Origin of the sequence: uncultured Sphingomonas sp., assembly GCF_936927845.1 — a bacterium.
Classification (GTDB): Bacteria; Pseudomonadota; Alphaproteobacteria; order Sphingomonadales; family Sphingomonadaceae; genus Sphingomonas.
Genome location: NZ_CAKZHV010000067.1, coordinates 1 through 57,671 on the forward strand (window position 1 = coordinate 1; position 57,671 = coordinate 57,671).

Sequence of the window (57,671 nt, forward strand, 5' to 3'; positions counted from 1 at the left end):
AGTTGGTAGAGCATGCGACTGAAAATCGCAGTGTCGGCGGTTCGATCCCGTCCCTGGGCACCACATGCTCCCCTACACCGATGACGCTGACGCAACCTTCTATGTGGCTGCGCCCATCCATCGCATGAGCCGTCACCTATAGCGCGATGCCGATCGTCGCGGCCGCGGTGTAGCCCGCTGTCGAGTTGCCGGTGAACACCGGTGTCTGCTGCGCGATCTGCGCCGCACTGTTGTCGCCGAACACATTGTCGGAGGACAGCCACACGCGGACGAAGTTGCTGCTGCTCAAGGGATAGGTAGTCGTATCCGCGTACACCGTCGTGCACGTCGGCGCTGGCATGGCGAGCTGCGACGTCAGCACGGCGTATCGCCCCGAAAGTGCGTTCGACAGGCTGGAGAAGACCTCGAAATGGATGTGCGGCCAGCGCCCGTCATAGCATCCGGGAAAGATCGTGGTAAAGGTGACCTGCCCTGCTGCGTCAGTCACCTGGACGCCGCGCAGGTAGCTCTCGGTACGCGCGGTGTAGAGCGAGTAGTTGCCCGATCGGTCGCAGTGCCACAGGTAGATCGCGTAGTCCGCGAGCGGCGCACACGCGGCGTTGACGTTCACCAGCGTGAGCGTGAGCACGACCTTGACCCCGCCCGCGATCGTCGTCGACGAGATGAAGCTCGCCCGGATGTCGGAGCGGACGATGCCGCTGACCGTCAGCACGTTGGAGGTCGATCCGCTCGCGGTGTTGGTGCCGTCGCCGGGATACGGTCCGGCGGTTTCTGCCGGGTCGGCGAGACAGCCAGCGGTTCCGGAGGTCGGCGTCGGCGTCGGTAACGGGGTCGGTGTCGCCGTTGCACTCGCGGTCGTCGCCGCGGTGGTAACGGTGTCGGAGTCGCTGCCGCCGCAGCCTGCGACGATCGCTGCGGTGCCTGCACCCGCGAACCATTTCAGCGCGCGCCGGCGCTCAAGCAGTGCGCGCAGCCGCGGCAGGTCGTCGGCCATGCGGTGGCCGTGGTCGTGTTCGATCGTGTCGTGGTCGTGCATCGCCTACTCCCAGAAGGTCGATCGCCTTTTTGGACGCGATGGCTCACCCCTGTATGTCGCCAGGCACAGCGATTGTTGCCGCGCGTGACGGATCGGCTGCGCCGCGTGTCCGTCGTGACATACGCTTAGGCGGCGAGCGGCAGGGTCACACGCGCGCGCGCGCCGGTGGGTCCGTTCTCCAGCAGCGCCTCGCCGTCGTGGCGCGCCGCGATCGAGCGCACGATGGCGAGGCCGAGCCCCGTTCCCCCGGTCGCGCGGTTGCGCGACGGATCGCCGCGCACGAACGGCTCGAACAGGCGTTCCACCTGCGCGGGGTCGACGCCGGGCCCGTGATCGTCGATCGTGACCACTACCAGACCGCTCTCGATCCACCACGCGATCGCCGCCTGCTGGCCGTAACGCACCGCATTCTCGACCAGGTTGCCGAACAATCGGCGGAGCGCGACGCTATCGCCGCGGATGATCGCGCGCGGACCCGGCGTCACCGTCACCGCACTACCGGCGTCGGCCACGTCATCCGCCAGGCTCTCCAGCAGACTGCCGAGATCGAGGCGTTCGCGCGCGCCGACCGCCTCGTCGCGCGCGAACGACAGCGCCGCCGCGATGAGGCCGCGCATCTCGGCGATGTCGGCGGCAGCGCGGTCGCGCGCCGCCTCGGGCAGTTGTTCGACGCGGAACGCGAGCCGCGACAAGGGCGTGCCCAGGTCATGCGCGATCGCGGCGAGCATGGTGGTGCGCCCCTCGGCGTGCTTCGCCAAACGCTCGTGCATCGAGGCGACCGCGTTCGACAGTGCGCGCACCTCGCGCGCGCCGCCGCTCGGCAGCGTCGACAGCTCGGCACCCGCGCGCGCGCGCTCGGCAGCACGCGCCACCGCGCGTACGGGACGCGAGATCGCCTGCGCGATCAGCCACGCGGGGATCGCCAGCGCGATCACCGAGATCAGCATCGCCAGCAACGTCTTGATGTGCCACGGCGCGAGCCACGGCCGCGCGGTCTCCACCACCCGCCAGCCGGACGCTGTACGCCGCGCCAAGACGAAATCGGGCCCGAACGCGCCCATCTCCTGCGGCGAAGGCCGCCTGGTGTAGGCGATGATGTCGTCCGGCCGCATGCCCAGGCTGGTCGCCAGCGCCTGCCGTGCGATCGGATCGACGCGCATGCTACGGACCGGCGCGGGCGGCGCGTCGCGTGTCGTGACCGACAGATCGGGACCGGCGGCACGCGGCGTCTCGCCGGTGCGCAGCGCCTGCGTCACCGTCGACAGCGATTGTCCCAAGCGGCGCGGCGGCGGACCGCTGAAGGTCACCGCGAAGATCGTCGTCGCCACAACCACGACCGAGACGATCACCAGTGCAAAGATCGGCCAAGCGATCGTGCGACCGCCCACGCGGCGCTCAGCGGCGCTCGACATCGGCCGCGAACATATAGCCTTCGTTGCGGACCGTGCGGATCAACTCGTCGCCGCGTCCGCTGCTTCCGCCACCGTCGCGCATCAGCTTGCGGCGCAATCGGCTGACCTGCACGTCGATCGCGCGATCGAAATGTTCCGCGTTCGCCCCGCGCGAATGGTCGAGCAGGAAATCGCGCGTCAGCACGCGGCGCGGATGATCGACAAAGGTCATCAACAACCGAAATTCGCCATCGGACAGGTTGATGACCACGTCGTCGGGATCAAACAATTGGCGCGCGATCGGGTCGAGCCGCCAGCCAGCGAACCGCTGGAAGTGACGGCTGGGTGAAGCCGTTGCGGCGAGCGGCCGCTCGCCCTGTCGGCGCAGCACCGATCGGATCCGCGCGAGCAGTTCGCGCGGCGAGGCGGGCTTCGCGATGTAATCGTCGGCTCCCATCTCCAACCCGACAATGCGGTCAACCTCTTCGCCGATCACCGACATGACGATGATCGCGGGCGCAGTGGCGCGATCGAGCGAGCGCAGGATCGACAAACCGTCCTCGCCCGGCATCATCACGTCGAGCACGACCAGCGAATAGCTGTCCTTGGCCAGCGCACTGCGCATCGCGACACCGTCCTCGACTGCGTCGACGTCGTAACCGTGCGCTTGCAGGAACTGCTTGGTCAGCTCGCGAATGTCGGAATCGTCGTCGACGATCAGGAGGCGACCGCCGCGATCCATCAGATCGTCGACACCAATGTGGGTCTGGAACATGGGTCGGACATCGAGGTCCGGCGTATCGCCCGCATTGCAGCGCTGCAATATGCCCAAAAAGCGATAGGCTGTGTCCATTATAGCACACGATCAGCACGACTGATTTCTGGCGTACGAAGCGGCGCGGTCGATAACAGCGTGACATAAAGGCGACGTGGCGGGAACAAGCGGAGCGGAGCGTCCGAACCACGCTCCGCGCTCGCGCCCTATGACAGCACGCTACTGGAACGTCGCGCCCGCAGCCATCGCCGCCGAGGGGCTGAGCCCCTGCTGCTCGAGGAAGTTGTTGAGCGCCGCGACCAGCGCCTGCGCGGTCGATATCGGCAACACGAGGCGGCCGACGACGACGCGCTCCATCACCGGCTCGGCGCGCGTATGGTCGCAGCGTCCGCTTTCCAGCGTGATCGCGATCAGCCCGCCGATATTGGCGAACCCCGCCAGGCCGTTGGCATAGACTTCGGGCGCGAACGGATTGTCGATCAGCGCGGGCTGAGGGGCGGCGAGGACCGGCGCGGCGATCGACGGCTGCTTGCTGGTGATGAACATCGAACAACTTCCTCTTGGCGTCGCCCGGGGATGCAAAGGCGACCGCCACCGTGTCGCGTCACTGCGTCGCCGCGATATGTCAGCTTGCGTGTCGGATACGCGCACGCCTGACACATGGTGCGCGCACCGCCGCCGCGGCCGCACTGCGGGCCCGCGCACACGACCCGGAGGCGCAAATGTGATGGCGTCATCACATTCGGTCGCGCTCGGCAACGAAGCGGAGACGCGGCGACATCCCGCGGCGACGCGCCCGCCGCACTGCCAGCGCCGGCGGGGGCAAGCACCGCAACAGGGCAAGCACAGGAATCGTTCGCGTTGATAGCCACTCTTCTGCTCGCCGCACCCGCTACCGCGTTGCCGCGCCCTGTCCCGGACGCTGCGCGCGACAGCGCTCGCGACGCGGCACCGACCGCCAAGGTGATCGCGTCGCTGACCGTCGCGGGCACCCAGCGGATCGAGCCCGAGACGGTCATCGCCTACACCAAGCTGCGCGTCGGCGTTCCTTATTCAAACGAGACGCTCGATCAGGCGCTGAAGGACATCCAGGCCTCCGGCCTGTTCGCCGATGTGACGATCGAGGGCGTGACGAGCGGCGCGATTACGATCCGCGTGCGTGAAAATCCGATCGTCAACCGCATCGTGCTGGAAGGCAATAAGCGGTTGAAGGACGACAAGATCACCAAGGAGCTGAAGCTCGCGCCGCGGCAGGTCTTTTCGCGCAGCAACGTGCGCGCCGACGTGGCCCGGATCGTCGAACTGTACCGCCGCCAGGGGCGGTTCGCGGCGAGCGTCGATCCCAAGATGGTGCTGCTCGACCAGAACCGTGTCGATATCGTGTTCGTGATCAGCGAAGGGCCGAAGTCGAAGGTCCGCCAGATTAACATCCTCGGCGCCCATCAGTTCGGCGAGGACGCGTTGCGCGCGCAGCTGGCAACCAAGCAGGCGCGCGCGTGGCGGCTGCTGTCGTCGACCACGACCTACGATGCCGATCGGCTCGCTTATGATCAGCAGAAGCTGCGGCAATTGTACCTGACGCAAGGCTACGCCGATTTCCGCGTCACCTCGGCGGTGGCGGAGCTGACCCCCGACAAGCGCGACTTCGTCATCACCTATGTGGTGGAGGAAGGACCGCGCTACCGTTTCGGCGATGTGGGCGTGGAGAGCGACATCCGCGACTTCGATGGCACGAAACTCGCCGCCACGCTGCCGTTCAAGCAAGGCGACTGGTACAACGCCAAGCTGGTCGAGGACACGGTCGAGAGCCTGGAGCAGACCGCCGGGCTGTTCGGCTATGCCTTCGCCGACGTGTCGCCCGAGTTCCAGCGCGACGGCGAGGCGCACACCATGTCGGTGTCGTTTCACATCGCCGAACGCCGCCGCAGCTACGTCGAAGGGATCGATATCACCGGCAACACGCGCACGCGCGACAAGGTGATCCGCCGCGAGTTGCGGCTAGCGGAAGGCGATGCGTTCAATAGCGTCCAGGTCCAGCGCAGCCAGGACCGGATCAACTCGCTCGGCTATTTCCAGGACAAGCTGGAGGTGAAGCAGGTGCCGGGGTCGAACCCCGACGCGGTGGTGCTGCAAACCAGCGTGGAGGAGAAATCGACCGGTGAGCTTTCCTTGTCGGCGGGCTATTCCTCGCTCGAGAGTTTCATCGTCCAGGCAGGCACCACGCAGCGCAACTTCCGCGGAATGGGGCAGGAGTTGCGCCTGAACGGCAGCTATTCGGCCTATTCCAAGTCGGTCCAGCTCGGCTTCACCGAACCCTATCTGTTCGACCGCAACATTGCGCTAGGCGGCGACATCTTCCGGCGCGACTATAAATCTTACAATACCACAACCAGTAACGACACCACCTACCAGCAGATCAGCACTGGTTTTCAGGTTCGCGCAGGCACGCCGATCAACGAATATTGGTCAACCGCAATCCGCTATGGTTTGAGCTACGATCAGGTCTCCCTCGACCAGGACACTTATTACACCAACGGCGTCTGCGATGCCGCGCTGGCGGGCACGTATCTGTGCGAGGCGGTCGGCAATCGCTGGACCTCGCAGGTCGGCTATTCCTTCATCTACGACACAACCAACAGCCGCACGCGCCCGACGCGCGGCACAACCTTCTCGTTCAGCCAGGATTTCGCCGGACTGGGCGGCGACACGCGCTATCTGCGCACCACCGCCAAAGCGACGAAATACTGGGATCTGGGCAAGCAGTTCGTCTTCTCGGCTCACGCGGAGGGCGGCTACATCGACGGATTGGGGCAGGACGTGCGGCTGACCGATCGTTTCTTCCTCGGACAACCGCAACTGCGCGGATTCGACATCCGCGGCATCGGGCCGAGCGTGACGCGCACGACCTACGACACGTCGACCGTGCCAGCGACGCTCTATACCGGATCGGATTACCAAACGCGCGAGGCGCTGGGCGGTACGGCCTATTACATGGCCCGCGCCGAACTCGCACTGCCGTTGGGAGCGGGCGCACGCGAGCTGGAACTTCGCCCGTTGATCTACATGGATGTGGGCGCGGTGTTCGGCGGCAAGACGCCGACGCTAATCGACACGTGCGCGACCGCCAATGCCGCGAGCACCGCGTGCACGACGACGACACGTCAATATACCAACTCGTCGGGGGATCTGTTGTACCTCGATTCGAGCGGCGCCTCGACCACCACGAACACCGGCACGCCCTACACCTACTCGCTCAGCGCCTATCAGGAGCGTTACTATGGCAACAGCGCGAGCCCGCGACTGTCGGTCGGCTTCGGCATCGACTGGAGCTCACCGTTCGGTCCATTGCGGATTGACATCGCCAAGGCGTTGCTCAAGCAGCCGGGCGACGACACCAAGCTCATCACCTTCAACATCGGCACGACGTTCTGATGCACCGGCAAAGCAACGCTTGCTACAGACGATGTAACTCCTCGTAATAAAGCGTGGTGACTACAACACTGAATTGGCTAAGCAGAAAGACGTAGCTGATCAAGCGTTGATACGACGAACCCGAAGTGCTCCGATGCGAACCGCAGACACTTGCTGCGCGACATATCGCTCAACCACTCGACACAGAGTGGCCTTCGGGGAGTTCATTGATGTATCCTACCAACCGCCGGTGGTTACTGGCGTCGACGCTGCTCGCCACCGTCACGTCGCCCGCCCTCGCGCAGACCAATTCCGCGACCAGCGCGGTCGCCGCCGATGGCACGCCGTCCGATGCCGCCGCGCAAGGCGACATCGTCGTCACCGGCTCGCGCCTCGCCCGGCCCGAGCTGACGCAGGCCGCGCCGATCTCGACCGTCACCGCGCAGGAATTCGCCCTATCGGGGCAGGTCAACGTCGAGAACGTGCTGAAGGACCTGCCGCAACTCATTCCGAGCACGACGGGGGCGTCGAACAATCCCGGCGGCGGCGTCGCGACCGCCGACCTGCGCGGGCTCGGCTCGACGCGCACGCTCGTGCTCGTCAACGGGCGGCGATACGTCTCGTACGACGCCAATCAGGTGGTCGATCTGAACACGATCCCGACCGCGCTGATCGAGCGCGTCGACATCGTCACCGGCGGCAAGTCGGCGGTATACGGCTCCGACGCGATCTCGGGCGTGGTCAATTTCGTGCTCAAGCAGGATTTCACCGGTGCCGAGGCGAGTGCGGATTATCGCATCAACCAGGCGGGTGACGGCGGCACCTTCAACACCAACCTGCTGCTCGGCGGCAATTTCGACGAAGGCCGCGGTAACGCGACGATCTATTTCGATTATACCAAGCGCAACGCGGTGCAGCAGAACGCGCGCAGCTATTCGCAGCAGGCGCTGGTCGATGACGGCTCGGGCGGGCTGATCGCAGGCGGGTCGGGGTCGATCCCGGGCACGCGCTTCGTGGTCGGCGGGGTCAACCGCAAGTTCGAGCAGGATGGCAGCTATTCGAGCTACAGCTCGCTGACCGACGCGTACAATTATACCCCCGACAATTACCTGCAGGTGCCGCAGGAACGTTTCCTGTTGAGCGCGCAGGCGCATTATGACGTCAGTGACAGGCTGACCGTCTATGCCGAAGGGCAGTTCATCAACAACCGCGTCAAGAATCAGCTCGCGCCGACGCCGTTCACCGGATCGGTCGCGCTCGACGTCGATTCCTCGTTCCTGTCGGCCTCGTCGCAGTCGCTGCTGCGGTCGCTCGACACCGATGGCGACGGCTACGTGACCTCGACGATCTACCGCCGCCTGAGCGAGGTCGGCCCGCGCATCTCCTCGATCGACAACGACGCTTACCGTGTCGTGCTGGGCGGGCGCGGCAATCTGGGCGGCGACTGGTCGTACGACGCTTATTACAGCTATTCGCGCACCAAGTCGCAGGAAACGCAGACCGGCAACGTGTCGCGCAGCCGCGTGCTGCAGGCGCTGCGCACGACCTATGACGCGAGCGGCAACCTCGTCTGCTCGAACACCGCCAACGGGTGCGTCCCGCTCAACATCTTTGGCGCGGGCAACATCAGCTCGGCCGCAGCGGCGTTCATCACCATCCCGGTGCAGAACAGCAGCACGATCAGCGAACAGGTGGCGAGCGCGTCGATCACCAACAAGAACCTGTTCGATTTAGGCGCGGGGCCTGCAGGGATCGTGTTCGGCACCGAATATCGCAAGGAAGCGGGCAGCTACAATCCCGACTTCTCGCTGTCGTCGGGCGACGTCGTCGGCTTCAATGCGGGCGAGGGTTTGAGCGGCGGCTATGACGTAAAGGAGCTCTACACCGAAGTCGACGTGCCGCTGATCGCGGACAAGCCGTTCTTCAACCGGCTGGAGGCAAACGGCGCGTACCGGTACAGTTACTATTCCACCGCGGCGAAATCGGTCAGCACCTATTCGGGCGGGCTCGTCTGGGCGCCGATCAAGGACATCAGCCTGCGCGGGCAATATTCCCGCGCGGTCCGTGCGCCGACCGTGTCGGACCTGTTCAGCGGATCGACGCAGAACTTCCCCGCCGCGACCGATCCGTGCACGCTCGCGGTCGCGCTGACCAACGCGACGCTCAACGCCAGCTGCCTCTCGACCGGTGTGCCCGCGGCATTGATCGGCACCGCCTATGACGGCGGCAGCACGCAGATCCAGACGATCCAGGGGGGCAACGCGAGCCTGCGCGAGGAAACCGCCAACACCTGGACCGGCGGCGTGGTGCTGCAGCCGCGCTTCCTGCCCGGTTTCTCGTTCACCGCCGATTATTATCGCATCAAGATCGACAATTACATCGCGACGCCGGGCACCGCGAACCTGATCAACGCATGCTACGGCAATTCGGGCAACGGTTACGTGCCGTTCGACACCAGCTACTGCGCCTCGCTGCCGCGCGACGGCAACAGTTACACGATCACCGACGCGGTCAGTACGCTCGCCAACACTGGCGGCGTCATCACCAAGGGCGTAGATTTTGAAGGGCGCTACAGCATGCCGCTCGGCTTCGGCGCATTCGGGGCGAGCGACAGCCGGCTGACGCTGCGTGCCAGCGGAACGCGTTTGATCTCGTTCGACTTCAATCCGCTGTCGGCGATCCCCGATCTGACGATCAACTGCGCGGGCAAGTTCGGCAATTCGTGCGGCAACCCGTATGCCAAGTGGCGGCTGTCGAACCGGCTGACCTGGGCATCGGGCCCGGTGACGCTGTCGGTGCTGCACCGCTACCTGTCGCCGGTCGACGACGACTCAGGCGATTATTCGGTCAGTCACATCAAGGCGTACAATTACTTCGACCTGTCGGCCGCGTTCGAGACCGAGGGCGGCTTCACCTGGTCGGTCGGCGTCAACAACGTGTTCAACCGCCAGCCGCCGGTCCTGGGCGACAATCAGGAACAGGCGAACACCTATCCCTCGACCTACGACCCATACGGTCGCGCCTTCTTCGTCGCGACGAAGCTGAGGTTCTGATGCGTTGGGGGCGGCACGTCGCGCGTGCCGCCCCGACCTGTCGCGTCAGGCGGCGCGGACCTGCGGCAGGAACAGATAGCCGCGGCTGCGCACGGTGCGCACCATCTCGTCGCCGCCGCCCGCCATCAGCTTGGCGCGCAAACGACTGACCTTCACGTCGATGGTACGGTCGTTGATCCCCCCTTCCCGGCTGTGGAGCAAATCGGCAAGCTTCTCGCGCGAGTGGACGACGTGCGGCTCTTCGACGAACAGCAGCATCATCTCGAATTCGCTGTCCGACAGCGGCACCAGCTCGCCCGCCGGGGTGACGACGCGGCGGGACAGCCGGTCGAGCCGCCAGCCGGCAAAGGTGAACAACAGCGCGGGCGAAGCGCCGCTGTCCGCTTCCTCCTTGTCGCTGCCGCCGGTCGCCAGCCCGCGCCGCCTGAGCACCGCGCGCACCCGCGCCAGCATCTCGCGCGGACTGTTGGGCTTTGACACGTAGTCGTCAGCACCCAGTTCCAGCGCGACGACGCGGTCGACCTCGCTCGTCACCGCGGAGAACATGATCACGCTGGGATGATCGGCCGCGCTCGTCAACGTGCGCAGGATCGACAAACCGTCCTCGCCCGGCATCATCATGTCGAGGATGATCAGGTCACACGGCCGATATGACAACCGCTCGCGCAGCGCCGCCCCGCTCGCGACCGCCTCCGCGCCTAGGCTGTGGCTGGTCAGGTAATCGGTCAACAATTCACGGATGCCGGGATCGTCGTCGACGATCACGATCCGCGGCGCCACTGGCGCGCCGGCACCAGGAACGCTGGGGGGCGAGCCGGTCGTGGCTAGGCAGGCGGCGGTCATCGGGCGCCGCCTGTCACATCGTGTGGGACGAGGCGTACGGACGAGTGCGCGAATGACATGAGCGTTTCCTTGCTAACGGGCCCGTAACGGGCAGCAAGACTGCCGTGTCAGCGTCAGATTTCCGGCAGATTGCACGATGTTGCAACGATCGCTCGCGCTCGTGTCACGCTGGACCGGCACCGCCCAGTAACGTGATTGTGCCGCAATCCTTCGTAACTCCTCAGCAGGATCGTATTTTTGTAAAGCTATTTGGCAATATAGTGCGGCACGCTTTCCACACGGTCCGATGATGATATCATGCATCGTCAAACCATCCATAGTTTTCACCAAAACATCATATTGCCCCACCACTTGAGACGCACTGCCGGAGCACAATGCGACGCGGCCAGTCAACTCAGAGCGGGAAGATTTGATGTTTCATGTATTAGCGGGCAGCGCAATGGCGCTGGTACTCGTCACGCCGCTGGCGGCGGCAGCGCAGTCGACCGGAACGGTCGACGCGGAAAACGAGATCGTCGTCGAAGGATCGCGCAGCCCGCGCGACGTGAACGGGATCGAGCTGCCCGACACGCCCAAGGCGAAGGCGGTGCTGACGCAGGAACTGATCGAGCGGCGTACGCCGGGTCAGTCGATCCTCGACACGATCAACCTCGTGCCCGGTGTCAACTTCACCAACAGCGATCCCTACGGCAGTTCCGGCGGCAATCTGCGCATCCGCGGCTTTGACGGCAATCGCGTGTCGCTGACGTTTGACGGCATCCCGCTGAACGACTCGGGCAATTACGCGATCTATTCCAACCAGCAGCTCGATCCCGAGTTGATCGAGCAGGTGAACGTCAATTTCGGCGCGACCGACGTCGACTCCCCGACCGCCAGCGCGTCGGGTGGCACCGTCAACTACCGCTCGCTGATCCCGAGCGAGAAGCTGGGCGCCATCGTCGATTATTCACACGGCAGCTTCGACATGAACCGCGTGTTCGGGCTGATCAACACCGGCGTGTTCACCACGTTCGGCACCAAGGCGTGGGTGTCGGCAAGCGAGCAGCGCTACGATCAATATCGCGGCTCGGGGGAAATCTACAAACAACAGTTCAACGCCAAGATCTACCAGCCGCTGGGATCGAACGGCGACTTCATATCGGTCGCGGCGCACTACAATCAGAACCGCAACAATTCGTACAGCAACCCAACGCTCGCCAACATCCGCACGGTGCTCGGCACCGGCGTCGTCCCGTCGAGCGGGGTGAGCGCGGACACGCCTTACACGCTCGACCTGAACAAGGCACAATATGACGCGGTGTTCGGCGACACCTCGTCGAGCTACCTCTACGACGCTTCATGCGCGCTGCCATCGGCGAGCGGCGTCTCGGGCACGAGCCAGAACGACCGCACCGCGTGCGGCAACGTCGCGGCGACCGCGATCAATCCGTCGAACACCGGCAACTTCCGCGTCAACGCGCGCAAGACGCTGAGCGATCGGCTGACCTTCACCTTTGACGGCGCGTACACCTTCACGCGCGCGAACGGCGGTGGGTCGACGGTGCTGGCCGAAAGCGATGGCAGCGCCACCAACGCGAGTGGAACCGCGGCGGCGACCGACGTCTACACCTATCAGTTGCAGCGGCTGGGCGCCGGTGTCGCTAGCGCGGTCGACCTGAGCGGCGACGGCGACACGCTCGACTACGTCCGCGTCTATTTTCCGTCGAACACACGAACGCAGCGTTTCACCGCGATCGCGGGGCTGCGCTACGAACTGGACGCCAGTAATGCGGTGCGCGTCGCCTATACCTGGGACCGTGCGCGCCACCGCCAAACCGGGGAGGCCAGTCTGCTCGACGCGACCGGCACGCCCTATAACGTGTTCAGCGCCCTGGACGGTGAGGGTGATTACGCGGTGCTCGACGCGGCAGGCAACGTCGTCAACAAACGCAACCGATTATCCTACGCAATCCTGCACCAGGTCTCGGGCGAATATCGCGGTAGCTTCTTCGAAGATCGGCTGAAGGTCGCGCTCGGCGTTCGCGCGCCGTTCTTCCGCCGCAACCTGACCAATTATTGCTACACCATCCCCGGCAATTCGAGCGACGCGTACTGCACCTCGCAGACCGCGGCGCAGGTGGCGGCGAATGCGACAACCGCGAGCTACGGCGCACCTTATGCCAATCGTATCAAGACCTACAATGCCGTGCTGCCCAACGTCGGTCTGACCTATCAGTTCGTGCCGCACCTGAGCATGTTCACCAGCTACGCCAAGGGTTTCTCGGCGCCGCGTACCGACAATCTCTACGCGTTCGATGACGTGACGATCGTCCCGACCAGCGCGGTCAAGCCCGAGAAGACCGACTCCTTCGACTTAGGGTTGCGTTATTCCTCGCGACTGGTCCAGGCGCAGGTCGCGGGCTGGTACATCCATTACACCAACCGCATCGTCTCGACCACGACGACGCTGGAGGGCGGCGGTACGCTGACCACCGACCGCAATGTCGGCACGGTAGAGAGCAAGGGGGTGGACGCGAACATCGGGATCACGCCGAACAAGCATCTGTCGCTCTACGGCTTTGCTTCCTACGCCGATGCGCGGCTGCAGGACGACGTGCTTGATGCGAACGGCGCGGTCCTGCTCGCGACCGCGGGCAAGTTCGTGGTGGAAACGCCCAAATGGCAATATGGCGGGCGCGCGCAGGTCGAGCTCGATCCCTTCTCGCTCGGCGTTCAGGTCAAGCACGTCGGACGCCGTTACGTGACCGACGTCAACGACCTGCTCGTCGCGGGCTACACCACCGTCGATCTCGACGCGCGCGCCAGCCTGGCGCGGTTCGGGCTGGAGAACACCTTTCTCCAACTGAACGTCACCAACCTGTTCGAGGAGCGCTATTTCGGCAATCTCTCGACCGCGACGAGTGCGTCGGGCACCACGCGCTATACCTTTGGCGCGCCGCGCACCGTGATCGGATCGATCCACTTCGCGTTCTGACGCGGCGGGGGCGCTGCCGCGTGCAGCGCCCCTGATCGTCGGCGCGATCCTATTGGCCGGCGGGCGTGCCGGCAGCCCTTGCCTGATAGAAATCGGAGAGGACGCCGAACGCTTCCTTGCGCTCACCCGTTTCTGAGATCAGCCCCTTTCGATTCCAGCCCTGCTGGAAATCGGGGTTCTGCCGCCTGGGCGAGCGGAAATCCTTCAGGATCCACGGCGACATGCCGCGCAGGGTCGGCAGCCGCGCCGCCATCGCCAGCTTCGCGCGGTAATAATCTGCCTGATAATCCTCCGAGAACTTCTGCTTGTTGGCGGGATCGTGGAAGCCCGCGCGCGCGTCGGCGCCGAATTCCGAGAAGATCAACGGCTTGTCCGCGGGCACGCGCCACTCGCTGGCGGGCAGGTCGCGCAACCGGTCGGGCGTGTACCAGCCGTTGTAGGTGTTGATCGCCAGCACGTCGAGCGCGGGAGCGAGCGGATCGGCGAGCGTCATCACCGGATGGTTCACGTTCGGCTCGCGCTCCACCAGCAAGGCGGCGCTGACCAGCCTTGTGTCGTCCATCCGCCGTGCGTCGGCGACGAGCGTACGCAGGAAGGCGTTGCGCTGATCGTTGACGGGCGTTTCGTTGGCGACGCTCCAGATCGCGATCGCGGCGCGGTTGCGGTCGCGCAGGATGTTCTCCGCCAGCATCGTCCGCGCACGCCTGAGCGTGTCGGGGTTGCCCCAGGCGACGCGCCAATAAACGGGCACTTCGCTCCACACGATCAGCCCGAGTTCGTCGGCGAGCCGCAGCGTCACCTCGGAATGCGGATAATGCGCCAGCCGCACGAAATTGCCGTGCAGCCCGTCCTTGATCTCCGACAGGAGCGCGCGGCTAGCCGCCGGGGTCATCGCGCGTGTCGGCTCGGCGCCCAGCTCCTCCTCGTGCATCGAGATGCCGCGCAGGTAGACGGGCCTGCCGTTCAGCAGGATATCGGCGCCGCGCAACTCGATTGTGCGGAACCCGATACGGTCGCGCCAGTGGTCCGCACCCGCCTCGATGCTCACGTCGTACAATTGCGGGCGCTCGGGCGACCAGCGCACCAGCGCGGCGGGTGCGGCCATCGTCGCGCGCCAGTTGCCCGCAGCGTCGGTGCGCCCGGTCTGGTCGAGCCCGAGCGCCGCGATCCGCAAGCGCACCGCACGGTTCGCCGCCTGCGGCCCGTCGAGATGGACGTCGGCCGCCAGCCGCCCGTCGCGGGTCAGCCGCACCCACGCATCGTCGACATAGGTGTCAGGGGTGGCGATCAACCGCACGGCGCGCGTGATGCCGCCGTAATTCTCCCAATCGGTGACGGGCGGCGGCACCGTCGCCTCGGTTGCCTGCGAATCGACCCCGACGGTCAATTGATTGCTGCCGTCGCGCAGCAGCCGCGTCACGTCAAAGGCGAAGGGCGTGAACCCGCCCTCATGTCGGCCGACCTCCTGCCCATTCAAGTACACACGCGTCGCGTAATTCGCCGCACCGAAGCGCAGGAAATACCGCCCCTGCCGCTTTGTCGGCGCGGCGAAATTGCGCTGGTACCACATCAGTCCATCGTAATGGCGTAGCTCGGCGGCATGGGTCAGCCACGACGATGGCAGCGAAGCGAGCGGCGAGCGCGCGAGATCGAACTCGTACAAGGTGCGACTGTCGCTCGCCATCGCCTGACGCACGTCGACGTCGCGCCAGCGCTGCTGCCCACTATCGGGCGCTTCACCGTGGAAGCCCGCGATGCCCGATCGGAACGGATCGATCGAATAATGCCACGGGCCCGACAGGTCGGTGCCGTCGCGCAGGTCGGCCGCGACGAGCAACGGCGTCGGGGGCGGCAGCGGTGCATTGGGTAGGGCTTGAACCGCGCCCGATGCCGGCGTGGGCGGTGATGTCTGCTGCGCCGCGATCGGACCGATCGCCAGCGCCGCGATCAATCCCGCACCTACCAGCGTGAACCTGCTCGACATCATCGCCTCTCCCGCCTCTTCATCGCCCGCGGTCGTTCGCCGCGGTGTTACTCGTCAGAATGTGTCGCGTGCGCGATCCCCGCTTCCAGCCCGCGCAACTCGGCCAAGCCGCGCATTCGGCCGAGCAGCGAATAGCCCGGATTGGTCACCTTGCTCAGATCGTCGAGCATCTGGTGCCCGTGGTCCGGGCGCATCGGGATCGCGCGTGCTTCACGCCGTTGCAGCCGGTGCACTGCCGCGACCACCGCCGCCATGCCGGCGTCACCCGCCAGATGCGGTGCCTCGTGGAATGCGCCGTTCGCCTCGCGCTGCACCGAGCGCAGATGGAGGAAGTTGATCCGCGCGCCCAGGCGATCGACCATCCCGGCGAGGTCGTTGTCGGCGCGGACGCCGAACGATCCGGTGCACATGCACAATCCGTTCGACCGGTTGGGCACCGCGTCGAACAGGGCGGCCACGTCGTGCTCGGTGCTGACGACGCGCGGCAGGCCGAAGATCGGAAACGGCGGGTCGTCGGGGTGGACGACCAACTGCACACCCACCTCGTCGGCGACCGGACAGACCGCGCGCAGGAACGCGACATGGTTCGCGCGCAGCGTGTCGGCGTCAATACCGTCGTAGCCGCGTACGGCGTCCAGGAACGCTGCGGCGGTGAAGCTTTCCTCGCTGCCCGGCAAACCGGCGATGATCGTCCGCTCGAGCCGGTGGCGCGCCGCCTCGTCCATCGCATGAAACCGGCGTTCGGCCGCCGCCAGCGTGTCGGGCGCGTAATCGCCTTGTGCGCCGGGCCGTGCGAGCATGAACAGGTCGAACGCCGCCACCATCTCGAGCTCGAACCTGAGCGCCAGCGCGCCGTCGGGCATCGGCCACGCCAGATCGGTGCGCGTCCAGTCGAGCAGCGGCATGAAATTATAGGTGACGACGCGGATCCCGGCCGCGGCGAGGTGACGCAGGCTGATGCGATACGCCTCGATCAGCCGGTCCCAGTCAGGCCCACGCTTCTTGATGTCCTCGTGCACCGGCAGGCTCTCGACCACGGTCCAGTCGAGCCCAACCGCCTGCACCATCGCGCGGCGCGCCGTGATCGCCTCGAGCGGCCAGACCTCGCCGTTGGGAATGTCGTGCAGCGCGGTCACCACCTCGGTCGCGCCGGCCTGGCGGATGTCGCGCAACGCGACCGGATCGGCGGGGCCGAACCAGCGCATCGTCTGCGTCATCCGTGGCGCGTCGCCGCTCCCCTCGTCGCTCACGACGCGGGCTCCGCCTCGAACCGCAGGCCGGTGGCGCGGCTCGGCTGGAACCCCTTCCACACGGTTGCGACCGGCGCGCCGGGGCTGAACCCGTCGTATCGTCCGATCGGCGCGTTCGGCCAGTTGCCGGCGTCGGCATCGCTCACCAGCCCGTCGAGATAGGCCGCCTTGGCCGTCTCACCCTTGGCGAAACGATCGAGGAACGCGGTGATGAAGTGCGTCTGGATCGGCAGCAGGCGGTCCTTGCGCCACACCGCATCCTCGAACCAGTCCATGTCCCAGAAGGTGCCCCGCATTTCGGCGGGCGCGCCGGCGAGTGCAATGCTGTGCCCCGCGCCCTTGAAGGTCAGCAGGTAGCGCGGTGCGCGCCGCTCTTGCGCGAACAGGGCACGCACCGCGTCATAGCCGACCGCATGATCGTGATCGCCTGCGATGAACAAGGTCGGCGCCGTGATCGCGCCGACGCCTGCCCCGGACGGCGACCAGGCCGGTATCTCGCCGAAGCGGCTGGCGGGCGCGATCGCGACCACCGCCTTCACGTTCGCGACCTTGAGCGATGCCGCGCGCGCGCCACCCGCGGCATAATCGGCGAGGATCCCGCGCGACAGCGATCCCATCTGCGGGTTGAGCGGCGCGCCCGCGGCGGTCAGCACGCCGTAGCCGCCCATCGAGTAACCGATCAGCACCGTCCGCGATGCGTCGGCGGCGGCGAACACGCCGTCGCGCCGCGCCGCGCGGCGCTGCGCCTCGGCGGCCACGAACGCGATGTCGAGCGGACGCCGCGTGATCGGCCCCGACCGCGCCGCGGCGGTGCGGATGCTGATCGGCGGATCGCCGAACGCGGGCGCAACGACGACATAGCCCTTGCTCGCCAAATTCTCGCCCAGCCAGGCGAGCGCTTCGGGCGCGTTGCCGTATCCATGTGCGAGGATGACCAGCGGAAACTGCCCCGGCGCCGCGCGCGCGTCGGGGGTGGCCAGCCCGGCGAGCGTGAACGGCACGTCGCGCCCGTCCGCGCCCGACATCGCGGCATGGTAGGTCGTGCCGGTTTCGGTACCTGACCTCCCGCGCGCCGCCGGGTACCAGACCAGGGTCGGCAGCCGCCGCGCGGTCACCAGCGGTTGGTCCGTGCCCTGCAACGGGTCGGCCTGCCCCGGCTGCACCAGCTCGACGCGCGCGAGCCCGACCGGATGCGCGCCCAACCGCGCGAGCTCGGGCCCGTCGACCGGTGGGCGGGCCTGCGCGTCGTCCGCCGGCTGGACGCCACCCGGTCTGATGGGGCGCGGCCCTGTAGAGCCCGGGCCGGCGGCGCGCGGCACCTCGGCGGCGATCGCCGCGCCGGTCACGGCCAGCACCGCACCCGCCAGCAGCACCTGCTTCACTGTCATCACCAATTCCCGCTCGTATCCCGCCCGCGCTTAGAAGTTCAGGCCCAGGCGCAGTCCGGCGTAACGCTTGAAATCGCGCGGCAGCACGGCCTGGGTCGCGATGTTGTTGCCGAAATTGCCCGCGGTGTTGACCAGCGCACCGTAATATTGCTGGTCGAACACGTTGTTGACGAAGGCAACCAGCTCCCAGCGGCGCTCCTCGTCGCGCACGCCGAGCCCGACGTTGACGATGTGGAACGCGGGCTGGAACAGCTGCGGATCGCGCGGCGCAAAATACAGGCTGCTTTGATATTGCCAGTTGAACTGCGCCACGCCGCGCAGCCCCGTGGTCAGCGAGGGCGAGTAATCGCCGCTGACGTTGAACTTCCATTCCGGCGCCTGCGCGACGCGCTCACCGTTCAGGTTCTGGCTCGCCGGCGTGCCGGTGCAGCCCTGCGCTGCGGTCTGCAGCGGATAGCATTGCGCGACCGGGAACGATTTATAGGTGGCATCGAGGTAGGTCACCGCGCCGTTCACGTTCAGGTCGTCGGACAGGCGCAGCGATCCCTCGAACTCGATGCCGCGGGTGTTCAGCTTGCCGACGTTGGTCAGCCGGTAGTTGGAGGTACCGTCGGCCAGCGTCTCGATCGTCTGCGCCTGCAGGTTGCGATAATTGGTGTCGAACAAGGTGACGTTCGCGGTCAAACGCCGATCAAAGAAATGGCTGCGGATGCCGAGCTCCTTGTCGCGCGAGCGTTCGGGGCGGATCGGGCCGGCAGCGGCGCGGTTCTGATTGAACCCGGTGGTCAGGTCGTAGGTCTGACCCTTGTACCCGGTCGCGTAGGTGAAGAACGCGTTGATGTCGCGCGTCAGGTCGTACTTGACGCTCGCGCGGTAGGTGCCCGCGGTGTCGCTCGCGTCACCCGAATAGAAGCGATTGGTCAGATTTTCGCGGTAGGTATAGGCGACCCGCTCATTCTGCACGCGTCCGCCGCCGGTGAGGGTAAGCCCAGGCGTCAACGTCCAATCGACCTGCGCGAAGCCCGCGATCTGGCGCGATTTCGAGGTCGCGAACCAGTTGGCGAGCGAGAAGACGGGGCCGCGCTGGAACGGCCGCTCGAACGCGTTGCTCGCTAGGTACACGCCGACCGTATAGCGGAACGGCTTGTCGCCCGGCGACTGCAAGCGCACTTCCTGCGTATATTGCTCCGAGTCGAACTGCCCGATCTGGTTGTTGTTGCCGATCGCGCCCGCGGCCGAGGTATCGTCCTGATCGAGGAAATCGTCGAGGTGGAAGCGATCATACGAGGTGATCGAAACCAGGTTCATCTCGCCCAGCGCGACCTCGCCGCGCAGATAGCCGCCGCCGCCCTCGTATTTGGTGCGCGAATTGTAGTTGTTGCTGATCTCGTCGTTATATTCCTCGACGCTGACGCCGGGCAGGACGACCGCCGGGGTGAGGCCGGCGGTGCCGCGCAGCCGTGCGTTGGGGCCGAAACGAACGAACGGGCGACCGACGTCGGTGTTGCCGTTGACGTAATTGAGCGACAGCGTCAGCGACGCGTCATCGACCGGCTCCCACCGCACCTTGCCGCGCAGGTTGAGCGTCTCGCGGCCGTTCACGGTCTTGCCGTTGAAGCGGTTCTTCACGTTGCCGTCCCAATTGTTGTACGCGGCGGAGATGACGTAACCGAAGTCGTCGCCAGCAGGCCCCGACACGCTGAAGTTCAGGCCGTATTCGTCGTCGGTCGTGGCGACGCCGTTCGCGCGCACGCGCAGCGTGCTGGTCGGGCTGCGCGTGATCAGATTGACCAGACCGGCAGACGCCGACTTGCCGTACAGCGTGCTCTGCGGTCCGCGCAGCACCTCGATCCGCTCGACGTCGGGCAGGTCGGTGAAGGCGCGCGCCTGGAATGCGAGCGGCACCTCGTCGACCAGCACCGCGACGCTCGACTCGACGCCGATGCCGAAGGCGAACGTCCCGACGCCGCGCAGCGAGATGTTGGAATTCTGCGGCTGTTCGGCCGGGCGCACGACGAGCGAGGGCGCGATCTTGCCGATGTCGGTGAAGTTGCGAACGCCCGCGCTGGCGAGCTGCGCCGGGGTCACCACCGCGACCGCGAGCGGCACCTGCTGGATATTCTCGGCCCGTTTGTTCGCGGTGACGATGATCTCACCCGTCGTCGCCTCGCCCTGAACCGCGGAGGTCGGGCCGCCGGGTGCGCCCTGCCCATCCTGCGTCAGTTGCGCGGACGCGGCGTCGGCTGATGTCGTGTCGGGGGTCGCCGGCGTTTGCGTCTGCGCCGTGGCCGGCGTGGCAGCGGTGGCGAGTGCAACCGAAATAGCGATGGTCGCGGCGGACGTGCGCAGGTTCATCGAAATCCTCCCTTTGACGTGTCGCCGCTCTCGGTCGGCTGGACATGGTGCAGGCGTACCAACTGGCCTTACCATTGGCAAGCGAGATTCGTAGCTGGTAAGACCGTCACGTCGACTACGCCGACAAGACGGCGCGTTGCAGCGGTGTAGCCAACCCGCTAGGTTGCACAGCCATCCGGGAAGAGTTGCATTGATAAGACCACTTCGCGCGTCGCCGTCGCTCCTCCAGCCCGACGGCCGGAAATTGTATCAGCAGGCCGCCGCCGCGATCGCCGCCGCGATCCAGCGCGGCGACTATCGCCCCGGGCAGCGCATCCCGTCGGAACGCGACCTGGCCGAGGAGCACAAGGTCAGCCGCCCGACGATCCGCGAGGCATTGATCGCGCTCGAGGTCACGGGCCTCGTCCGCTCGCGCCACGGCTCGGGCATCTTCGTCGTCGACAATCCCAGCAGCGACGCGCTGTCGCTCAGCCTCGACATCGGCGCGTTCGAGCTGACAGAAGCGCGCCGCCTGTTCGAGGGAGAAACCGCCGCGCTCGCCGCGCTGTCGATCACCGAGGCCGATCTCGTCCGGTTGGAGGAGCTGATCAGCGACATGGAGCGCGAGAACCAGCAGCAGGTCGGCGGCGAGCGCGCCGATCGCGAGTTCCACCTGGTCATCGCGCGCGCGACCGCGAATTCGGCGATCGTTGGCGTGATCGAGTCGTTGTGGGATGCGCGCTACAGCTCGCCCTTGTGCGCCGAGATGCTGGAGCGCGCGCGCAAGGTCGGCGTGCAGCCGCGCATCGACGAGCACCTCGTCATCATCCAGGCGCTGCGCAACCGCGATCCGGCCGCCGCACGCACCGCGATGCGCGACCATCTGGCGCGCGTGATCGACGGGCTGCTCGAGGCGACCGAGATCGATACGATGGAACGCACGCGAGCCGAACTGGAGGAGAAACGCAGCGCACTGGCGCGCCGCGTCTCGGTCTGACGCCAGCGGGTGGTCAGACCAGGCTGATCTTTACTCCTACGCGGTTGTCGTGCCTGACCACGCTGCCCGCGCCGTCGTTCACGATCAGCCGTCGCGTGTCGCCGGGCGGCAGCAGCAGCGTGACATCTGAGCCGCCGCACGTGCCGGGACCATCGCGGCGTACCTGTACCGACACGCTGTCCGCGTCGGCGCTGCCGGTCACGAGCCAGCGGTCGATCGGCCCATCGCCGTCGCCCGCATCCTCCACCGCATCCCAGGCGAACGTGCCGTCACGCGGCGGGAACAGCCACAATCCGCGGCGATACGGCTCGGGCCGCCAGCCACCGCGCGCCAGATCGACCAGCATCGCCGATCCTGCGCGCGCAAGCAGCGGCGGGGCGCCGTCGAGCGGGGCGTCGAGCAACACCTCCGTGCCGCCCGCGATCTCTTGCCCGCCCCAAACGTCGATCCAGTCCGCGCCCGCGGGCGCGCGCACGCGCCGCGTCGTCGCGCCCGGCTCCATCACCGGGGCGGCGAGCAGGTTGGGCCCGAGCAGATGCTCGTCGCACTCGTCCCAGCTTCGCGCGTCATCCGCGAAGTCGAGCCAGACCGGGCGCACCATCGGCTCATAGTCGCGCGCGTAGCGGTGGAGCAGATCGTAGAAGAACGGGATCAGCGTCTGCCTGAGCGCCATCAGCCGGTGGATCGCGGGCAGCACCTCCGGGTACATCCACGGTTCGTTGACGCTGCGATCGTCGTTCCAGCTATGGATGCTGAAACGCGGCATCAGAATGCCCGCCTGTATCCAGCGCACCAGCAGTTCGGGCGACGGCGCCGGGCCGGAGAAGCCGCCGACGTCGTGCCCGCTGTTCGACACGCCCGACAAAGCGAGCCCGATCGACTGGCGCGCGTTGTAGCGGATCGTCTTCCACTCGGTCCGGTTGTCGCCCGACCAGGTCTGCGCGTAGCGGTGCAGCCCCGCCATCCCCGAGCGGGTGACGACATAGGGACGTTGATCGGGTTTCGCCTCGACCTGCGCGCGCCGCGACGCGCGCGTCATCAGCATCGGCTGCACCGGGCGCATCGCCGCCGCAGCCTGCGCGGTGCCAAACCCGTTGAAGCGCGCGCGCGCGTCCCACAGCTCATATTCGTTGTTGTCGTTCCACGTTGCCTCGATGCCGTGATCGAGCAAGGCTCGGCCGACCTCACCGCGCCACCAGTCGGCCGCGGCGGGCTTGGTGAAATCCAGGTAGCTGCCGACTTCGTCCCAGAATTGCGCCTCGACCGGCACGCCGTCCTCGTCGGACACGAACAGCCCGGCTGCCGCCACCTCGTCGTAGCGCGGATGGCTGCGCAGAAGCGCGGGCTTGATGTTGGGGACGAGCCGCACGCCCGCCGCGGCATAGCCGGCGACGAACGCGGCGGGATCGGGGAACTTCTCGCGATTCCAGTGGAACACGTACCTTTTGTCGCCGATCGAGGTGTAACCCGATGACAGGTGGAACGACGTGCACCCCAGATCATGCTCGGCGCATTGGTGGAGGAACCCCGCCATCTGCACCGCGGCGTCGGGTGCATCGGTATAGGTCATCGTCGAGCCCGAATAGCCGAGCGACCAGCGCGGCATCATCGCCGGACGCCCGGTCAGCCAGGTGAAGCGCCGCGTCACCGCCAGCGGGTCCGGCCCTGCGATCATCCACAGGTCGAGGTCGCCTGCGTCGGCGACGACGTGGCGATAGAGGCCGTGATAATTGTCGAGCTCGCGCCCCAGATCGACCGTCACGTCGGCGACACTGTCGTAGAACGCGCCGTGGCAACGACCCGCGCTATCGGCGACGAGCAGGTACGGGATCGACTTGTACATCGGGTCGCTGTGCTCGGCGTCGAACCCCATCGGGTCGACGTTGGTCAGCCGGAAGCGCCGCCCGGCGCGGTCGCAGTCGCCGGTCCGATCACCCAGGCCGTAGAAGCGCTCGCCCGGCTGACGCGCGACATAATGGTGCGCGCGCCCGTCCCACCAGCCGAAGTCATACGCCTGCGTCGGGCGATCCGCCGCCATCAAACACCAGTCTCCGGCCTCCGCGTCGCGCTGTTCCCAGACGCAGTGCAGCCCGGTGAGCGCGATCGTCACGCGGATACGCGCGGTCGCCACGACCAACGTGCCGTCCTGCTCCTCGCAGCTGAAATCGGGCAAGGCGAAACCGGCGGTATTCATCCGGTCCCGCCCCGGCTCGGCGAGGTCGCTTGCACCGGGCGCGATCGCCCAGCTCGGCGGGCTGGTGACGCGCCCCTCGGCGAGCAACAGCAACCGCATCACGTCGTCCTCGAGCACGAAGACGTGCGCGACGGCGCCCGTATCGGCGGTGAGCGTGACGCGCCCCGGCACGCGCGCCGACAGCGTAAAGATCGGGGGGCGGGATAGCGTCGCGCGCCTCATGCGGAGAGTTCCTTGGCTGAATTCGTCTCGGCTGGGGTCGGCGCCGTCAGCTTGCCGATAAAGATGATGAAGATCGCCGCGCCGATCAGGTCGAGCACTGCGAGCACGCCGAACAGCGGACCATAGCCGACCGTATCGGCGAACTGCCCGATCAGCAGCGAGAAGATCAGCCCGCCGATCCAGCCCGCCTGCCCGATGAAGCCGTTGGCGGTACCGACCTCGCCGGGCGCGAACACGTCCGCCGACAGCGTGTTGATGAGCCCCGAGATCATCTGATGCGCGAAGCCACCGATCGAGAACAGCAGGATCGCGGTATACGGGCTCGCGGCCAGGCCGATGCAGCCGGGCGCGATCATCAGCACCGCGCCGAGCGCGATCCCCGCGACGCGCGACGGGATCAGCGCGACGCCGCGGCGCATCAGGAAGGGTGACAGATAGCCGCCCAGGATGCCGCCGAAATCGGCCGCCAGGAACGGCAGCCACGCGAACAGCGCAATCTGTTTCAGGTCCATGCCGCGCTCGGTCGCGAGATACAGAGGGATCCAGAAACTGAACGTCTGCCACGCCGGCTCGGCGAGGAAGCGCGGGACTGCGATCACCCAGAAACGCTGACTGCGCAGGATCTCGCGCGGACGCGCGCGCGCCGGCGGCGTGGCGGGCCTGTCGGCGGCGATCATCGCGCGCTCGTCCGCGGTGATGGCATTGTGCTGCTCGGGCGGGCGGTAGCAGGCGTACCAGGCGATCGCCCAAATCATGCCGACCGCACCCGTGACGATGAACGCCCAGCGCCAGTTGGCCCAGATCGCGACCGCGGCGACCACCGGCGGCGCGATCAGTGCGCCGAGCGAGGTGCCCGCATTGAACCAGCCGACCGCGACCGAGCGTTCGCGCGCCGGAAACCATTCCGCCACCGCCTTGATCCCCGAGGGGATCGCCGCGGCTTCGAAGATGCCGAGCAGCCCGCGGAACAGCGCCAGGCTGAGCCAGCCGAACGCGAGCGCGTGGAGCATGTTGGCGGCCGACCAGGCGAGCCCGAACATCGCAAACCCGATGCGTAGCCCGAAGCGATCGACCAGCGCACCCGCGATCGGCTGCATGATCGTGTAGGCGAGCTGGAACGCGCCCACGACGTAGCTGTACTGCTGCGTCGTCATATGCAGCGCAGATTTCAGTTGGGGGGCGAGCACGCCCAATGAGTTGCGCGCGAGGTAATTGGCCATCGTACCGGCGCAGATTAGCGCCACGATCCACCAGCGCAGGTTCCGTACGCGCAACGCCTGTCTCCTCCCCGGCTCCTGCCGCCTCGCGCCGTGTTCGACGTCACCGGATCGACTAGCGCATTCGCTATGGCCTGTCCATATTGGTCGGGCCAATCATCTGCCCATAAGGTGCGCCAGCGGTTCGGTCGGGTATGGCGCCGCGCTGCATGACCACCCACCCCGCCAGCTCATGACCCGCGCGCGCGGCTGCGCGCGGCGCTTGATCACCGAGCCGCGCGTGGAGATAGCCTGCGTTGAAGGCGTCGCCCGCGCCGCTGGTGTCGACCGGCGACAGCACCGCCGCGGGGCGCACCAGCGTCCCATTGACCAGGCAACCGTCCGCGCCGCGTTTCAGCGCCACTTCCCCAACGCCGGCGCGCGCCCAGCCATCGAGGATCGCGTTCGCCGCATCCGCCCCCGTCTCCGTCTCCGCCCCCCTCAGCGCTTCCTCGTCCTCCAGCGTGGGCAGCCCGATGTCGGCGACCGCCAATGCGTCGCGGTAGGCCGCGCGCGCGTCTTCTATGTCGGGCCACAAGGCTGGGCGGAAATTGGTGTCAAACGCGACCCGTCCCCCGTTGGCGCGCACCGCACGCGCGAGATCGAGCAGCGCGGCGCGTCCCGCGGCCGGCAGGATCGCGAGCGAGATCATCGAGAATACGAGCAGGTCAGCCCGCGCCGCCGCGGCGATCACGTCGGCGCTCCCCGGCAGCGCGAACACCTGCCGCGCCGCGCTGTCGCTGCGCCAATAGGTGAACTGCCGCTCGCCGCGGTGATCGTTGCTGATCGCGTACAGCCCCGGACGGCGCGCCGGGTCGGCCAGCAGGAACTCGCGCCGCAACCCTTCGCCGACCCACGCCGCGCGCAACTGGTCGCTGAACGGATCGGAACCCAGCGCGGTCAGGAAGCCGACGTCGTGCCCCAGCCGCGCGAGATGGATCGCGGTGTTGAGCGTATCGCCACCGTATGCGAGCGTCCACGCGCGCGGCTGACCCGCGGGCGACAGCTCGATCATCCCCTCTCCCACCACGACGATCGTCATTGTGCGCCTATCTTGCCTGACCAATGTCGCGGCTCTGGTAAAATGAGTCAGGCTTGGCTAGCAAGCGGCAACGTGGAAGGAGAGAGGATATGCGAGAAAGCGCCCCGATCATCACGCGCGATCCGCGCCGATGACCCGCCCGCTGCGCCTCCACCCCGACCGGCTGTTCGCGAGCGATCCGGTCCAGCGCGACATCGCGCGCACCTTGTACGCCGCGGTCGCCGACCTGCCGATCGTCTCGCCGCACGGCCACACCGACCCGCACTGGTTCGCGACCGACGCAGCATGGGAGAATGCGGCCGAGCTGCTGCTGACACCCGATCACTACATCTTTCGCATGCTCTACAGTCAGGGCGTGCCGCTCGAGGAGCTCGGCGTACCGTCGCGCGAAGGCGCGCCTGCGACCGACCCGCGCGCGGCGTGGCGGACCTTTGCCGCGCATTACCACCTGTTTCGCGGCACGCCGTCACGGTTGTGGCTCGACCATGTCTTTGCCGAGATCATGGGCTTCGACGTGCAGTTGGAGGCGGCGACCGCCGACCTTTATTACGACGCGATCGCCGAGAAACTGGCCTCGCCCGCCTTCCGCCCGCGCGCGCTGTTCGACCGGTTCGGGATCGAGCTGCTCGCCACCACCGAAGGCGCGGAAGCCGATCTGTCGGCGCATCACGCGATCCGCGCGTCGGGATGGGGCGGGCGCGTCGTCACCACATATCGCCCCGATGGCGTGATCGACGTCGAGCACGAACAATTCGCCCCCGCGATGGCGCGCTTCGCCGCGCTGACCGGCGAGGACGTGTGGTCGTGGCAAGGCTATCTCGCCGCGCATCGCCGCCGCCGCGCCGACTTCCGCGCTGCCGGCGCGACCGCGACCGATCACGGCCACCCCGCGGCCCGCACCGCCAACCTGTCCCCGCGCGAGGCCGAAGCCTTGTTCGCGCGCGTGACGGGCCCCGATCCCTCGCCCGAGGATGCCGACCTGTTCCGCGCGCAGATGCTGACCGAGATGGCGCGGATGAGCGTGGAGGACGGCATGGTGATGCAATTGCACCCGGGGTCGTTTCGCAACCACAATGCGGCATTGTTCGCCAGCCACGGCCGCGACAAGGGCGCCGACATCCCGATGCGGGTCGATTACGTGTCCGCGCTGAAGCCGCTGCTCGACGTGGTCGGCAACGAGCGCGATTTCACGCTGATCCTCTTCACGCTCGACGAATCGACCTACGCGCGTGAACTCGCCCCGCTGGCCGGCCATTACCCGTGCCTGCGGCTCGGCCCGGCGTGGTGGTTTCACGATTCGCCCGAGGGGATGCGGCGCTACCGCGAGATGACGACCGAGACCGCGGGCTTCTACAACACGGTCGGGTTCAACGACGACACGCGCGCGTTTCTGTCGATCCCCGCGCGCCACGATGTCGCGCGCCGCGTCGACTGCGCGTTTCTGGCCCGCCTGGTCGCCGAGCACCGGCTGGAAGACTGGGAGGCCGCCGAACTCGCGCACGAGCTGACGGTCGGGCTCGCACGCCGGGCATACCGGCTGTGAGGCTCTCGCCCGCCACGCTCTCGCGCCTGCCCGGTGACGTCGAACGCCCGGACTATGACCAGACCGCTCAGCGCCGCGGCATCGTCCACTTAGGCATCGGCGCATTCCACCGCGCGCACCAGGCCGCCAATACCGACCGCGCGATGGCGGCGGGCGACCGCGACTGGGCGATCACCGGCGTGTCGCTGCGCTCGCCGCAGGTGCACGACGCGCTCGCGCCGCAGGATGGCCTCTATACGCTAAGCGAGCGCGACGGATCGGCCGAGCGGACGCGCGTCATCGGCGCGATCCGCGACGTGCTGGTCGCGCCGCGCGATCCTGCCGCGGTCGTTGCCGCACTCGCCGCGCGCGACACGCGCGTCGTCACGCTGACGATCACCGAGAAAGGCTATCACCGCCGGCCCGACGGCACGCTCGATCCCGGTGTGGCGACCGGCGGCGCGCGCACGATCTATCATTATCTGCGCGATGCCTTTGCCGCGCGGCGTGCGGCCGGGCATGCCGGCATGACGTTGGTGTCGTGCGACAATCTGACCGCCAACGGCCCCGCGCTGCAGCGATCGATCGCCGAGTTCCTGCAGGTCACCACGCCCGATCTGCGCGCGTGGTTCGAGGCCGAGTGCGCGTGCCCGTCGACGATGGTCGATCGCATCGTTCCCGCCGTTACCCCAACCGAGATCGATGCGCTCGCGAACCGGCTCGGCGTCTGCGACGAGGCAGCGGTCTTCACCGAGCCGTTCCGTCAATGGGTGATCGAGGACCGTTTCGCCGCCCCGCGTCCGCGTTGGGAAGCGGGCGGTGCGCAATTCGTCGCCGATGTCGCTCCTTATGAAACCGCGAAGCTTCGCCTGCTCAACGGCGCGCATTCCACGCTCGCCTATCTCGGGCTCGCGCGCGGATTGTCGTTCGTCCACGAGGCGGTGGCCGACCCCGCGATCCGTCCGCTGGTCGAACGACTGATGCGGGTCGAGGCCGCGCCGACGATCGACGCCGCCGCCGGGCAGGACCTGCCCGCCTATATCGACGCGCTGCTGCACCGTTTCGCCAACCCGGCGCTCGCGCACCGGTTGGACCAGATCGCGACCGACGGCTCGCAGAAGATCGGCCCGCGCTGGTTAGAGCGACTGGCGAGCGCGCGCGGGCGTGACACGCCGTGCCAGGCGACGCTGCAGGCGCTCGCCGCCTGGATCGTGTTCGTGCGCGGCGACCGCGGCACCATCGCCGACCCGCTGGCCGATCGGCTCGCCGCGGCGTGGCGCGAGGCAGGCGCGGACGGGATCGCCGACGCGCTGTTCGCGCCCGCGGGCCTGCTTCCCGCCCCCGCGGCGCTCGACGAGACGCGCCGCGCCGCGCTGACGCAAATGGTGAAAGGCATGATCGACAGCCCGGATCGCTGACCGGCGGCCGTTCCGCACCGCGGACGCACGCCGCGGGTCAGACTTCGGCGAGCGCGCCCGCCGCGATGACGGGCCCGGTGGGCTGGCCGGTCGGTGAACCGCCACTGGGCTCGACCGAGATCGCCACCTGATCGCCCGCCACCGGCAGCATCGCGCGCGCCAGCCGCAGGCGCGACGCGGTCGCCGCGGGCAGCACGCCCAGCGAGATCGGCTTGCCGCCGGGTGCGATGCGCCATAGCTGACCGACCCGGTTCGCCGGCACCTCGATCGCGCCCGCGAGCCGAACCGTCGCCCGCTCGCGCTCGATCACGATTGTCACCGGCTTCGCATCTCCGCTGGTGGAGGCGAGTGACGCGACGAGCAGCGACGGCGCGCGCGCGATCACGGGTGGCGGGACCACTGGCGGCGGCGGCGTGACCACCCAGGCGACGATCGTGGCAGCGAGTGCGCCGAGCGCACCGCCGATGCCGATCCAGCGCCACCGCGCAGCCCGCCGCCCGTCCGCCGCTCTGCCGCGCAAAAGCTCGTCAAGCGCAGGCGTGTCGAGCACGGGCACCCCCAGGCGCGCGTCGATCCGCTCGCGCAGGTGCTCGGGCGGCGGCACGTCCGCCCCCGTCTCCAGCAGCGGCGCGAGCTGCTGCTGCCACCATTCCACCTCGCGCGCGAAGTTCACGTCATCGCTCGCCCGCGCCTCTGCGCGTGACCGTTCCTCGCCCGCCAGCAGCCCGATCGCCAGTTCGGCGGCGAGCAGGCGATCCTCATCCGTCATCGCGCATACACTCCCGCAGACGGATCAGCGCGCGACGGATCAGGCTTTTCATCGTTGGCAGCGGCACCGCCGATCGCTCGGCGACCTCGGCATAGGTCATTCCGTCGAGAAAGGCAGCGTGGATTGCGGCGCGCGGGCGATCGTCGAGGCTGCCGATACAATGGCGCAGCCGGCCGTGCTCCTCGGCGACCATCAGCAGACCGTCGGCGAGCAGGCTGTCGTCCGCGATCGCCGCTGCCGCGGCCTCGTCGGTCGGATCGCTCGACACCAGCGCGATCGGCCGTCTCGACCGCCGCCAGTCGAGCGCGCGGTTGCGCGCAATGGTGCACAGCCAGGTGACCGGATTGCCGCGCGCGGGCTCATATGCCCCCGCCCGCCGCCAGATAATGAGATATACCTCCTGCAACACGTCCTCGGCTGCCTGTCGTTCACCACAGATACGCAGGCAAATGCCGAAAAGCTTCGGCGAGGTCATGTCGTAGACATGGCGAAAAGCGCGCTGATCACCCGCTGCACTGTCAGCGAGTGCGGTGATCAGCGCCGTACGGCGTGCCAACGCGTCCGATTTATCGACCGTCATTTTTTATGACCGTGCCCGCATCCTAACCCTGATTAGCCCCGTATCTCCAAGCGCCCATGTGATGGAAGCCGTTCCGTGACGATTTTCGTGGGCTGGGAGGTGCCTAGTGACGATGCAGGACGTTCGAGCCGAGCAGGATCAACTGATCGAGACATTTGACGGGCGCGCGCGCCGCCGGGCGGATCGCCGTGCATTCTTCACCGCGGCACTCGGCGTCGCGGCGGTGGGCGGTGCCTTCGCCTACGCCGATCCCGCGCTGGCGCAGACGACGGTGACCGACAATGACGTGCTCAATTTCGCGCTGAACCTCGAATATCTCGAAGCGCAATTCTACCTCTACGCGGTCAATGGCACCGGGCTTGCCAGCAATCTCACCACCAGCGGCACCGGCGCGGCCGGCGGTACCGTCACCGGTGGCGCACAGGTCAACTTCTCGGGCGATCCGCTGGTCGGGGCCTATGCACGCGAGATCGCGGAAGACGAGCGCGCGCACGTCGCGTTCCTGCGCACCGCACTCGGCCAGGCGGCGGTGGCGATGCCCAACATCAACATCAGCTCCGATGCGAACGGCCCCTTCACCGCGGCGGCGCGCGCGGCAGGCGTGATCGGCGCGACCGAGACGTTCAATCCTTATTCCTCGCCGACCAATTTCCTGCTCGGCGCGTTCATCTTCGAGGACGTGGGCGTCACCGCCTACAAGGGCGCCGCCCCGCTGTTGAGCAACAAGACCTTCCTGGAGGCCGCCGCCGGCATCCTGGCCGTGGAAGCCTATCACGCCGCGATCGTGCGCACGACGCTCTACTCGAAGGGCGTGCAAGGGCTGATCGACGCGACCGAGAAGATTTCGAACGCGCGTGACACGCTCGACGGCAATCCGACGCTCGACGCGGTGCGCGGCATCGGCCCCGACGACGATCAGGGCATCGCACCCTCGGGCAGCGGCGCCACGCTGACCGCCAACCTTTCGCCACTCAACAGCAACGGCCTCGCCTACAGCCGCACGCCCGGCCAGGTGCTCAACATCGTGTACCTGAACGCCGGCACCGCGACGATGGGCGGCTTCTTCCCCAACGGCGTCAACGGAAACATCAAGTCGACCACCTGACGGGTGCTGCTTCGCTGATGTTCCACCGACGTTCTCAAGGAAAGTTTCACATGATCGACCCGTTCAAAGCCATCGAGATCCTCTCCGCCGCGGAGAACCGCCGCGCGGCGCGTCGCGGCTTCCTGAAGGCCGCCGGGGGCGGCGCGGTATTGCTGGGCGGCGCATCGCTGCTGTCGGCGTGTAAGGAGGACGAGAACTACCCACCGACGCCGCAGCCGACCCCGACCCCCACGCCGACCTCGGCCACGGTGTCGGACAGCGACATCCTGAACCTCGCGCTCAACCTCGAATATCTCGAAGCGCAATTCTACCTTTACGCGGTCAACGGCACCGGCCTGTCGGCGGCGCAGACCGCGAGCGGGACGGGAACCGCCGGCGGCACCGTCACCGGTGGCGCGCAGGTCAATTTCTCCGGTGATCCGGTCGTCGGCGCTTATGCGCGCGAGATCGCGGCGGACGAGGCGGCGCACGTGGCGTTCCTGCGCACCGCGCTCGGATCGGCTGCGGTGGCGATGCCCAACATCAACATCGACGGCGGCGCGAACGGCGCCTTCACCGCGGCAGCGCGCGCGGCCGGGGTGATCGGTGCGACCGACACGTTCAACCCTTACGCCTCGCCGGAGAACTTCCTGCTCGGCGCATTCCTCTTCGAGGACGTGGGCGTCACCGCCTACAAGGGCGCGGCGCCGCTGCTCAGCAACAAGACATACCTGGAGGCCGCGGCGGGCATCCTGGCGGCGGAGGCGTATCACGCCGGGATCGTGCGCACCGTGCTCTATGCCAAGGGCATGTCGACCGCGTCGCTCATCACCGCGACGACCAAGATCTCCGACGCGCGCGACCTGCTCGACGGCACGCCGACGAACGACGACGTGCGCGGCATCGGATCGGACGATGATCAGGGCCTGGTCGGCGCGAACAACGCCGCCAACCTGGTGCCCGCGAACGTCAACGGGATCACGTACAGCCGCAATAGCCAGCAGGTGCACAACATCGTGTACCTGAACGCGACCGGCGCCAACCGGACCGGCGGCGGCTTCTTCCCCAACGGCACCAACAACCCCAACGCGTCGCTGCGCGTCGGCTTGGGATGATGCCTCAGGTGCTCGGGCGATCCGCGATCGCCTGAGCACCGCCTCTTTGCATCGTCGCGTGGCATTCGAAGCGTCGGAGATCGGACGCAGCACCCGCCCCGATGGTAGCACGGCGGTCGTGGCTGTTGCCCAGGGTCGCCGTCAGACCTCCAGTCCGACGAAGATCGCGCCGGTCTCGCGCCGGTTCTGCGCCACCTCGAACGCTTCGTTGATGCGTTCGAGCGGGAACCGGTGGGTGATCAGCTCCTGCGTCTTCAGCTTGCCCTTCGCTACCAGCTCCAACACCGTCACCTGCTCCGCGTCGATGTCGTGGAAGGCGAAGCTCGCACTCGGGATCAGCGTGATCTCCGACATCTGAATACGCTGCCATTCGAGCGGGATCGTCGTCTCGCCCGCGTCGAACCCGCCGACGATCACCACCCTGCCGCCACGCCGCACCAGCCGGGTCGCCAGCGGCAGCGTTTCCGGCATCGAGGTGCCGCCCGCGCATTCGAACACCACGTCGGCGCCGCGCCCGCCGGTCATCGCCATCACCGCGTCGTGCGGATCACGCTCGGCCGAGTTGACGACGCGGTCGGCGCCCAGCCGCTCGGCGAGCGCCAGCGCGTGCGGCACGGTGTCGATGATCAGCACGTCGGCGCCGCTCGCTTTCGCGAGCATCGTCTGCGCCAGCCCGATCGGCCCCGCCCCGATGATCGCGACGCGCGCGTTGATGGTCAGCCCCGACAGATGCTGCGCGTGGAGCGCGACCGCATAGGTATCGAGCAGCGCGGCGTCATCGAACCCGACATGGTCGGGCAGCGGGTGGAACTTGTGCGCCGGGCCGACGACATATTCGGCATAAGCGCGCGACACGCTCGCGCGCCGCGTGGGATAGAGATCGGGGCAGCGATTGTATTGCTGCACGCGACACCATTCGCACTGCCCGCAGCCCAGCACCGATTCGATCAGCACGCGGTCGCCGACCGCGACGTTCGTCACATCACCGCCGACCTCGACCACTTGGCCCGCGAGCTCGTGGCCCATGATGCAGCAGTGCAGCTCCTCCTCCGCCTTTTGCCAGTGGCGCAGGTCGGTGCCGCAGATACCCGCCATTCGCACGCGCGCCTTGACCCAATCGGCGGCGGGCAGCACCGGCTCGTCCACCTGCCGGATCTCGAAGCGACCATCGGCGGTCTTGAGCGCGGCTTTCATCACAGAACTCCCAGGAATGCGGCGCCGGGCACGTCGGCGCGGGCGATGACCGCGCCCGGCACACCATCGTCACCGAGCGGCAGCAGCGTGACGCCGCCCGCCTGCTCGTGCGCGACCAGCAGGTGGCCCGCGTCGATCAACAGGAAGCGCGGCGAGGCGCCGCCGCTATGCGGCACCGCCAGCAGGTGAAGGTCGCCGGCATCGTCGATCGCGAAGGTGGCGACGCTGTCGTGGCCGCGGTTGCTGACGAACAGGCGGTCGCCGCGAAGCAGGATCGCGCCGCCCAGCGTGTCGCCCCGCTCGACGCCGTCCGGCAGGGTCGCGTGGATGCGCCGCTGTTGCAACGTTCCGTCGTCCGCGACATCGAGCACGGTGATCGTCGCGGCGAGTTCGCTGACGAGATAGACCACAGACAGTGTCGGGTGGAACGCGATCTGCCGCGGACCGGAGCCGGGCGGCGCCTGGTAAGCGACGCGCGGAGCGGCGAGCGCGTGATCGTCGGGGCCGAACACCAATAGCTGATCGGTGCCGAGATCGGTCACGTACAATCGTCCCGCCGCGTCGAAGCCGACCCAGTGCGCGTGCGGGCCGTCCTGCCGCTCGGCATTCGATCCACCCCCGTGATGCTGGTAGCGCGCGGGCGGCGAACAGGGCGCGCCATCGCCGTCGAGCGCGAACAGCGCAATAGTCCCGCTGCCGTAATGCGCGACCGCGAGGTGACGACGGTCGGCCGCGAGCGCGAGATGGCATGGCTGCTCGCCACCCGACGGCACGCGCGCGCGCTCGCGCCAATCGCGCGCTGCGTCGAGCAGCACCAGCTCGCCCGCCATCTCATCGACGAAGAACCAGCCCGTGCCCGTCACATCCGCGATGCCGGCCGACACGTTGCGCACCGGCGCGACGACATCGCTGACCAAGAGGCTGCCTGGGCCATGTTCCAGCAGGTACAGTCCCTCGGTACCCGCCTCGGCATAGCCACCCGCGATCACCCGCTGCATCCACCTGTACCCGACCGGTATCAGACCTTCGCCGCGCTCGACCCTGCCTCGGCGTAGAGGCTGGCGTAACGGCGCGTGACCATCGGCAGCGACTCATCGATCCACGTGGCCATCGCTTCCTCTTCGGCCAGCGATTGGCGCAGCAGCGGCAGCGCGTTGGGGAAGCCGCCGTCCTCGGCCATGACCAGCAACGATTTGTACGCCGCGATCTCGAAATGCTCGAAGGCGTAATTGGCGAAGCTGTTCTTGACGATCTCGTCGCCCGCCGCGCTGTGGACGATCGCGGCCATGCTGCCCGACATGCTCAGCCCCATGTCCTTCAATGCCGATCCGCTGGTCGCGAAGCCGTCCAGGATTTCGTCGAGCCGCGCGATCTGCGCATTGGTTTCCTCGATGTGGAGCCGCAACCGGTCGGCAACCTCGGGATAATTGACGATGCGCGACACCTGCGGCGTCATGATCGACAGCGCCTGCTTCTCAACTGCGTGCGCGTTGGTCAAACCGGTCACGAACAGGTCGCGCATGGTGTCTCATGCTGTCGCCATTGGGTTCACTCCTGATTGTGTGAACCGTTCAGACGCGCAACGATCACGCACCGATCCGCCCAATTTCCCCTATTTCACAGCAACATGGATCAGGTAGTCCGCACGCAACCGCGTACCCGGACGCAACGTTGCGTGCCGTAATGAGCCTGTCTCCACAGCCTGAGGTAACGCCTGCTGAGCAGGAGCGTGGGCTGCGGCTGCTCATCATTGAGGCGGTGTTCTCGGGCGGCGCGGCGGCGCTGACTACGGGTGTCATCCTGACCGCCTTCGCGCTTCATCTGGGCGCATCGACCGCGATGGTTGGCGTGCTCGCGAGCATTCCCTTTCTCGCGCAACTGCTGCAACTGCCCGCGATCCAGCTGGTCGAACGCTGGCGGCGGCGCAAGCAGATCGCGGTGGTATCCAGCCTGATCGGGCGGACGATGCTGGCGGTGATGGCCGCCGCGGCATTCTTCCACGGCACCGTGCCGCTCGCAGTGTTCCTGGTCGCGCAGGCCATCCTGTGCGGGCTGGGCGCGGTCGGCAGTTGTGCGTGGAACGCCTGGATGCGCGATCTGGCACCCGAGGAGCGGCTGGGTCAGTTGTTTGCGCGCCGCACGGTGTGGCTGACGGCGATCAGCCTGGCGCTCGGCCTCGTCGCCGCGCTGGCGCTCGACGTGACGAAGCCGGGTTCACCGCAGCGCGCCCTCGTGTTCGCGGGCATGTTCGCGATCGGCTGCGTCACCGGGCTCGCCAGCGCGCGCGTCGTCGCGATGATGCCCGAACCCGCCATGCTGCCCGCGACGATCCGGCTCGACCTGCGTCAATTGCTGCGCCAACCGCTCGGCGACCTCAATTTCCGCCGCTTGCTGGTGTTCGTGGCGAGCTGGCAGTTCGCGATCAATCTTGCGACGCCGTTCTTCACCGTGTTCATCGTGCGCCAGTTGCACTTCAACATCAGCTTCGTGCTGCTGTTGAGCGTCGCGAGCCAGATCGCCAACATCCTGGCGCTCAGGTCGTGGGGCACGCTGAGCGATCGGTTCGCCAACAAGTCGGTGCTCGCGGTGTGCGCGCCGGCGTACATCCTCGCCATCGTCGCGATGATCGGGGCGTCGCAATTGGGTGATCGCACCGCGGTCAAGCTGTGGCTGGTGCTGCTCCACCTTGTCATGGGCGCGACGATCGCGGGGGTGACGCTGACGAGCACCAACATCGCGCTGAAGCTGTCGCCCAAGGGATCGGCTACCGCCTATGTCGCGACCAACGCGATGGTGACCGCGATTGCGGCCGGTCTGGCGCCGATCCTGGGCGGGTTGCTGGCGGAATTCTTCGCCAAACGTCGATTGGAGCTGGTGGCGCGCTGGACCGGCCCGAACGGCGATCTGGCGCTGCCGATCGTGCTCAGCCAGTGGGATTTCTACTTTCTGATCGCAGGGATCATCGGGCTCTACGCGGTGCACCGGCTGTCGCTGGTCGAGGAACGCGGCGAGATCGAGCGGCGTGAGATGGTGGGGCAGTTGCTCAACGAGACACGCCGCACCATCCGCAACATTTCCAGCGTTGCAGGGCTGCGCGCGGCGACCGACCTGCCCGGCGCGCTGTTGCGTGATGCGCGGCTGCGCGCCCGGTTGCGCCGCGCACAAGCGGCGAAACAGCGCGGCCGACAATCTGCCTAGCCTGTATTAGCAACATGCTGGAGAGCCAGGCACAAGCCGGAACTCCCCTGCCCCGCGGCGCTTCACATGGCATCTGTCCCAAGGCGGCAAAGGCAATGTCGAACATCGCAACCATCGAGGCACCCACTCCGGTCAGCCCGCATGCGCTCGCGCTCGCGGCGGTGTTGCGCGAGGGCGGCAAGCCGCTGCACCGCTTCGACATCGGCGAGCTCTCGGTCGAAGTGCGGACGACCCACGATTCGGTGTTCGCGATCGTGCGGCGTGCGGGGGCAGGCGGGCTCGCGATCCGCGCGGCATATCTGACGGTCCCGTTCGAGGCGCAGGCGGTGCGCGCGTCACCGGGCGAGGCGGCGCGCTTGCGCCTGACGAGCGCGATAGGCGAGCATGTCATCAGCGTCACCGCGCGCCACGACGCGCTGGAGCATCTTCGGATCACCACGCGCTTCACGCCCATGCAAGCAATGGTGCTGCCGTTCGCACCGCGCGACCTGTATCCGCTCGGCAAGAATGACGATCCGCTGGACGTGCAAGGCAATGTCGAGGCGTTGCAGCGCGGGATCAACACCGGGCTGCTGTATTTCAGCATCGACGAACCCGCGTTCGGCAATGTGCTCTACGTTCAGAACCTGACTGCCTCGAACGATTACTTCCGCGCGACGGGCACCAAGCCTCGCGAGGCGGTGGGCGGTGCGTGGCCCGAGCTCGGCTACGACCTGCCGGTGCCATCATCCAAGGCCGATCCGAACGAGGTCGCGCTGCACGCCGGCGAGGTGGTGACGCTGTCCGACACGATCCTGGTGTTCCGCCACGACGCGCCCCCGCACGAGCGCGAGTCGGCGCGGCGTTTCATTCAGATGCTCGGCAGCGCGTATCGGATGCTCGAGCTGCCGCCGGTCGAGTATCGCGACTGGGTCGATCGCGCCGAGCGCTCGGCGCGCGACCTAGACGAAGCGCCCGAGGCGACGATCCGCCATTACGGCCACCGCTACGTCCACCCTTATGTCGCCGCCGAATATCCCGATGTGATGGTGCAGATGTCGGTCGTCGCCGCGCTGCACGACTGGGGCAAATGGCGCGGCGAACCGCACCCGCTGGAGGCCGAGTTCAAGGCCGGCGTGCGCAAGTTCTTCGACCCAAAGCTCGGCACGCTTCGTCGCTACCTGCCCAACGTCGGCGACGACAAGAACGCCGACGCGGTCGACAGTTGGTACCTCTACCATCCGCTGATCAACCTAGGCGCGCTGGCGCTGGACGGCGACGAGGACGCGCGGGCGCTGTTTCTCGACGGGATCGATTATGCGGTGAAGGCAGCCCGGCATTTCGACTATCGCTGGCCGGTCCAGTTCGACGTGACCGATTTCTCGATCATCGAGGAAACCGCGCCGGTCGACGGACGCGGGCAGACCGATGTCGGCGGCATCTACGCCTGGCTGATGCTGCAAGCGTTCGAGCTGACCGACGACAAGGCGTTCCTTGACGAAGCACGCGCCGCGATCGACGCGGCGATGGGGCTGCGGTTCAACATCAACTATCAGGCGAACCTGACCGCCTGGGGCGCGGCGGCGTGCATGCGGCTGTGGCGGATCACCAACCGCGACGTGTATCTGGAACAGAGCTACGTTTATCTCGCCAGCTTCCTGCACAATGCGGTGATCTGGGACAGCAAGCTGGATCACGCCGCGACGTACGAGACGTTCATGGGCGTCACCTGCCTTCAGGACGCGCCGTACATGGCGATGTACGAGTGTTTCGACAGCTTCGTCGCGTTCGAACATTACCTGAGCGACAGCGGCCCCGATCTCGATCCCGAGGCACGGATGCTGATTGCCGAATATTGCAAATATGCATTGTCGCGCGCGTGGTTCTATTATCCCGATGCGCTGCCGCGCGAGGCGATCGCCGACAAGCAGCGCGAGCCCAACGGCCACGTCGACCGCGCGCTCTCCTTTCCGCTCGAGGATCTGTACCCCGACGGGCAGCAGGCGGGGCAGGTCGGGCAGGAAGTGTACGGCGCGGGCGCGGCGTTCATCTTCGCCTCGCGCGCGTTCCACCGTATCGACGGCGCGCCGTTCCTCTTGTTCTGCGACAATCTGCTGCGCGCGGTGGAGCGGACCGGCGACCGCGTGCTGACGATCCACCTCGACGGTGGCGACACCTGCGTCGCGAACCTGCGGCTGGTGCGATCGAAGCGCCAGCATCTGACCAAGAGTACGCTGACCACCGCGGGCGGCGACGCGATCCGTGCACATGCGACAACGCGCGACCGCGTCGACTATCACGTGCCCGCGAACGGCCGGCTGATCCTGACCTGGGAGTGACCATGAGCATCGACACCACCAATCTCGCCGGCAAGCGCATATTGCTGACCGGCGGCACGACGGGCATCGGCCGTGCGACGCTGCTGCGGCTGGTGGCGGCGGGCGCGCACGTGCTGACGTTCGGGCGGCATCAGTCCGCGCTCGACGATGCGCTGTCGGCCGCGGACGGTGCGCACGCACCGATCGGCATCGTCGCCGACAGCGCAACGCGTGAGGGCATCGAGACGGTGTTCGCTGCGGTTGACGAGCGATTGGGCGGCATCGACATGCTGGTCGCGTGCGCAGCACTCGGCGCGCAGCCGATCCACGAAATGGCCGACGACGACTGGCGCTACGTGATCGACGCCAATCTCACCGGCTATCTCGCCTGCGCGCGCGGCGCGATCCTGCGGATGGAGGAAGCGGGCGGGCACCTGCTGTTCGTCGGATCGATCAGCACCGAGATCAAGGCGGCGGGCGAGAGCGTCTATGCCGCGACCAAGGCCGGCATCCAGGCCTTTGCCGAGACACTGCGCAAGGAGGTCGCCGACAAGGGGATCAAGGTCAGCGTGATCCAGCCCGGATCGGTCGACACCGAGATGCAGGAATGCAGCGACGAGGAGAAACGCGCGGCAGTGTCGGCGGGCAAGATGCTGGTTGCCGACGAGGTGGCGGACGCGATCCTGTTCGTGCTCACCCGCTCGCGGACGTGCGACGTCGTCAATCTCAGGATCGAGCCGCTTATCCAAAAGACGAGCTGATCCGCGCCTGACCTTCATCACCGTGCCAACGAATTGCGCGATTGGTGATGACGGTGGGTAAGGTGTTGGGCAGAGGCTCGATCGCGAGCAGCCGGCAGCGGCCCGCCCGCCACGCCAATCGCTCGGCAAACGGGAACAATGAACGCGCAAACCGACCGCTGCACGGGCAATCCCGCCGGCGCGACGCTGACCTTGGCGGCTGGGGTGTCGCCCACGTAAACAGATCTGGCATTATGCGGCGGGCAGCCAGACACCCGCCGCCAAGTCCATCCCAGTGACAATGCCACAGTGACGGTACACGGCGACGGTGACGGTGAAGAAGTGGTGGCGCCCGGCATGGTAGACCACACGACCACGAGTGCGCCCACCTGATCTCGCGTTGCGCCCGATCGATGCCCGAAACGGTATCTGAACAGTGCAAATAGCCTGGGTTAGTCAAACAGCATGAAAGGAGGCGCCAAACAGCGCTGCCACTTAACCTGCGCTAAAGCCTGAAAACTTCTTCTATGAGACACTGATCTTGGTTGGCGCTGGGAGAGACTGATGGAAATCGGACCAAGGCGCAAGGCGCTGGCATTGTTCCTGGAACGGCTGGGCGCGCGCTCGCAGCTCGGTGAGGCAGAACGCACCGCTGTGCTCGCACTGCCGGGATATCCGCAGACCGTCGCCGCGCACCGCGATGTCGTGCGCGTCGGCGAGCAGGTGGAGCATTGCTGCCTGGTGGTCGAGGGACTGATCGGTCGCTTCGCACAATTGGAGGACGGCAGCCGGCAGATCGTCGGCTTCCACCTGCCCGGCGACATGGTCGGGCTGGACACGCTGATGCTGGCGCAGGCCGCTTCGCCACTCCATGCCTTGACCAATTCGACGATCATCAAGGTGCCGCACGATGCGCTGCGCGATCTGGTCGCAGCGCACGGGGAATTGTCGGCTGCGCTATGGCGCGACTGCATCGTCGACAGCGCAATCCTGGCGCGCTGGCTGGTCAACGTCGGGCGCAAGAATGCGCGCAGCCGCATCGCGCATCTGCTGTGCGAGATGGCGCTGCGCTACGATCAGATCGGCCGGCTGCGCCACGGGACCTTCTGTTTCCCGATCACGCAGGAGCAGATCGCGGACGCGGTCGGCATGACCGCGGTGCACGTCAATCGCTCAATCAAGACGCTGCGCGACGAGGGGCTGATCCTGTGGGCACGATCGGAGATCACGATCCGGGACTGGCGCGCACTCGCGTCGATCGGCGAGTTCGACGCCGATTACCTCTGCCTCGGCGCGCCACGTGATCGTTCGGTGGCGCTCACGCGACGGGTGTCCTGACGCCGCACATGTCCTCGACGAGCTGAACCGCGCGGCCGAGTGCGATCGGCTTCTCCGCGCGCGCGTACGACGCGAACTCGACGGGATCGCGGCGCGATCGTAGCCGGTCACGAACGCGAACGGGATCGCCTGCCGCGCGAGCAGGCGCGGCAGGTCGAGCGAGATGCCGTTGCCGAGGTTCAGGTCGAGCAGCGCGCAATCGGGCCGATCGGCCGCGAGCGCATCGGTGGCGGTCGCCACGCAGGCGAACGGGCCGAGCACGCGCGCGCCGGCATCCTCCAGCGTGTCCTGCAAGTCGGTCGCCAGATAATAATCGTCTTCGAGGATGAGGACGCTCACGCCCTCCAGCCTGCGCTTGTCGTCGGTCATCGTCCGCCCGCGTCGGTTTGTAGGATGCTTTCCGCGTCGATCAGCGGGAATTCGATGCAGCTCTCAAGGCCACCGGCGCGCAATTCCAGGCTGCCGTGCCCCTTCAGCTCGTAAGGAATACGGCGGGTAACGAGCTCGGCCCCGAAGCCGCGATGCCTGGGTGCCGCGTCGATCACGGGGACGCCGCGTTCCTGCCATAACAGCACCAGCCACCGCCGATCGCCGCGATCCTCCAGTCGCCAGTTGACGCTCAACCGCGCATCGGCGCGCGCGAAGGCACCATATTTGGTCGCGTTGGTCGCCAGTTCATGGATCGCGAGCGTGACCACTTCCGCGGTCTTGGGCGACAAACACACCGCCGGCCCGCACAAGGCGTATTGCGTCTGCGAGGCTGCCTGCGATTGCAGTTCGTCGGCGATGATCGTCTCCAGATCGATCGCCTGCCCCGCCGCGCGCGTCAGCAGCACCTGCGTGCGCGCGAGCGCCCCGATCCGGCCGTGCAGATGCTGGACATAATCCTCGAGCGAGCGCTGGCCGTCGTCGGAGCGGCTGATGATCGCGCGCGTGATCGCGAGGATATTGCGGACACGGTGCTGCAACTCGGCGAGCAGCGTGGCCTGGCGCGCCTGCAGTCCGCGCAGATCGTCGACGTCGGTCGAGGTGCCGAGCCACTCGACCACTTCGCTTGCCTCGTTGCGGACCGGCGCGGCGCGGGTCTGGAACCAGCGGAAGCGTTGTTCGTCGGCGTGCCACAGGCGATAGTCGGCGTGAAATGCGCCGCGCGCGGTCGCGCCGGCCCAGATATCCATGACGCGGTCGCGATCGTCGGGGTGGACAGGACCCAGCCAGCCGAGATCGTGACTGTCGCGCTCGGCCTGCCCGGTGAACGCCGACCATTGCGGGCTTGCCCATGTCCAATGCCCGCCGTCGACCGCGCGCCAGACGAGCTGGGGAATGCCCTCGATCAGCGCGCGCTGCCAGCGCTCGTTCAATCGCAGCGCCTGTTCCGCCGCGCGGCGCTCGGTCAGGTCCTGCGCGATACCGCCGACGCGGATCACGCGTCCGTCGGCACCGAAGATCGGGAAGCCGACATCGACGATGTAGCGCAGCTCGCCGTCGCCGCGCACGATGCGATAATGCTCGGTCACCTGCTGCCCCGCGAGTGCGCGCGGCAAGGCTTGCAGCACGCGTTCGCGGTCCTCAGGGTGCAGCATCTCGGCCCAGCGTGCCGGATCATCGATGATGTCCTCGCGCGACACGCCCCACACGCGATTGAACGAGGGCGACAGGAATTCGGGCCGCTGGGTGGCCGCGTCGACGATCCAGATGACGTCGGAACTCGCATCGGCGAACTGGCGGAAGCGCGCCTCGCTGTCGCGCAGCGCCGCATCGGCGCGCGCGCGCTCGATCGCGGCCCAGGTTCGCTCCGCTGCTTCCTCCACCAGCGCGATCTCGGCCGCGGTCCAGCGGCGCGGCGTGGATGACACCGCGACCATCGAACTGAGCGGGCACTCGTCCCCGCGCCGAACCGTCGAGGCAAGCATCGCGCGCATGCCGAGTGCCTTGCTGTTGGCACGCTCGGCAGGCGACAGCCCACGTCGATCGAAATCGTCCTCGATCACCAACGTGTGGTGCAGTACCTGCTCATAAGCGTCGGGGAAATCCGACAAGCGCACCGTCGCGGGCAGCGCGGGCACCGTGTCGTTGCCGACCTGATACGGAAAGTCGGCCGCATCGTTCGCCGGGCGGTAATAAGTGATGTAGCAGCGATCGAGGCCCAGATGGTCCTGCACCAGGGCGATCGCGCGGTGTGCGACCGCGTCGGCGTCCTCCTCGGCGCGCAGCGCATCGCTCAGCCGGAGCAGGAAGGCTTGTCGCTCCTCGCTCGCGCGCAAGGCGTCCTCGGCCGCGCGGCGCACGGTCACATCCTCGAAGGTGACGCTCAGCCGATCGGTTCCGTCGGGATAAACGAACACCTCGAACCAGCGGTCGATCGCGCTGAACGGCTGCTCGATCCGCTCGGGCGCACCCTGCCGCGCGATGCGGTCGAACGCCTGCGTCCAGGAAGGGTCTAGATCGGGAAAGATCTCGCTTGCCAACCGTCCGGTGGCGCGATCGACCGCGATGCCGAAGATGCGTTCGAATGCCTGGTTGAACTCGAGGTAGCGTTGATCGATCGCGCGACCGTTCGCATCCCTGACCAGCTCGAAACAGCAATAGCCTTGCCCTATCGTCTGGAACAACAGCCGGTAGCGGTCGCGTTCGGCCTCTGCGGCGGCCAGCGCCGCCTGCACGGCCGCGAGGCACGCCGGTTCGAAGGAGGATGGATCACCGCTCAAGGTTCATGTCCGCAGTGGGCGGTTATCGGACGTGCCGGGTGCGGCGGCATTAACCTGAGTGCGGTTCGGGCCGATTTCTCATGAGCTGGAGATAGTATGCTTGCGAGCAGGAAGCGGCAGACGGTGAATGGCGCGGATTGTCGCCGCCGTAATCGATGGCCACGGGGCTTGCACGGGCGGCGGTCATGCTGACGCCGCCCGTCGTTCCCACGCGCGCAAGCATGCTGAGCGGGGAACAGGAAGTGCTCGTACCCTCGCCGGCGCGAGCGGGTTGGTGGCCGCTACACCCGCGTGCGCCGCTTAGCCGTTCCGTGCGACCTGGAAGCCCGCGAACGACTGGCTGACCGGCATCAGCTCGAGCCGGTTTATGTTGAGGTGCGGCGGCAGCGTCGCGATCCACAGCACGGTGGCGGCGATGTCGTCGGCGGTCATCGGCTCGGCCCCGGCGTAGAGCGTGTCGGACGCGCCCTGGTCGCCGCCGGTGCGCACCAAGGTGAACTCGGTTTCCACCATTCCCGGATCGATCGCGCTGACGCGCACACCGGTGCCGTGCAGGTCGGAGCGCAGGTTGAGCGTGAACTGCTGCACGAACGCCTTGGTCCCGCCGTACACGTTCCCGCCGGGATAGGGATAGGTACCCGCGACCGAGGCGATGTTGATGATTGCACCCTTGCGCGCAATCAGTCCCGGCAGCAGCCGATGCGTGATCGCGACCAGTGCGGTGACGTTGGTGTCGATCATGGTACGCCACTGTGCCAGATCGGCCTTCTGTGCGGGCGAAGTGCCGAGCGCCAGTCCGGCATTGTTGACGAGCAGGTCGATTCCTCGGAAGCGCTCGGGCACGGCGGCGAGCGCGGATTCGACCGCGGCATCGTCGCGCACGTCGAACATCGCCGGGTGGATGCGGTCGCCCAACTCGTCGGCCAGTGCGGCGAGCCGCTCGGCCCGGCGCCCGGTGACGATCACCTGCCACCCGGCACGCGCGAGCGCGCGCGTGGTGGCAGCACCAATCCCGGAAGTCGCACCGGTGACGATCGCGGTCTTCATGTTCACTCTCCTTCGGCGAGACGCGCCACAGTGCAAGCGTTTCCCAACGGCTAACGGCCGACCCCGTTGCGGCCGGGATGCTGATACGCGATGGGTCGGCGCGGTCCAGTGTCGCGTTCGCGCGCGGGTCGCTTGCGTGTGAAGCCGCAGCGGGCGTCACCCGAGCCAGCGGACGGCATCGAACCACGAGCGGATCGGCCGCAGCGTCGTTTTGCCAGCGCAGGTAGGTTGACATGCAGGGAGATCAGCTCGGCGTTGCCCCCGGTCCCCGCTGAAGTCTGGGTGAAGTCGAGCCACTCGGCAGCGCCTGCTATCTCGCGCAACATGGGTCGGATCGGGCGCGCGATCGGCGTCGGCGAAGCGGCACACCTCGCCACCGAAGGGCAGGAGACACCGGGAGTTGATTGTTGTAGCTCTACCGAGCTGGCGCATTCGCTGCGCCATGCACAAGCTCTTCTTGGCCGCGGTGTAGCGCACGCTGCTTTGCACTATCGCCCGCGCCCGGCATGGCTCCGTACATGATCGACGCTTCCGCACGCTATCCTTCGACAACCCGGCGGTTCGCAATCACGCGCGTGCCGGTCGCCGCGCGCATCCTGGTCGGACTGCTGGCGGGGCTGGGCGCAGGGTATGTCGCCGGTCCGGCGAGCACCTTTCTTCCCGCGCTGCAGATGGTCGGCGGCGTGTGGCTCGACGCGCTGCGGATGCCGATCATCCCATTAGTGTTCGCCCTGGTGGTGACGGGGCTGGGTAGCGGGTCGGGGCTCGACGGTTCGACCGCGGTGGTGCGGCGCGCGATGGCGGCGTTCGTCGTCCTGTTGTTCGCCTCCGCCGTCTTCGGCGTTACGCTCGGCGCGGCAATGTTCGGCAACTGGCACGTCGCCGGGCTAGATGCGGTGCGCGGCGCGCAGGACACATTGCCCGCGCTGCCGCCGCTCGGTGACACGCTGCGCGCGTTGGTGCCGGTCAACCCGATCGCGTCGGCGGCGGGCGGCGCGATCGTGCCGGTTGTAATCTTCGCGCTGCTATTCGCGCTCGCGCTGCGCCGGATCGAGCGCGCGCAGGCTGCCACGGTGATCGACTTCTTCCGCACCGTCGCCGACACGCTGCTGGTCATCATCGGCTGGGTGTTGCTGGCGGCGCCGGTCGGCGTCTTCGCGCTCGCGTTCGACGCTGCGGCGCGCAGCGGGGTCGCGGTCGGTGCGCTGCTCGCCTGGTACGTCGTCGCGCGTATTGTCGGCGGACTGATGCTGGCGGGCGCGTTCGTTCTGCTGGTCGCGGTGGCGGCGCGCACGTCGCTGTCCGCGTTCCTGCGCGCCGGCGCACCCGCGCTGTCGGTCGCGTTCAGCACGCAATCGTCGCTCGCCTCCTTGCCCGCGATGTTGCACGCGACGCGCGCGCTCGGCCTGCCCGAGCGGTCGGTCGGCACGGTGCTGCCGCTGGCTGTCGCGCTGTTCCGCATCAGCGCACCGACCGCGATCAGCCTTGCCGTGCTCGCGCTCGCGCGGCTGAACGGCGTCAACTTGGGCGTGCCGCAACTCGCGCTGATCGCGGTTCTGGCGGTGCTCAACAACCTCGTGATCGCGGGGCTGCCGAACCAGATCAGCTTCTTCGCCGCCTACGCGCCCGTCGCGCTCGCGGTCGGCGTGCCGATCGACCTGCTGCCGCTGTTCCTCGCGGTCGATACCATCCCCGACATGTTCGCGACGAGTGCCAACGTCACCGCCGACCTTGCGCTGACAATCGTGCTGACCGAACAGGAAGCGGAGGACGCAGCATGAGCCGCGCCAACACCCCGGATCGCACTATCGCATCAAACCGACGCCGTACAAGCCGAGGCCGATGAGCGACGAGGCGAGCAGCGTCGTGATAACCCCCGCGCGCGCCCGAAAGATCAGGTAACCCGCCCCCAGCGACAGCGCGACTGCCGCCGGATCGATGCTTGACAAGATTGGCGCATCGAAGCGCAGCGGCCCGGCCGCGACCAGCCGCGTCTGGCGGAACAGCGTGTGGAGCGCGAACCAGATCGCGAGGTTGAGGACCACGCCGACAACCGCGGCGGTGATCGCGGAGAGTGCACCAGCCACCGCGACGTTGCCGCGCAGCCGCTCGATGAAGGGCGCGCCGAGGAAGATCCACAGGAAGCACGGCACGAACGTCACCCAGGTCGCCAGCAAACCGCCGAGCGTGCCCGCCACGAGCGGCGACAGGCCGCCGGGATCGCGAAACGCGCCCAGGAAGCCGACGAACTGCAATACCATGATGAGCGGCCCCGGCGTCGTCTCCGCCATGCCTAGCCCGTCGAGCATCTCTCTCGGGCCGAGCCAGCCGTAATGCTCCACCGCCTGCTGCGCGACATAGGCGAGCACGGCATAGGCACCCCCGACCGTCACCGTCGCCATGGTCGAGAAAAAGGTGGCGACACGGCTGAACACGTCGTCAGGGCCGCGCGCGAGCAGCGACACCGCGACCGGCAGCAGCCAAAGCGTGAGCCAGATCGCTGCCGTCCGGATCGTGTTCGCCCATGTCGGGCGCGCATGCGGCGGCAGTTCCTCACCCAGTAGCGTATCGGCATCGGCCACCGTCACGCCTTTCGACGCGCCATGCCCGCCGCCACCGAAGACCGTGCTGCCGCGCCGCGCCGACCACCAGCCGATCAGCCCGGCCCCCAGCACGATCAATGGAAACGGTACCCTGGCGAAGAAGATCAGCACAAAGGCTGCCGCCGCGAGTGCCTTGGCCGGATAGCTCCTGAGTGCGCGCCCACCGATCCGCACCACCGCCTGGAGCACGACTGCCAGCACCGCGCATTTCAGACCAAAGAACAATGCCGAGACGATGCCGACGCGGCCGTAGAGGACATAGACCCAGCTCAGCGCCATGATCGCGACCGCGCCGGGGATGACGAACAGCACGCCGGCGACGATCCCGCCGCGCGTGCGGTGCAGCAGCCAGCCGATGTAGGTGGCGAGTTGCTGCGCCTCGGGACCAGGCAGCAGCATGCAATAATTGAGCGCGTGAAGAAAGCGCTGCTCGCCGATCCAGCGCTTCTCGTCGACCAGGATGCGGTGCATGACGGCGATCTGCCCCGCTGGTCCGCCGAACGACAGCAGCGCGATCCGCAACCACACCCAGAACGCCTCGCCGAGCGTGACTGGCGCCGGGCGCGCGCTTGCGGTATCGGGCGCCGCCGCGTTCATGCCGACACCGCGCTGCGCGATGACTGGTGCGAGGACCCGTCATGTCTCTCCCCGCGCGCGTCGCGACACCAGCGATAGAGCGCGTCGTACAACCCCATCCCGGCCTCGAGTTGAGCGTGATCGTCGCTGTGGATACGTGACAAACCGAGCGAGATCGCGAGCAAGCCGGCGGCCTCCGGCGCGAGGTCGAGCCGGTCGGTATCGGCGCCGCGCACGATGGTCGCCAGACGGGCGAGCGGTTCATGCGTCTCCAGCCCGAACGCGTCGACCATGACGTCGAACGTGCAGCGTTCGCCGCGGTGGCTCCAGAACACGCCTTCGTCCGCGACGTCGAACGGCTCGGCCTGCTGCTGCGCCGCGACGCTCAACACCTCGCCCGGCGCGACGAACAGGAAGCGCGCGGCTGGATCGACGAAACGGCGGATCAGCCACGGACAGGCGATGCGATCGACCTTCGGGCGCGCGCGCGTCACCCACCAGGTGCGCCCGTCCTCGTGGCGCGGCGGCAGATGTGCGAGCGAGACGGTGGGATGCCCCCTCGCCGCCCAGGCCGCGAAGCCGCCGTCCAGCACCTCTGCCGCAATACCGTCGCTGCGCAGGATCGCCGCGGCGGCGATCGCCCGACCAGCGCCGTCGGCATCGACGATCACGACGCTTGATCCTGCGCGATAATTCCATCGGATCGGGTCCGGGTGCACGGGCAACAGCGCCCCCGGTATCGTCAGAGATGGCGCGTCGCGCACATCAACGACATGCGGCGCGCCGGCCACAGCGACCAGGCGGGCGAGTTTGTCTGGCGTGATGATGTTCGGCGCAGGCATGACGCGTCCCTTGCAAGGCTTGTGCTGGACGCGATGCTCTAGCTGACGCCTCATGGGGAGATCGCGAACCCCATGACGACAATCAGCCACGCGGGCGCCATGTTGTCAACGGTGCGGGGTCGTGCAGCGGACGCTAGATCGAAGCGCCGATCCTGTGGGTGCGAGCACCGTAAAGAAAAAGCCAATCGGACCGGCCGGTTCGCATACACGAGCCGCGCACCTGCCCTCCCCTCCCCCGAACACCATTGGGTGCGCCTGGTTGACGGCCGACCAACCTCTGCGGCCATGTCGGTCGCGTACCTTCGCGAGACGCGCTCAGGTGGGTCTGTTAGCCAATACTGCGTCGAGCAGGCCGGGAAAGCGGCGATCGAAGTCGTAACGGCGCAACGTATTGATCATCTCGCGACCGACCTGTGTCGTCTCGATCAGCCCCGCCGCGCGCAACAGTTTCAAATGGTTCGACAGCGTGCTCTTCGGGATCGTATCGCACGGCGCTGCATCGGTGCAACTCAGCCGCTCGGTTGCGACCAGGCGAGCCACCATGGCTAGGCGGTTGGGATCGGCCAATGCGTGCAGTGCCAGGTCGAGCGGAACGTCCTCCAATCTCGGATGTGTGAAGCGCGGCATACAGCGCATATAGGCAGCTACCGTCATTTTAACAGTTCGGCATTATTGAAATGTTGCGAACCTACTCCATCTTTCGCCCTGCCGACCGCGCACGATGCCGTGATCGCGGGCGAGATATCGGAGGTTATTATGTCACTTCAGGGCAAGAAAGCGCTCGTCACCGGCGGATCGCGCGGCATCGGAGCGGCGATCGCAAAACGATTGGCGGCCGACGGCGCAGCAGTCGCGATCACCTATGCCGGCAACAAGGCTGCGGCGGACGCGACCGTGGCGGCGATCGAGCAGGCGGGCGGCACCGCCTTCGCGTTCCAGGCCGATGCTGCCGATCCGGTGTCACAGCGTCGCGGCATCGAGCAGGCCGTGGCAGCGCTAGGTGCGATCGACATCCTCGTCCACAATGCCGGCGTCGCCGAGTTTTCCACGATCGTGGACGACACCGACGAGGCCTTCGAGCGCCAGTTCGGCGTCAACGTGAAGGGGCTGCACGTCGGCACGCGCGCTGCCTTGCCGCATCTGAACGACGGCGGCCGCATCATCTTGATCGGCAGCATCTCGGGTGAAATGGCGTTCCCCGCGACTACGGTCTACAGCGCGACCAAGGCAGCCGTGGCGGCATTGGCGCGCGGATGGGCAAAGGATCTCGCGCCGCGCAAGATTCTGGTCAATACGGTGCAGCCTGGCCCAATCGATACCGACCTGAACCCCGCCGAAGGTGAGTTCGCGCAGCAGATGCTCGGCACCATTCCGCTGGGTCGCTACGGCCACGTCGACGAGGTCGCAGGTGCGGTCTCGTTCCTCGCCGGACCGGATGCGAGCTACATCACCGGCACCACGCTCAACATCGACGGCGGTATCACGGCGTGAACGTACGTCAGCGCCCGCGTCCGATCGGTTGGGATGCGGCGCTGATACCGGCTGTTGGCGAGCCGATCTGCAAGTAAGTTGGTTCGCACACGTGCGTCTGCCGCGCGCGGCTACCCTGCTGATCGCCTGCCTCTTGTTCAACTCGGCGTGGCACATCACCAGTAAGCGCGGTAGGTCAGACCGATGAAGCTAGCCGATCTCGCCGAATTGGCAGGGGTTTCCACCTCCACCGTGTCGCGCGCGCTTGCCGGGCATCCATCGATCAGCGCGGCCACGCAGGCGCGCGCGAAGGCTTTGGCGCGCGAGCATGACGTGAGGCCCCACCAGCTCGCGCGCAACCTGCGGTTGAAGACTACCAGCGCGATCGAGCTCGCGCTCCCGCTCGACCGCGCGCGAACACAGCATCTGACCGACCCGTTCTCCCTTACCTTGCTCGGCTTCCTCGCCGATCTGCTCGTCGAGCGCGACTATGACGTTCCCCTGTCCCGCCTGATCCCCGATCGTGACGTTTAGCTCGACCGGTTGATCGACAGCGGCCGGGACGACGGATTGCTGCTGGTCGGGCAGTCGGACCAGACCGCGGCGATCGAGTGCGCGGCCGCGCGTGACGCGCCCCTCGTGGTCTGGGGCGCCAATCGCCCCGATCAGCGCCAGGTGACGATCGGGTTGGACAATGTGGCGGGCGGGCACCTCGCGGCACGGCACTTGTTGGCGCAAGGGTTGCCGCCGACTGTTGTTCATCGGCGATTCGGCTCCACCCGAGTTCGCCGACCGGCTCGCCGGATTTTGCGATGGCGCGGCGGCGGCCGATCGGACGGTCGACGTGCTTGAAACCATGATGACGCCCGATGCCGTCCATGCGGCGGTGCGTCAGCTGCTCGCGCATAAATATGTCCCTGCCGGTATCTTCGCCGCGTCGGATATCGTCGCGATGACCACGCTGCGCGCACTTGCCGAGGCGGGGATCGACGTGCCGGGCAACACCGCAGTGATCGGCTATGACGACGTGACGCTCGCCGCCCACGCTTCGCCGCCGCTCACCACGATGCCGAAACGGGTGCGCGGTTGATGGTCGACGCATGGCTGGCGAAGATCGGCGGCGGCAATGCATCGTCGTGGATCATCGCCTCGCAGCTGATCGTTCGCGCATCGACCTGAGGAAATCGATCACACGTAAGTTAGGCTGGCAGTCGGCTTCTGCAGAGAGCCGTCCGGCAGGGAGGATCGAATGGAGGCTCACCATCACGTGCTGACCACCGTTGCGCTGTTTGCCGCATCCGCCGCGCACGCGCAGGTCGCCCTCGCCGAAAGCAACCCGTCCGATCAGGCCGCGCAGACGTATCAGTCCGCCGCCGCAGCTTAAGCAGAGGCCGCGAGCGAGGACATCGTCGCCACCGGCGTGGCGCAGGGACGTAACCGGCTCGATACGTAAGTCGCGGTCAGTTCGCTCGATGCGAAGCTCACCTCCAAGCTGCCACCGCGCAACACCGCCGAGATCCTGCGCAATCTGCCGGGCATCCGCGTCGAAGCGTCGGGTGGCGAGGGTAACGCCAACATCTCGGTGCGCGGGCTGCCGGTTGCGTCGGGCGGCGCGAAATTCCTGCAATTGCAGGAGGACAGCCTGCCCGTGCTGGAGTTCGGCGACATCATCTTCGGCATCTTCGGCCACCGACATCTTCATCCGCAACGACCTGTCGCTCGCGCGGATCGAGTAGGTGCGTGGCGGCTCGGCGTCGACCTTCGCCAGCAACTCGCCCGGTGGCATCATCAACTTCATCTCGAAGACGGGTGAGCAGGAAGGCGGCTCGTTCCAGCTTTCCTGCGGCCTCGACTATCGCGAATACCGCGCCGCTTTCGCTTATGGCGGCCGGATCGACGACGCGATGCGCTACGAACTGAACGGCTTCTACCGATTGGGCGATGGTCCGCGCGACGTTGGCTATGATGCGATGCGCGGAGGCCAGATCAAAGCCAACATCACGCGCGAATTCGACGGCGGCTACGCCATTCAACGCTTGCTATCGCCGGCACCGTCGCCGGCCCGAATCCGTCGCAGATCGATTCCTAGCCGTTTGACGCGGTAGTAGAAGGTGTCCCGCGGTATTCCGAGCTGGTCTACTGCAACAGTCACGTCGCCTCCTGCTCGCATCATCGCCTCGACGATCAGCGTCCGTTCAAACGCGCGTACGCGTTCCGGCAGCGACAATGCATTGCCAGTGTCCACCTTGTCATCAAGGCCTAGGACGATGCGTTCCACCGCCATCTCCAGTTCGCGAACATTGCCGGGCCATGCGAGCCGAGCAGCCAGATGTGCCACGTCGAACGCCGTCATCGTCGATCGCGTCACACCGTTCGCGCATGCCGCCATGAAGTGCATGGCCAAAAGCGGAATGTCCTCAGACCGCTCCGACAACGGCGGGAGTTGCAACGTTATCGCTGCCAACCGGTGAAACAATGCCGGCACCACGCGTTCGCGCCCGCCCGCGTCGATCGCCGCGACGATCCTCGCATTGACCGGCACCGGCTCGCGCGCGTCGAGCGCCACCACGCGGCGTTCGACGAATTGCGTGAGGCGGTGCTGTACACGTCCCTCGGCCCGATCGACGTTGTCGAGGAACAGCGTTCCGCGATGCGCCTGCGAGATCGCGCCATAAGCACCGAACAACGCGTCCTCAGCGGCCGATGGCAATGACGCGCAATCGACCGTGATGAAGCGATGACGCCCGCGTCGACCGCTGCGGTGGATCAATCGGGCGACCAACTGCTTCCCGGTTCCGGTTGCTCCTTCGATCACGACGTCGAGATCGGCGTCCGCCAACGTGGGTAGCATTTCCCGAATTCGACGGATCGCCGGGCTGCGACCAACCAGTTCATCCGCGCTGGAGGCCTCGGCCAGCGCGCGCAGGCGGCGGTTATCGATCGTCAACGCGCGTGCCTTCGCCGCCCGAGCTACTGCGGCAAGCATGGCATCGGGGTCGAACGGTTTGGTGAGGAAGTCCCAGGCTCCTGCCTTCAGCGTGGACACTGCCATGTCGATATCGCCATGCCCGGTCATCAACACGACCGGCAGTTCGGCATCGCGCGCGGCGAGTGCGCGAAAGAGTTCGATACCCGACATACCCGGCATCCGCACGTCGGTGACGACCACCCCGGCGAAATCGGTGTCGATTGCCGCCAAGGCGGAGGATGCATCAGCGAAGCCGCGCACATCATATCCCGCGAGCGACAGCAGTTGCGCGGTGGCTAGGCGCAGGTCGTCATCGTCGTCGACCAATGCGACGATCGAAGCGCTTGTATCTGCGATCGCGCTCACGCCGGCACCATGTCGATCTCGAAGCGTGCACCGTGGAGAGACGGCGCGTTGCGCAGCGTGCCGCCCAGTTCGACCATGATGTCATGCGCGATGACGAGCCCGAGCCCGAGCCCGTCCCTGCGGCTGGTTATGAAAGGCGTGAACAATCGCGCGGCGACTTCCTCGGCGATGCCGGGACCATTATCCGTCACCGAAAGGGTAACGCGGCATCCGCTCGATTGAAGCGTCAATGAGATGAGCGGGTCCGGCGTGTTGGCGACCGCCTCGATCGCGTTTTGAAGTACGTTCACCAGCACCTGCTCCAGCCGGACTCGTCCTCCCATCACCATCAGGCCCGGATGGATGGATTCACGCGCCATCGTCACGCCGCGCAGTTGCTCCTTGAGGATCAGCAGCGCGCCGTCGATCACCTCCGCCAGTGCCACCGGACGCAGCGCACCCGCCCGACGCCGTGCGAAGCCGCGCAGTTCCTGCGTCACCGCGCCAATCCGATCGGACAGGCGCGCGATTGCGGTCAGATTCTCGCGCACCGCTGCCATATCGCCGCGGTCGAGCAGCGCCGCACTGGTCTGCGCATAGGTGCGGATCGCCGCTACCGGTTGCGCAGTCTCGTGCGCCACGCTGGCCGTCACCTGACCCAGCGTTGCCAGTCGATTGGCCTGCCGCAAGCCTTCGCGCAGATCGGCGGCGCGCGCCTCACTAGCTGCACGCTCGTCGATTTCGCGGGTCAGTGCGGCGGTACGTGCGGCCACCGCTTCCTCCAGCTCCGCGGTGCGGCGGCGGGTGAGGTTGATGCGCTGTCGCAGTCCCCAGAGCAGCGCAGCGAGCGCGACGACGCCGAGCGCGGCACCGATTGCCGCGTTACGTGCCGCTGTACGTTCAACCGATCCGGCTGCGCGGCGCAGGGTCAAGGTCCAACCGGGATGCCCCGTCGGCACGGTGGCGACGACGTCGTCCGGCGACGTGGGCAGCATTCGCAACGTACCCGCGGACAGACTCGCCTCCGCCCGCACCGCGGCGAGCCGTTGCCGCGACAGTGGGCGGGTCGCCGCGAAGCGCCACTCCGGACGGCTGCTCACCACCACGACGCCGTTGGAGTCACGCACGAACGTATCGCCGCCCGCACGCGCCCAATCCGCCTCGACGCGCGTGAACTCAAGTTTCACAACCACCACGCCGCCTGCTGCGGTGCGCCGCGCGAGGAACAACCCTGGTCGGCGGCTGACCGTGCCGAGCGCAAATTGCGCCGCCGACCCCGACGGTCGTGCATCACGCACGTAGCGACGAAAGCGGTAGTCATTGCCGACAAAGCTCGAAGGCGTGCGCCAGTTGCTTGCCGCCACGGCGCGTCCCGATGGATCCACCAAATAGATGACGGCTGCGCCGGTTGTTCGCGCCAGCGACTCCAGCTTGCGATCGAGCGCGACCGATGCGCCAGACTGCTTCGCCAACGTGGCCGCCACGTCGCGGTCGTCGCCGAGTGCCAGCGGAAGCAGGCGAAAGCGTGCGATCTCACTGTCGAGGAGTGATGCGCGCAGGCGTGCGTCGGTCAGCACGCCCTCGGCCAACGCGTCGCGCGCTCGGCCGCGTGCGACATGCGCGGCAACGGCGACGATCGCCAACGCGGCCACGATCATGATGAGCCAGCGAGCGGATGAAACGAGATTGCGACTCATCCCTGTCCTTGTAGGACGGCTTAGCCGGTGTGTAACTTTTTGCATTCTAGCCAAGATGAGAATGCAAGTTTTTACATCAATCCGATGTTCGAAGCGGCTTGAGCCGGCACATAGGTCTTTGTTTTACCATATAAATCATCGCCGGCACGAAAACATGACGGCCCGCCACGATCGTCCTTCACCATCATGCCATCAACGACCCGCCCGTAAGTGGTGGAAAGGAGAGGTTCAAGCGCATGATCCAGGTCACCGATCCCGGTTACGCGATCCCGCCGGCCGCCAAGCCGTGGTACGCGCAGCTTTACATCCAAGTGCTGATCGCGATCACGCTGGGTGTGCTGCTGGGGCATTTTTACTCGCAGGTCGGCGAAGCGATGAAGCCCGTTGGCGATGCCTTCATCAAGCTAGTCAAGATGATCATCGCACCGGTCATCTTCCTGACGATCGTGACCGGAATTGCGGGTATGCGCGACCTCGGCTCGGTCGGGCGTGTTGCCGGCAAGGCCTTCGCTTACTTCCTGTTTTTCTCTACCTTCGCGCTCGTCATCGGCATGGTCGTTGCCAACGTCGTTCGTCCGGGTGCGGGGCTCAACATCGATCCCGCGACGCTTGATACCAGCAAGATCGCCGATTACGCGAGCAAGGCGCATGAAACGACGATCACCGGATTTCTGACCGGGATCATCCCTGACACGTTCCTGGGCGCACTGACCGAGGGTAATATCCTCCAGGTGCTGTTCGTCGCGATCCTGTTCGGGATCGGCCTCGCGCTGATCGGCGAGCGTGGCAACCGGCTGTTGTCGGCGCTGGAGGACGTGTCGCTCGCGGTGTTCAAGGTGGTGGCGATCCTGATGCGCGCGGCCCCGATCGGCGCGTTCGGCGCGATGGCGTTCACCATCGGCAAGTACGGCGTCGGTACGCTGGTCAACTTGGCGACGCTGGTAGGCACCTTTTATCTCACCAGCTTCTTGTTCGTCGTCATCGTACTCGGACTCGTCAGCCGCATGGCTGGCTTCTAGATCTTCCGCCTGATCGCGTATCTGAGAGCCGAACTGCTGCTGGTGCTCGGCACCTCGTCGTCGGAGAGCGCGCTGCCCTCGCTGATCGAGAAAATGGAGCGCGCCGGCTGTCCCAAGTCGATCGTCGGCCTCGTCGTGCCGACCGGCTACTCGTTCAACCTCGACGGCACCAACATCTACATGACATTGGCCGCCCTGTTCATCGCGCAGGCATGCAACGTTGATCTGACGATCGGCCAACAACTCCTCCTGCTCGCGGTCGCGATGCTGTCGTCGAAGGGCGCGGCCGGCGTGACGGGCGCTGGGTTCATCACGCTCGCCGCCACGCTATCGATCGTGCCCTCCGTGCCGGTCGCGGGCATGGCGCTGATCCTAGGCGTCGACCGCTTCATGTCCGAGTGCCGCAGCCTCACCAATTTCATCGGCAACGCGGTCGCGACCGTGATCGTATCGCGTTGGGAAGGGAAGCTCGACCGCGAACAGTTCGCTGCCGCGCTGTCGGGCCGCGCCCTCGCGCGGATCGACCAGCTGCCCGCCGACGCTGTTCCCGCCGAATAAGCGCCCGGGCGGACGCGCGAAACCCACGCGTCCGCTGCGCCAGCAAGGACTGCCACCCATGCCAATCCGTTCGCGCGGCTTCGCCGCTGCCACCTCCTCGCTCGCCCTGCTGACGGCGCTTCCCGCCGTGGCTCAATCCAGCACTAGCGCGGTACCGCCCGCGACGATCCAGAACGAGCGCGCGCGCCAGAGCCTCGCGGCGCCGCTGTCCGAATCCTATCCGATCGAGGCGGTCGGCGACGGCGTCACCGCAGGCGGCTACAACCAGTCGCGCTGGGTCGAGGATTGGACGCGCCTGCGTGATCCCGCCAAGCGCCGCGACGTGTTCGACCGGCTCAAGTACATCCCGCTGGGTCGCGACGACTTCTACCTGACACTGTCGGGCGAGGCGCGCGCGCGCGTCAACCTCACCACCAATCCCGACCTGCGCGAA

Annotated in this window: 42 protein-coding genes and 1 pseudogene (1 of these 43 running past the window's edge); 19 read left to right on the forward strand and 24 right to left on the reverse strand. The window is 67.0% G+C overall.

Annotation, left to right across the window (positions count from 1 at the left end; all coding sequences use genetic code 11):
• Positions 1-136 precede the first annotated feature (136 nt).
• From Q0579_RS14895 to Q0579_RS14910, 4 genes are all read right to left on the reverse strand, one after another.
• Positions 137-1,036, reverse strand: a complete 900-nt coding sequence (locus tag Q0579_RS14895; protein ID WP_298813767.1) for an intradiol ring-cleavage dioxygenase — start codon at positions 1,034-1,036, stop codon at positions 137-139.
• 125 nt (positions 1,037-1,161) lie between these two features.
• The gene (locus tag Q0579_RS14900; RefSeq protein ID WP_298813769.1) at positions 1,162-2,448 is read right to left on the reverse strand and encodes an ATP-binding protein; all 1,287 of its coding nucleotides are present in this window, start codon (positions 2,446-2,448) and stop codon (positions 1,162-1,164) included.
• The gene (locus Q0579_RS14905; protein ID WP_298813771.1) at positions 2,432-3,202 is read right to left on the reverse strand and encodes a response regulator; all 771 of its coding nucleotides are present in this window, start codon (positions 3,200-3,202) and stop codon (positions 2,432-2,434) included. Before Q0579_RS14905 ends, Q0579_RS14900 begins: the two co-directional genes overlap by 17 nt.
• A 219-nt stretch (positions 3,203-3,421) precedes the next feature.
• Positions 3,422-3,748, reverse strand: coding sequence for a hypothetical protein (locus Q0579_RS14910; RefSeq protein ID WP_298813773.1), 327 nt, complete (start codon positions 3,746-3,748; stop codon positions 3,422-3,424).
• Positions 3,749-4,102: 354 nt separating this feature from the next.
• On the opposite strand from Q0579_RS14910, the gene bamA reads away from it, so the two are divergent.
• Both bamA and Q0579_RS14920 read left to right on the forward strand, forming a co-directional pair.
• Positions 4,103-6,634: an outer membrane protein assembly factor BamA gene (bamA, locus tag Q0579_RS14915; RefSeq protein WP_298814126.1), complete on the forward strand. Its 2,532-nt coding sequence runs from the start codon at positions 4,103-4,105 to the stop codon at positions 6,632-6,634.
• Positions 6,635-6,843: 209 nt separating this feature from the next.
• Positions 6,844-9,666 (forward strand): TonB-dependent receptor, encoded by a 2,823-nt coding sequence (locus Q0579_RS14920; RefSeq protein WP_298813775.1) that lies wholly within the window; start codon positions 6,844-6,846, stop codon positions 9,664-9,666.
• A gap of 45 nt (positions 9,667-9,711) precedes the next feature.
• Here the strand turns inward: Q0579_RS14920 and Q0579_RS14925 are convergent, their stop codons facing one another.
• Positions 9,712-10,509 (reverse strand): response regulator transcription factor, encoded by a 798-nt coding sequence (locus Q0579_RS14925; RefSeq protein WP_298813776.1) that lies wholly within the window; start codon positions 10,507-10,509, stop codon positions 9,712-9,714.
• A gap of 439 nt (positions 10,510-10,948) precedes the next feature.
• Between Q0579_RS14925 and Q0579_RS14930 the strand changes: the two genes are divergently transcribed.
• On the forward strand, positions 10,949-13,483 hold the full coding sequence (locus tag Q0579_RS14930) for a TonB-dependent receptor (RefSeq protein WP_298813778.1): 2,535 nt from the start codon (positions 10,949-10,951) through the stop codon (positions 13,481-13,483).
• 49 nt (positions 13,484-13,532) lie between these two features.
• Here Q0579_RS14930 and Q0579_RS14935 read toward each other — a convergent pair whose 3' ends face one another.
• The 4 genes from Q0579_RS14935 to Q0579_RS14950 are packed head-to-tail and all read right to left on the reverse strand — an operon-like array spanning position 13,533 to position 20,460.
• A complete protein-coding gene (locus Q0579_RS14935) occupies positions 13,533-15,467 on the reverse strand; it encodes a glycoside hydrolase family 2 TIM barrel-domain containing protein (protein WP_298813780.1) in 1,935 nt (644 codons plus the stop codon).
• 47 nt (positions 15,468-15,514) lie between these two features.
• A complete protein-coding gene (gene uxuA / locus Q0579_RS14940) occupies positions 15,515-16,717 on the reverse strand; it encodes a mannonate dehydratase (RefSeq protein ID WP_298813784.1) in 1,203 nt (400 codons plus the stop codon).
• On the reverse strand, positions 16,714-18,105 hold the full coding sequence (locus Q0579_RS14945; protein ID WP_298813786.1) for a dienelactone hydrolase: 1,392 nt from the start codon (positions 18,103-18,105) through the stop codon (positions 16,714-16,716). Before Q0579_RS14945 ends, uxuA begins: the two co-directional genes overlap by 4 nt.
• A gap of 30 nt (positions 18,106-18,135) precedes the next feature.
• Complete coding sequence (locus tag Q0579_RS14950) at positions 18,136-20,460, reverse strand: TonB-dependent receptor (RefSeq protein ID WP_298813788.1); 2,325 nt, start codon at positions 20,458-20,460, stop codon at positions 18,136-18,138.
• Positions 20,461-20,650: 190 nt separating this feature from the next.
• Here Q0579_RS14950 and Q0579_RS14955 point away from each other — a divergent pair, with 190 nt between their 5' ends.
• The gene (locus tag Q0579_RS14955; protein ID WP_223176641.1) at positions 20,651-21,436 is read left to right on the forward strand and encodes a FadR/GntR family transcriptional regulator; all 786 of its coding nucleotides are present in this window, start codon (positions 20,651-20,653) and stop codon (positions 21,434-21,436) included.
• A gap of 13 nt (positions 21,437-21,449) precedes the next feature.
• On the opposite strand, the gene Q0579_RS14960 is transcribed toward Q0579_RS14955, so the two are convergent.
• From Q0579_RS14960 to Q0579_RS14970, 3 genes are all read right to left on the reverse strand, one after another.
• Positions 21,450-23,852: a TIM-barrel domain-containing protein gene (locus Q0579_RS14960; RefSeq protein WP_298813794.1), complete on the reverse strand. Its 2,403-nt coding sequence runs from the start codon at positions 23,850-23,852 to the stop codon at positions 21,450-21,452.
• Positions 23,849-25,126, reverse strand: coding sequence for an MFS transporter (locus Q0579_RS14965; RefSeq protein WP_298813796.1), 1,278 nt, complete (start codon positions 25,124-25,126; stop codon positions 23,849-23,851). The genes Q0579_RS14960 and Q0579_RS14965 overlap by 4 nt, the downstream gene beginning before the upstream one ends.
• 70 nt (positions 25,127-25,196) lie before the next feature.
• Entirely contained in the window at positions 25,197-26,150 is a 954-nt protein-coding gene (locus Q0579_RS14970; protein WP_298813798.1) for a sugar kinase, read from the reverse strand.
• Positions 26,151-26,280: 130 nt separating this feature from the next.
• On the opposite strand from Q0579_RS14970, the gene uxaC reads away from it, so the two are divergent.
• Positions 26,281-27,693 carry a glucuronate isomerase gene (gene uxaC, locus Q0579_RS14975; RefSeq protein ID WP_298813800.1) on the forward strand — a complete coding sequence of 471 codons (1,413 nt, stop codon included), beginning with the start codon at positions 26,281-26,283 and terminating at the stop codon, positions 27,691-27,693.
• Positions 27,690-29,090 (forward strand): mannitol dehydrogenase family protein, encoded by a 1,401-nt coding sequence (locus Q0579_RS14980; RefSeq protein ID WP_298813802.1) that lies wholly within the window; start codon positions 27,690-27,692, stop codon positions 29,088-29,090. The genes uxaC and Q0579_RS14980 overlap by 4 nt, the downstream gene beginning before the upstream one ends.
• A 37-nt stretch (positions 29,091-29,127) precedes the next feature.
• On the opposite strand, the gene Q0579_RS14985 is transcribed toward Q0579_RS14980, so the two are convergent.
• Positions 29,128-29,859 (reverse strand): anti-sigma factor, encoded by a 732-nt coding sequence (locus Q0579_RS14985; RefSeq protein ID WP_298813804.1) that lies wholly within the window; start codon positions 29,857-29,859, stop codon positions 29,128-29,130.
• The gene (locus Q0579_RS14990; RefSeq protein ID WP_298813806.1) at positions 29,849-30,415 is read right to left on the reverse strand and encodes a sigma-70 family RNA polymerase sigma factor; all 567 of its coding nucleotides are present in this window, start codon (positions 30,413-30,415) and stop codon (positions 29,849-29,851) included. The genes Q0579_RS14985 and Q0579_RS14990 overlap by 11 nt, the downstream gene beginning before the upstream one ends.
• Before the next feature lie 136 nt (positions 30,416-30,551).
• Between Q0579_RS14990 and Q0579_RS14995 the strand changes: the two genes are divergently transcribed.
• Together Q0579_RS14995 and Q0579_RS15000 are read left to right on the forward strand one after the other, a co-directional pair.
• Positions 30,552-31,544 (forward strand): ferritin-like domain-containing protein, encoded by a 993-nt coding sequence (locus tag Q0579_RS14995; RefSeq protein ID WP_298814128.1) that lies wholly within the window; start codon positions 30,552-30,554, stop codon positions 31,542-31,544.
• Between the two features lie 50 nt (positions 31,545-31,594).
• Positions 31,595-32,638 (forward strand): ferritin-like domain-containing protein, encoded by a 1,044-nt coding sequence (locus Q0579_RS15000; protein ID WP_298813808.1) that lies wholly within the window; start codon positions 31,595-31,597, stop codon positions 32,636-32,638.
• 141 nt (positions 32,639-32,779) lie between these two features.
• Here Q0579_RS15000 and Q0579_RS15005 read toward each other — a convergent pair whose 3' ends face one another.
• From Q0579_RS15005 to Q0579_RS15015, 3 genes are read right to left on the reverse strand one after another with little or no spacing between them, the layout of a single operon-like run.
• On the reverse strand, positions 32,780-33,832 hold the full coding sequence (locus Q0579_RS15005; protein ID WP_298813811.1) for a zinc-binding dehydrogenase: 1,053 nt from the start codon (positions 33,830-33,832) through the stop codon (positions 32,780-32,782).
• The gene (locus Q0579_RS15010) at positions 33,832-34,830 is read right to left on the reverse strand and encodes a beta-propeller fold lactonase family protein (RefSeq protein WP_298813813.1); all 999 of its coding nucleotides are present in this window, start codon (positions 34,828-34,830) and stop codon (positions 33,832-33,834) included. Before Q0579_RS15010 ends, Q0579_RS15005 begins: the two co-directional genes overlap by 1 nt.
• Positions 34,831-34,850: 20 nt before the next feature.
• A complete protein-coding gene (locus tag Q0579_RS15015) occupies positions 34,851-35,354 on the reverse strand; it encodes a ferritin-like domain-containing protein (RefSeq protein WP_298813814.1) in 504 nt (167 codons plus the stop codon).
• 161 nt (positions 35,355-35,515) lie between these two features.
• Between Q0579_RS15015 and Q0579_RS15020 the strand changes: the two genes are divergently transcribed.
• The 4 genes from Q0579_RS15020 to Q0579_RS15035 all read left to right on the forward strand — a co-directional run bounded on the left by Q0579_RS15020 (position 35,516) and on the right by Q0579_RS15035 (position 41,405).
• Positions 35,516-37,030: an MFS transporter gene (locus Q0579_RS15020; RefSeq protein WP_298813815.1), complete on the forward strand. Its 1,515-nt coding sequence runs from the start codon at positions 35,516-35,518 to the stop codon at positions 37,028-37,030.
• A 95-nt stretch (positions 37,031-37,125) separates the two neighbouring features.
• Positions 37,126-39,348 (forward strand): hypothetical protein, encoded by a 2,223-nt coding sequence (locus tag Q0579_RS15025; RefSeq protein ID WP_298813816.1) that lies wholly within the window; start codon positions 37,126-37,128, stop codon positions 39,346-39,348.
• Positions 39,349-39,350: 2 nt separating this feature from the next.
• Positions 39,351-40,088 (forward strand): SDR family oxidoreductase, encoded by a 738-nt coding sequence (locus tag Q0579_RS15030; RefSeq protein ID WP_298813817.1) that lies wholly within the window; start codon positions 39,351-39,353, stop codon positions 40,086-40,088.
• 543 nt (positions 40,089-40,631) lie between these two features.
• A complete protein-coding gene (locus Q0579_RS15035; protein WP_298813818.1) occupies positions 40,632-41,405 on the forward strand; it encodes a Crp/Fnr family transcriptional regulator in 774 nt (257 codons plus the stop codon).
• A 365-nt stretch (positions 41,406-41,770) separates the two neighbouring features.
• Here Q0579_RS15035 and Q0579_RS15040 read toward each other — a convergent pair whose 3' ends face one another.
• The gene (locus Q0579_RS15040; protein WP_298813819.1) at positions 41,771-44,113 is read right to left on the reverse strand and encodes a PAS domain-containing protein; all 2,343 of its coding nucleotides are present in this window, start codon (positions 44,111-44,113) and stop codon (positions 41,771-41,773) included.
• A 300-nt stretch (positions 44,114-44,413) separates the two neighbouring features.
• Positions 44,414-45,160 carry an SDR family NAD(P)-dependent oxidoreductase gene (locus tag Q0579_RS15045; protein ID WP_298813820.1) on the reverse strand — a complete coding sequence of 249 codons (747 nt, stop codon included), beginning with the start codon at positions 45,158-45,160 and terminating at the stop codon, positions 44,414-44,416.
• Positions 45,161-45,678: 518 nt separating this feature from the next.
• Between Q0579_RS15045 and Q0579_RS15050 the strand changes: the two genes are divergently transcribed.
• Positions 45,679-46,941 carry a cation:dicarboxylase symporter family transporter gene (locus Q0579_RS15050; protein WP_298813821.1) on the forward strand — a complete coding sequence of 421 codons (1,263 nt, stop codon included), beginning with the start codon at positions 45,679-45,681 and terminating at the stop codon, positions 46,939-46,941.
• Positions 46,942-46,965: 24 nt separating this feature from the next.
• Here Q0579_RS15050 and chrA read toward each other — a convergent pair whose 3' ends face one another.
• The 3 genes from chrA to Q0579_RS15065 all read right to left on the reverse strand — a co-directional run bounded on the left by chrA (position 46,966) and on the right by Q0579_RS15065 (position 49,808).
• Complete coding sequence (chrA, locus tag Q0579_RS15055) at positions 46,966-48,360, reverse strand: chromate efflux transporter (protein WP_298813823.1); 1,395 nt, start codon at positions 48,358-48,360, stop codon at positions 46,966-46,968.
• Positions 48,357-49,181, reverse strand: a complete 825-nt coding sequence (locus Q0579_RS15060; RefSeq protein WP_298813825.1) for a sulfurtransferase/chromate resistance protein — start codon at positions 49,179-49,181, stop codon at positions 48,357-48,359. Before Q0579_RS15060 ends, chrA begins: the two co-directional genes overlap by 4 nt.
• 315 nt (positions 49,182-49,496) lie before the next feature.
• The gene (locus Q0579_RS15065) at positions 49,497-49,808 is read right to left on the reverse strand and encodes a helix-turn-helix domain-containing protein (RefSeq protein ID WP_366522292.1); all 312 of its coding nucleotides are present in this window, start codon (positions 49,806-49,808) and stop codon (positions 49,497-49,499) included.
• A 129-nt stretch (positions 49,809-49,937) separates the two neighbouring features.
• Between Q0579_RS15065 and Q0579_RS15070 the strand changes: the two genes are divergently transcribed.
• The 4 genes from Q0579_RS15070 (at position 49,938) to Q0579_RS18310 (ending at position 52,464) form a co-directional block, all read left to right on the forward strand.
• Positions 49,938-50,672, forward strand: coding sequence for an SDR family oxidoreductase (locus Q0579_RS15070; protein WP_298813829.1), 735 nt, complete (start codon positions 49,938-49,940; stop codon positions 50,670-50,672).
• A gap of 183 nt (positions 50,673-50,855) precedes the next feature.
• Positions 50,856-51,185: a LacI family DNA-binding transcriptional regulator gene (locus tag Q0579_RS15075; protein ID WP_298813831.1), complete on the forward strand. Its 330-nt coding sequence runs from the start codon at positions 50,856-50,858 to the stop codon at positions 51,183-51,185.
• Positions 51,186-51,405: 220 nt separating this feature from the next.
• Positions 51,406-51,741 (forward strand): substrate-binding domain-containing protein, encoded by a 336-nt coding sequence (locus Q0579_RS15080; protein WP_298813834.1) that lies wholly within the window; start codon positions 51,406-51,408, stop codon positions 51,739-51,741.
• Between the two features lie 426 nt (positions 51,742-52,167).
• Positions 52,168-52,464, forward strand: a complete 297-nt coding sequence (locus tag Q0579_RS18310) for a hypothetical protein (RefSeq protein WP_366522293.1) — start codon at positions 52,168-52,170, stop codon at positions 52,462-52,464.
• A gap of 216 nt (positions 52,465-52,680) precedes the next feature.
• Here the strand turns inward: Q0579_RS18310 and Q0579_RS15090 are convergent, their stop codons facing one another.
• Both Q0579_RS15090 and Q0579_RS15095 read right to left on the reverse strand, forming a co-directional pair.
• The gene (locus Q0579_RS15090) at positions 52,681-53,985 is read right to left on the reverse strand and encodes a sigma-54 dependent transcriptional regulator (RefSeq protein ID WP_366522289.1); all 1,305 of its coding nucleotides are present in this window, start codon (positions 53,983-53,985) and stop codon (positions 52,681-52,683) included.
• Positions 53,982-55,661 carry an ATP-binding protein gene (locus tag Q0579_RS15095; RefSeq protein ID WP_298813836.1) on the reverse strand — a complete coding sequence of 560 codons (1,680 nt, stop codon included), beginning with the start codon at positions 55,659-55,661 and terminating at the stop codon, positions 53,982-53,984. The genes Q0579_RS15090 and Q0579_RS15095 overlap by 4 nt, the downstream gene beginning before the upstream one ends.
• Before the next feature lie 236 nt (positions 55,662-55,897).
• Here Q0579_RS15095 and Q0579_RS15100 point away from each other — a divergent pair.
• Both Q0579_RS15100 and Q0579_RS15105 read left to right on the forward strand, forming a co-directional pair.
• Positions 55,898-57,238 (forward strand): annotated as a pseudogene (locus Q0579_RS15100) (dicarboxylate/amino acid:cation symporter).
• A gap of 58 nt (positions 57,239-57,296) precedes the next feature.
• On the forward strand, positions 57,297-57,671 hold the 5' portion of the coding sequence (locus Q0579_RS15105) for an alginate export family protein (RefSeq protein WP_298813838.1). The gene runs 1,140 nt beyond the window's last position; 375 of the gene's 1,515 nt are visible here — the first part of the coding sequence; the start codon lies at positions 57,297-57,299; its stop codon lies off the right edge, out of view.

Excerpts from the sequence above, each read along its gene's own strand:
- Q0579_RS15030 (WP_298813817.1), top strand. The coding sequence starts at position 39,351 with ATGAGCATCGACACCACCAATCTCGCCGGCAAGCGCATATTGCTGACC.
- Q0579_RS15005 (WP_298813811.1), bottom strand. The coding sequence starts at position 33,832 with ATGAAAGCCGCGCTCAAGACCGCCGATGGTCGCTTCGAGATCCGGCAG.
- Q0579_RS14985 (WP_298813804.1), bottom strand. The coding sequence starts at position 29,859 with ATGACGGATGAGGATCGCCTGCTCGCCGCCGAACTGGCGATCGGGCTG.
- Q0579_RS14950 (WP_298813788.1), bottom strand. The coding sequence starts at position 20,460 with ATGAACCTGCGCACGTCCGCCGCGACCATCGCTATTTCGGTTGCACTC.
- Q0579_RS14945 (WP_298813786.1), bottom strand. The coding sequence starts at position 18,105 with ATGACAGTGAAGCAGGTGCTGCTGGCGGGTGCGGTGCTGGCCGTGACC.
- Q0579_RS14905 (WP_298813771.1), bottom strand. The coding sequence starts at position 3,202 with ATGTTCCAGACCCACATTGGTGTCGACGATCTGATGGATCGCGGCGGT.
- Q0579_RS14960 (WP_298813794.1), bottom strand. The coding sequence starts at position 23,852 with ATGAGGCGCGCGACGCTATCCCGCCCCCCGATCTTTACGCTGTCGGCG.
- Q0579_RS15020 (WP_298813815.1), top strand. The coding sequence starts at position 35,516 with ATGAGCCTGTCTCCACAGCCTGAGGTAACGCCTGCTGAGCAGGAGCGT.
- Q0579_RS15060 (WP_298813825.1), bottom strand. The coding sequence starts at position 49,181 with ATGCCTGCGCCGAACATCATCACGCCAGACAAACTCGCCCGCCTGGTC.
- Q0579_RS15025 (WP_298813816.1), top strand. The coding sequence starts at position 37,126 with ATGTCGAACATCGCAACCATCGAGGCACCCACTCCGGTCAGCCCGCAT.
- Q0579_RS15050 (WP_298813821.1), top strand. The coding sequence starts at position 45,679 with ATGATCGACGCTTCCGCACGCTATCCTTCGACAACCCGGCGGTTCGCA.
- Q0579_RS15070 (WP_298813829.1), top strand. The coding sequence starts at position 49,938 with ATGTCACTTCAGGGCAAGAAAGCGCTCGTCACCGGCGGATCGCGCGGC.
- Q0579_RS14930 (WP_298813778.1), top strand. The coding sequence starts at position 10,949 with ATGGCGCTGGTACTCGTCACGCCGCTGGCGGCGGCAGCGCAGTCGACC.
- Q0579_RS14995 (WP_298814128.1), top strand. The coding sequence starts at position 30,552 with ATGCAGGACGTTCGAGCCGAGCAGGATCAACTGATCGAGACATTTGAC.
- Q0579_RS15010 (WP_298813813.1), bottom strand. The coding sequence starts at position 34,830 with ATGCAGCGGGTGATCGCGGGTGGCTATGCCGAGGCGGGTACCGAGGGA.
- Q0579_RS15000 (WP_298813808.1), top strand. The coding sequence starts at position 31,595 with ATGATCGACCCGTTCAAAGCCATCGAGATCCTCTCCGCCGCGGAGAAC.
- Q0579_RS15045 (WP_298813820.1), bottom strand. The coding sequence starts at position 45,160 with ATGAAGACCGCGATCGTCACCGGTGCGACTTCCGGGATTGGTGCTGCC.
- Q0579_RS14910 (WP_298813773.1), bottom strand. The coding sequence starts at position 3,748 with ATGTTCATCACCAGCAAGCAGCCGTCGATCGCCGCGCCGGTCCTCGCC.
- chrA (WP_298813823.1), bottom strand. The coding sequence starts at position 48,360 with ATGAACGCGGCGGCGCCCGATACCGCAAGCGCGCGCCCGGCGCCAGTC.
- Q0579_RS14925 (WP_298813776.1), bottom strand. The coding sequence starts at position 10,509 with ATGACCGCCGCCTGCCTAGCCACGACCGGCTCGCCCCCCAGCGTTCCT.
- Q0579_RS15065 (WP_366522292.1), bottom strand. The coding sequence starts at position 49,808 with ATGCCGCGCTTCACACATCCGAGATTGGAGGACGTTCCGCTCGACCTG.
- Q0579_RS15035 (WP_298813818.1), top strand. The coding sequence starts at position 40,632 with ATGGAAATCGGACCAAGGCGCAAGGCGCTGGCATTGTTCCTGGAACGG.
- uxaC (WP_298813800.1), top strand. The coding sequence starts at position 26,281 with ATGACCCGCCCGCTGCGCCTCCACCCCGACCGGCTGTTCGCGAGCGAT.
- Q0579_RS15015 (WP_298813814.1), bottom strand. The coding sequence starts at position 35,354 with ATGCGCGACCTGTTCGTGACCGGTTTGACCAACGCGCACGCAGTTGAG.
- Q0579_RS14920 (WP_298813775.1), top strand. The coding sequence starts at position 6,844 with ATGTATCCTACCAACCGCCGGTGGTTACTGGCGTCGACGCTGCTCGCC.
- Q0579_RS14935 (WP_298813780.1), bottom strand. The coding sequence starts at position 15,467 with ATGTCGAGCAGGTTCACGCTGGTAGGTGCGGGATTGATCGCGGCGCTG.
- Q0579_RS14900 (WP_298813769.1), bottom strand. The coding sequence starts at position 2,448 with ATGTCGAGCGCCGCTGAGCGCCGCGTGGGCGGTCGCACGATCGCTTGG.
- Q0579_RS14895 (WP_298813767.1), bottom strand. The coding sequence starts at position 1,036 with ATGCACGACCACGACACGATCGAACACGACCACGGCCACCGCATGGCC.
- Q0579_RS15095 (WP_298813836.1), bottom strand. The coding sequence starts at position 55,661 with ATGAGTCGCAATCTCGTTTCATCCGCTCGCTGGCTCATCATGATCGTG.
- Q0579_RS14970 (WP_298813798.1), bottom strand. The coding sequence starts at position 26,150 with ATGACGATCGTCGTGGTGGGAGAGGGGATGATCGAGCTGTCGCCCGCG.
- Q0579_RS15075 (WP_298813831.1), top strand. The coding sequence starts at position 50,856 with ATGAAGCTAGCCGATCTCGCCGAATTGGCAGGGGTTTCCACCTCCACC.